We start from the raw sequence: 57024 nt of genomic DNA, 5'->3' as shown, positions 1-57024 counted from the left end.
CTTGATGACCTGGCACCTGCCAGCACCGACGTCGGGATCACCGTCGGCGTGTGCGACGGCCGTGGCCAGGGTGAGGGCGCCGGTGAGTGCGGTGAGGCACCGGGTCAGCAGGCTTGCTGTTGAGCGGTCAACTTCGTGACCATCCACGTCTTCCCCCACTTTTCAAGGGTTGCGGTGCTGACGTATTTGATGAGTCGCGTCGTGGGCAGCGGGACCTTCTTCTTGGATGCCTTGTCGATCAGCGTCCAGTGCGTCGTGTCAACGCAGTCCGTGATCGTGGCCGTGGGGATCTTGCTGTCGGTCACTTTTACGACTTTCGGATGGATTACCGGCTTGCCCGTGGTCACCTGTCCGGCTTTCTGCATGACCGAGAGGTCGTGCTCAATATCGAACAGAGCCCTCAAGGTGGTGGTCTTCTTCAGATCGGTACCCGAGGAGGATGCCTTGCTGTACGCCTGGGTCTGTGCGTCCCATGAGCTGAGGTATGCCGCGAGGACGGCGGCTTCCTTGGTATCGACGGTGGAACTGGGGGACGGCGAGGATGTCGCCGTGGTAGCGCTGGGCTTGGACGATGTGTCCGAGCCGCTGTAGCTGCACCCGGTCAGAGTCAGCAGACTGCCGGTGAGGAACAGCGTGGTTGCGTGCTTCCGGATGCGAACGGCAGCGATTTTGCGGCCTGATGAGCGTCGTTGTGTAGCTGTCATGTTGTCTCCCCGTACGACGCGTTGCGGTCGACCGCTGCCCCGGCCGCCGACGCGCGGCTCGGAACCGCGGCCTGGTCTAGCTGCGGCAATGCTTTTGCGTGATCACAAGGTTACGCAAAAGCCAGTCGACTTCTCAGCTTGATATTCGAATTCACTTCTACAACTCGGGACGTATCAGGTCACTTTCGGAACTAGTTGTCGATTTATAGCTCTGTTACTCAGGGGCTGTGCACCGGCATGGCACGTTCGCGCCGGCGAACGATCCTTGCGCCCCCACTTGTGTGAGAACGAGATCGCGGCTGGTCGGTTCTGCTGACGGCCGGCATCGATCGATCTCGTTGGAGGCCACCGGTTGACTCTCGCCGAACCCGCGCGCGCCGAAACTGACCGCCGGGCCGTGTCTGGGGGCAGTTGCGAGGCTGCGACATTCGTCCACGGCGAACGCGGTGTCACAGCTCTGTCCACGGGCGGGGCTTGTCGCCGGTCAGCGGAACCCACACGTCAGAGGTAGGGCCGCGCTCGTCCAGGTCGTCCAGGACGGCCGCGCCCAGCGGTACCTCGCGGGCCAGGTCAGCCACGAGAGGATGGTGGGCGGTCATGGCCTTGAGGTCGCTGATCCGGTTGTCCATCGTCTGCCGTGAGGCGCCGGTCAGTACGAAGAGGACTCGGGGGAATACCGGGTACCAGCGCAGCCAGCCGGGTCCGGTCGCCTGTCGGCGTCGGCCGACGGGCTGCGGCTCGTGCGCCCACAGTCGCGCGTACTCGATGAGCTTTGCCGCCAGGCGTTCGCTGCTCATGGTGGCGCGGTCGACCTCGACGAATGCCCGTAGCTTGCGACGCTGTTTACCCTCGGTGAGGGTGTAGTGCATGACCGCGTCGGCCACGACTTTCTCTCCGTCGCCGATCGCGTGGAACACCTCGGGGGTCCAGTCCAGGTGTCCGTGCTCGTCGCCGCGGCGGCGGGCATCGGCGACGAACGCCAGGTGGGTCCGCAGGACGGTGAGGGTGTGCGGGGTCTTGAGGGAGGCGGCCGTCGCCGTGGTGATCGGGTAGGGCGGGCGGCCTCGCAGGGCGGGCCAGTCCCGGGTGAGACGGGCGCCTTTCGGCGTGAGGTACCAGACTCGGGTGCGATGGGACTGCGGCAGTACGACGAAGCCGACCAGGGCCTCGCCGAGCAGTTCATTCAGCTGCTGCGAGACCGACTGGCGGGAGCGGCCGGGCCGCAGCAGGACGTGCAGTTGGCTGGTGGAGGCCATGCGGTGCTGGGCGAGTGTGGCCAGGAGCTGGTGTTTGAGGGGCTCGGTGGGGCTGGGCGTGAAGCCCGCCGTCCTACGGTCTGTGGGCTGGGCGGTGGTCATCCGAACTCCTGCTCCTTTTCCTGCGACAGGTGGACAGTGGCGGCGGGGGAGTGCGCGGCGAGGAAAACAGCGACGCGGCCGAGCTGCCCGGCGGCGCGGTCGGTGAGCTGAGCCAGAGGGAGTGCTTGTGCGTTCGCCTGGGCGGTCCGCTCCAGCGCGGGAACGTCCTTCGGTCGGGCCTGGGCGGCGAAGACGTCGTCGAGGTGGGGCCCGCGCAGCTGGACGGGCCCGACACGGCGCCCGCGCACGTTCATGGAAACGTAGTGCTCGAACCGGTCCATGGTGGTGACCCGGTCGGGGCTGGGGTCGTCGCCCCACTCGGCGGTGATCGCCGCGATCGCGGACTTCGACCCGGCGGTGGTGGCCAGCGTGGACGCGTTCTGCACCAGGGACAGCCGCACCGGTGTGGGCAGCCGGGACAGCAGTTGAGTCATGCCGTGGACGTGGCATTTGTACTTGCGGAGATCCTCGAACATTGCGGCGATGGTCTCCGGGGCCGCCCCGGTCAAGGTGATCAGCTCGTCGAAGTACGGGCGGAACGGCACCCGCTTGTGCTCAGGCGTGTCGCGTCGCGAGCGCGCCGCCCTCAGCAGATCGCGGGCCAGCAGTGCGGTTAAGAGGCGGTCGGTGGGTCCGTTGCCGCCCGGACACACCCATACGATCATCTGGGAGTCCATCGCGGCGCGGATGTTGTAGATGCCGGCCGGCTGGCCGAGGAAGGCGCGGGTGATGGGGTTGGCGGCCAGCCGAGCGATTGGGTTGAGGACGACGGCGAACGCGTCGGGCGGCAGGGTCGGGAACACCGACTGCCACCAGGCGCGGGTCTCCTCATCGAGCCGGCCCGCAACCGCGGCGAGCGCTGTCTTGCGGAATGCGGCGTCGGTGAGCAGGGCCCGTACGTGGAAGATCGTGGCCTGGTCTTCGGGGCGGCCGGCCTGGCAGGCCGCCCCGTTGACGGCGACCAGGACGGTGAGCGTGGCGGTGAGGATGGTCAGCGCGCGCGGGGCGGTCACATCGTCCCAGGCCAGTGCGGAGGCGTAGGCGTCTGCGATCGCCTCGACGACTTCGTGCGCGGCCTGCCCCTGGTGCATGCCGAGCGGATTCCACGAACTGATCCGTGGGTTGGGGCCGAGCCCGTTGAGGTCGATCAGTGCGATCCTCTGCATCAGGGTGTCGTGCGCCAGGAACGTGGTGGCGCGCGGCCACGAATCGCGGTGCGGGTCGACGAAGACCAGGCCCCCGCCCGCGTGTGCCCAGCCGATCGCCTGTGCCAGGGCCCTTTCGGTCTTGCCGCCGCCGGCCTTGCCGACCCCGACCTCGAACAGGGTCTCTTCGGCGTAGGTGGCGACCAGCCGCTTCCGGCCGCCGGGGCCGCGGTAGATGCCCTGCAGCAGCAGGTCGGGTGCGCCGAATTCGAAGGTCGGCAGTTCGCTGGCGAGGACCGGCAGACGGCAGTGCACGGTGGGCGGCTTGAGCAGGCCGGTCAGCTCTTCCAGCCGTACCCAGTTCGCGCGGGGCGGCTGGCAGTGCCCCAGGCTCCAGCGGCGTTCGAAGCCGTGCCGGGTAGGCCAGTGGTCGGCGCCGATCCGCCAGGGCCCGAGGCTCCACCCTCTTATGGCCCACCTTGAGCGCCCGCCGAAGACGTCGAACGCGGCCTGGAGCTGGGCGAGCCGTGCCTGAGGGCGGCCTTCGGTGTTCGAAGCGCATGTCACCAGCAACTGGACCCGGACCAGGTGGTCGTCCTCGGCGAGCTTGCCCAGCGCCTCGGCCGGCTCCACCCGACGGGGCACCGGCGGCATCACCAGCCGCCGCCCGGCGCCCGATGAGGGTCTGTCGCTGAGGAGCTGCTGCAACTGCCAGCCCAGGGAGTCCTCGATGCCGCTGGCGTCCTGCCGCAGCCAGCGTGCGGCTCGCTGGGCCTCGCGGCGTTCGGACCGGCGCGCGGTACTCATCAGCTGCAGGCGGCGTGCCCTCAGTGCCCACTTCGGGGCGCGTTGGATGTCGAGTCGGATCTCGGCGAGGTCGCCGAGCTCGGCGCGCAGGTCGGACACGGCGTCGATGATCGGCTGGAGCGGATCGGGCGTGAGGGGCACTTCCCGCAGCGGGGCAGTGGGCTTGCCGCGCAGGATGAACTCGGCTCGCACGGTGTGCGTCCGAGGTTCGTCGACGATCGGCCGGGCGCGGTTGACGGTGACGTCCGGTCCGAACGGCGTGATGGACAGCAGCCGTTCACCACCCGCCGGACCCTCGATGCGGTAGCGCAGCGGGGTACTGCCGTCCGCGCGCAGCCTGATCTGCACGGCCTTCGCCCGGCGGGGCGCCCACCAGGGCATGGCGGTGGAAGCGCGAGCGAGCTGGACGCCGCGGCGGAAGATCTCCTCCAGGCTCGGGGCGAAATGCCGATTGGACACAAGCTCCAGGGCCATCCGCTCGGCCGAGGCGCGCGCCGCGAGTCGGCGCACCACGATCTCGCCGGCCCCCCAGGCCGATGCGATGAACAGGGCCAGCAGATACCAGTGGTCGTAGAGCCATCCGGCGGCCTCGACCAGGCCGGAGACCAGGACGAGTGCCTGACCAGCAGCCGAGTCATCGGACCGGTCCGTCAGGTACGGGACTGCGGAGTCCACGTGGACGCTCCCTTCATCGAATTCGTTCGGGCGAAGTGCCAGTCGGTGACGCGGAGGTCCGTGAAGGTGCCGCCGCGGTCCATGCCGGCCCACACCAGATGGACCAGAGCCTTGTCCGGGCTGCCGTCCCGGCGAGCGATCGCAGCCTGGATCCGGAAGCGTGTGGTGGCGAATGCGACTACCACCGCTTGGTCCGAGGCGGGGAAGACCGTGGGCCACTTCGCGCGGCCGATGCCGGTGGCGTCCGCGCGCAGCAGCGAGCGTCCGGCGGTGAGCAGCTCCCGCTCATCGAAGGCGGGAAGGTCGGCGGGCCAGGCCCCCTCCAGCGACCGCTGGATGGCCCGGTCGCCGGCCACACCCTCGCCATGCGGCGGCAGAGTGGACTCGAGGACCGGCGACGGTGTCGATGTGGCGGATGCTGTGGAGGACGTCATGGGCATGCTCGGCTGGCTGACGGAGGGAACGGCGGCCGCCGCCGATGGATCCGCGGCCGCGTGGACGGTTGAAGACGTCGCCGCGGCCGGCGGAGACGTTTTCTGGCTGTGCGGCATGCCCACAAGCGCGACGCCGGCGACGGCGAGGACGACGGTGCTCAGCAACAGCAGACGCGGTGAGCGCGGGGTAGTGGTCACAGCAGCCGCACTCCCCCCGCATAGCCCGACACTGCGTTCACCGAGTCCAGCCGTACGACGGTGCCCGGCCGGGCGGCGTTGATCATCTGACCGCTGCCGGTGTAGATGCCGACGTGGTAGATCGTGGAATCCCGCCCGGGGGCGTAGGCGTAGAAGACGAGATCACCCGGCCTGAGGACGCCAGTGCCGAGGCTCGCGGGGATCCTGTGGCCGGCACCGGCTTGCGCGGCCGCCGTCCGCGGCAGGCTGATGCCCGCCCTGGCATACGCGTACACGGTCAGCCCCGAGCAGTCGAAGCCCTTGATACTGGCGCCGCTCTTGCCGCTGGGCGAGCAGCAAGAACCATACGAGGTGCCGTTCGCGTTGCCGCCGCCCCACGAGTAGGGGACACCGCGCTGGGAGAGCGCGGCCTCGATGACGGTGCGGACCTTTCCTGTGACATTCTTCAGATCGGGGTTTCTGGCGGCCTGCGTGTACTGGTCGATCCAGCCCAGCACGCTCGCGACGTACTCGTTCGAGTGGTTGTACTGGAGGATCGCGGCCTTCAACTGTGACCGCTTCGTCAGGTCACGGCCATGGCCGCACAGGTAGACCGCGGCGCCGAGCGCGGCGTCATCGGCGTTGTGCGGGTCGGCCGTCTTGTCCCGATTTGCGTCCTTGCCGGTCGACTTCCAGGTGGAGGGCAGGAACTGGAACGGTCCGACTGCGCGCTCCCCGTTCGCGGTGCCGTCCCACTTGCCTTCGTCCGTGTCCGGGGCGGCGGTGGTGTTCCCGCCCTGGCCGGAACCGTCGAGGAGCACCCCGTAGATTTTCGGGCGGATGTCGCCGTTGTCGGCGATGTTCCTGCCGATGGCGTGGTTGGACTCGACCTTGGCGATCCCGGCGAGGACCGGCCAGCGGACGCCCTGGCACTTCGGCACGTACGTTCTGACCTGCTGGACTGCCTTCTTGTAGGCGGTCAGCATCCGGGCCGGAATGTCGGCGGGGCTGCCGCCGCCGGCGATTCCGCCGTCATCCTGTGCACTCGCCTTCAGCGCGACGTACGCGCTGACAGTGTTCGCTGCCGGCGCGGCACAGCACACGGCGGCGAACATCAGCAGCGCCACCATGCCTACCCACCGACGGACGCGGCGCCTGGGCGGTTTCACTCGTCCTCACCGCCCTCGTCCCGCCGCTGGGCCCGTTCCCGGCGCCGGCGTTCGGCCTCGGGCGCGGTCCGCCGCATCAGCTCCTGCATCCGCACCCGCGCCTCCTCGCGCGCCCTTGCGCGAGGGCTTCCGCCCCCGGGAAGAACGGCCCCGCCGCGAGGGGACCGAGGCGTTGGCGCAGGGCGGTCCCAGTGCGGGAGTGGGCCAGGAGGCGGAGTTGCCGTGGGTCCGCCAGACGAGGCGGTCGGTTGTGCGGAGGCTGGGGCCGGACGGGCCGGAGGACGACCGGAGGGCGCAGGCGCAGCCGGGCGGGCGGTAGCCGCTTTAGCGGCTGCGGTCGGCAGGCGGCGGCTGGTGAACGGGCCGGGGCCGCCGCTGTCGTCGGTGTGCTCGCGCAGGACACGGGCCACATGGCGCCCCGTGTCTGCCCAGGCCCGGCTGTCCTCGCGGACGGTGTTGCCCCACACCCGCACCTGCTGGCGTGCGTCCTGGGAGTAACGCGAGCCCCCCGACCGCGCGCGGCGCACGCTGGCCGGCAGACCGACCGTTGTCCCGTACGCGGCCCGGCCGCCCCGGCGCAGGATGCGGTACCCGCGCAAGCGGACCAGCCGGTTGTGGGCCCGGGTCGACAGCAGAGTGCGGTCGGTGTTCTGGTCGTGCAGCACCTGACCGGTGTTGCGGTCGACGACCTGTCCCTGCTCGTCGCGATACCGGTCGGGCGGGCCTGAGGGCCGACGCGGCCCTGCGCCGTCCGGACCGGCGTCCCCGCCGCCCCACAGGCCGCCCTCGCCCGGATCTCCTTCCGCGGTGGGCTTGCGCCACTTGGCCAGTTGTTCCCGGTCCGGACGGCGGCCGATCAGCAGCCAGTGTGTGCCCTTGGCGCCGAGCCGTGCGCCCAGTCCGCCCAGGGCCGCGGCTGCGGTCAGCGGGGCCAGACCGCGCCCGGCCTCAGCCGTGGCATCGGCGAGGATCCCGCCGGTATCCACCGGCATGCCCGCACCGTCGAACAGGGAGGTGAGCGCGCCCATCAGCCGCTGCCGGGTGCCGAGCATCCCGAACCTGCCGCCACCCCCGCCGGTGAACGCGCGCAGCCCAAGGCTGTATCCGCCCATCCCGGCCGGGGAGTTCATGGCGAGGGCGGCGCCGAGTTCGGAGGTGTCGCCGGGCATGTGGGTGCCGCCGACCTTGGCGTAGCGCATCCGCATCGCCATGCGCCGGCCGAAGGAGGCGATCCCGGTCAGCAGTCTGCGGTGTCCGGCCGCGCCGGCGATGGCCAGGACGTCGATGAGCAGGATCCGCTCGACCATCAGGTCGGGGCCGTTGGTGATGGTGGCGTCGACGGCGATCCCGAAGAACGGAATGAACGCGCAGATCCCGACCACGGCCAGGACCGCGATGCCCCACACGGAGAGCCACTTCCACACCGACTGGCGGGCGGGACCGGGCAGCATGCCCGCGACGAAGGTGACGCCGCCGACGGCCGCCGCGGCCGCACACACACCCTGGGTGCCGAGCAGCACGATCGCGCTGGACAGCAGCATGCCGCAGATGAACAGCGCGGCCATCAGCAGCAGGAAGGCGCCGCCGACCCGCCACCACGTGGGCTTCTCGGCATAGGCCGCGCACGACTTGCCGACCGGGCCTTCCTTCTTCATGTCCGAGAGGAACGCGGCGAACGCCTGGTCCTCGTCGGTGACGATCGCGTTGGAGGTGTCGAGGAGCTCGCCTGCGGGCGTGAGGGAAGGGAGATCGTCGGTGCTGGGCGGCTTGTCGTCGACGTCGCGTTCGCAGTACTTCTTGCCCGGCCCGTGGATCAGTCTGCAGGCATCCTTCGCCTTGTCCGACGGGGTCGAGCTGGGCATGTACCCGCCGGTGACCCACTTCAGATGGACGGCGTAGGCCGTGCGGTCGGAATCCTTGGCCGGGTCCAGGATGCGCCCGTACTGAAGGAGCATGTACGGCTTCACAATCAAGGCGTTCGTGATCGAATCCTGGATGGGCCGGGCCACCTCGGTCGAGGAGACCGGTCCTTCGCCCTGCTGCTCCTCGCACTTGATCTCGGCGTTACCGGCCATGCCCGCGCACGGGTCGTAGCTGGCGATCTTGCCGCCCCAGTCGTAGGAGTTGACGCTCTGCTGCGCGACTTCGGCAGCCACCTGCTGGGACTGTCCCAGCGGTCCCTCCGGGCCGAGCAGAGTGTCGGGGCGGATGAGAGCCGAGGCGGCGATCGCCCCGATGAGCAGGGTGAGGAAGATTTCGCCCAGACCGCGGCCGACCCGGCCACGCACGATCATGAACCCCGCGAACATAAACGCCCAGGCCAGCAAGAGCCCCTTCAGCCCGAGTGTGTCGACGACCACGGTGTCGTAGGTGTCGGCGACCTTCTGCGCGGGCTTGGTGAGGAGCTTGAGCAGCGGAAACCGGAAGGCCACCTCGATCGCCCACCCCGCCAGCCCGACCAGCAGCCGGATCAGGGTGAACAGCCCGGACAGGGCGAAGGCCAGGGCCTGCGTCTTGAAGGCAACGATGGAGCCGCCTGAAGCGTTCAGGTCGTACCCGTCGATCGGCACACCCTCGGACGAGTAGATGTTCAGCGGGGCGAGCAGGTCTCCGGTCTCGCTGTTGCTTCCGGCCGCATACACGACCTGGGTGTTCACCAGGAGGAACACGCCGGTGAGCAGCACGACGAAGCCGGCGGAACGCAGGGTCGCGTGGTCTGGACGGAACACGTCAGCGCCGCCTTTGCCCAGTGGCGCCTCGCAGCCGCCACACCACGAGAGCACCCACACCTGCACCGGCAGGCACCAGCCTCCACACCCCGCCAGCCACGTCCTGATGACCGGCGGAAGCACTAGCTGCGGCGCCGCGCTCGCAGTACGCCTTGGCCGGGCCCACGATCAGGGCGCAGGGATCCCGGTGCGCAGCGTCGGCGGTGAATGCCTGCCTGGTGTGCGGCCACCACCCCTGCGGCACGCCCACCCTGAGGACGAGCACGACCGCGGCGACGACGACGGCGATCACGGTAAGGACACTCACGAAGGCGGCGACGCGCCTCGAGCGGTCCCAGGACAAAGTGGTCATCAGACGGTATCCTTCGGACGGGTCTGTGCGGCCTCACCGGCGAGCGGCTCCGGCACCGTGGGGGAGACAGCGCTCGTGCGGCGTCCCGGTGTGGTGGTGATGGACGCCGTGATGCGCTCGATGCGGGGGATGGAGACCTTGATGCGGCCGGTGTTCTGCCGCGGGCAGGTCAGCAGGAACTCGCCCTCCCGGCCCTTCTGACCGACGGGGGACAGGCCAGTGGTCACCAGCCGCAACAGCTCGCCGTCATTCGGGTCGAGCCCGACGAACTCCAGGCCGCGACGGGCGCGTTCACGGTCGGCGGTGCGCGCGAGCGCCCGGTAGGCCATCAGGCCGCGGTCGGGGCCAAGTTCCTCGGCGTCGTGCGAGCCCGCCAACAGGCCAGCGCCGTGCTTGCGGCCGTCGTGGAGGATCTCGTGGACCAGGGCGGTGCCTTCGGCGGACGAGGTCAGCCAGTACAGCTCGTCCAGGACCACCGCCGTGAACCGCTCGGGGTCCTCGAACGCGGTCTGCCGGGCGATCGCGGCGATCAGGTAGAGCACCGCCCGGCCGATCAGCGCCTCCAGCGGCTGCTGGTGCAGGATCTCGGGGTTGGCGAACGCGGCCTTCGGGGGCAGCTTCAGACCGGTGGTGGTGATCACGATCATGTCGGAGGCGTTGGAGGCGTCCAGCCGCACCGGAGGCAGCGTCGGGTCGAAGACCATCCGGGCCAGCGAACTGGTGGCGACGACCCGGATGAGGCCGGCGAGGGTCGCGGCCGCGTCCTGCCGCTTGCCCGCCTCGCGCGTCGCCATCTCCTCGAGGACCTCAAGGACACGGTGCATGGACGGCTCGGGACCGGCGGCGGCCTGTTCGACGGCGTGGTGCAGGACCTCGCCGCTGGTGCTCATCGGGCCGATGCCGAGCTGCAGGGTCAGGTAAGACAGGGCGTAGTGACGGCCCTCGGGCCCGTCGAACATGCGAAGCGGATCGATGGACACCTCGGCCTGCGCGGCATCGATGATCTGGACCCGGCCCTTGGCCGCAGCGCGGGCGAAGGTAGCCCACTCGCGTACAGGGGTGCGGTCGATACAGATCGCGCAGCCGCCGCGCGCCCACACCGCCTCCGCGATCAGCTTCTGCAGGACGCTCTTGCCCGCGCCGAGGTCCCCGACGATGCCCATGGAGGCGGAGGCGTCGACCTTGGGCGCATCCGACACGTTGATCATGACGGGGCGGGTGGTGCCGCAGTCCAGGTCGATACCGAGGAACATGCCGTTGGGGTCGCCGACCTCCGCAGCGGTGAAGGCGCCGGAAAGCGCCCAGTCTTCAGAGACCTGGTGCTGGGTGAACTCCCGCACGACACCCGTCCGTACGGTGCCGGGCAGCCCGAGGGTGAACAGGGCCTCCTGCAGACCGGCCGGGCGCACCGCCCGGTAGTCGGCGCCACCGAGCAGCGCGGCCAGGGCGCGGGCCCGAGCGTCGCAGACGGCGGCGGTCGGCCCCCACACCGTCAGCGCAGTCACCGACTGCACCTCGACTTCCACACTGGTGCGCGAGAGACGGGCATCCAGCTCGCCCAGGTCACGGGCGGCCTCCGTCAGCGACGCGGGCATCCCGGTGGGGCGGGCGTCGTACTGGTCGGCCTGGTCGATGAGTTCGTTCTTCTTACGCCGCACCTGGTCCCGCGCCTTTTCCGCTGGCACGAGCGTCAGGTCGACGGTGTAGTCGACGGGAAAGTCGAGCAGCTCCAGCTGGGCGAACAGATCGGCGGCATCCTGGCTGACCGCGGGCGGGCACTCGGCCAGCGCCAACTGCGCCTGGTAGCCCACTCCGTTGTCGGACTCGACCTGCAGCCAGCGCCGCCCGAGCGGCGAGCCGGTGTTCACTCGCCACCAGGCATTGCGGCCTGATCGGGTGATCCGCCCCGCGCTCTTGAGTTCGTCGACGTCGTCGAGGTCGGGGTCGATGCCGCCTTCCTGGAGGCGGACCTGGCCGAGGTCGGCGTAGCTGGGGGAGCGCAGCACCCCGTCGCGGAGCTGCCCGCCGTACATCTCGCTGGTCTCGGCCTCCGCCAGTAGCGGCTCGGCAAGTCCGCGGTGCAGGGCGTGCTGGAGCATCCACACGATCTCCGCCGGGCGGGCCGGGCGGAAAGCGATGCCGCCGGCGAGCGCCGCCTCCACCCGTGAGGCCTGTTCGCGATACGCGCTTACCTCGCGCCGGGCCACCGGCGCCGGCCGCATGCCCAGCATCGGCGCGACCTCGGCCCACGCCGCACCGAGGGACGCCGACACCTGCAGGCTGCCTGTATCGGTCTGCAGGGGCACGGCCAGCCACAGGGTGCGGCGGTGCATCTCCTGGTCGTCGAGCAGGTCGAGGGCGGCCTCGACGTTCTCCACCCACGGGTGCCGGCCTGCACCGGGTGCCTGCTCGGCCGGCTCGATGCCCTCGATCATCCTCAGGGCGATCTCGCCCGGGTCGACCTGGGCGCACATGCCGTACAGGCGCGGGGCCCCGGACAGCGAGCGCACCAAGTGGGTGATCTTTGCGAGTTGTTCGTCGCGGGCGGCGGCGGGCACGTAGGTGCCCTGGACGGTCTCCTCGCGCTGGCCGTGCGCGTCCGGGCCCGGGTGCAGGCGGTAGATCGCCCACACGCTGCCCTGCGTCGACCACACCAGGTGCCCGGCGATGTGACGGATGGGAACCCTCACCGCGCACCCCCGCCCTGTTGGGCGAGCGCGAGCAGCTGCTGCACACCCGACACCGGCCCTGCCGCTGCTGTGGGAGCAACCGCCGATGTACGGCGGGGTGCGGTCGAGCGGTCTGTGGCCGGGCTCGGGTACTGCGCCCGGGCTGGACGCCGCTGAACCGCACGGGTGGGTACGGCCTGCGCAGCGGGGACGGGCGCGGGCGTGTCCTCGATGGTGAAGCCGCCGAGCAGCGGGTGGGCAGCGCGGTCGCGGGCGGCGCGCCCGCCGATCCGCCCTCCTCGGGGCTGCCAGCCGAGCAGCGCCCACCCCAACGCGGCCTGCATCGGGGCACGGCCCCGGACCTTCGGCCGGCGCACCATCCAGATGACCAGGCCCCACCCGACGATGGGGACCGGCCCCATCCACGACCACCAGCTGATCGTCTTGACCAGAAGGAAGCCGCCGCCGACGGCGACCGCGATCTGCGCGGGCGTGTACGGGCCGAGGGGGATCTTCCAGTCGGCGACCTTGCCCAGCACCCACGGGTGGCGGCGGGCGGAGGTGTAGAAGCGGCCCACCCGTGCCGCGGCGGCCGCGCTCACAGCCAGCCCCCGATACCCGGCGAGTGGTCACGCGAGGCCGGGAGTTCGGACCGGACCACCCCAGGAACGATGGGCGCCCCCTTGGACGGGTTCTTCACCTCGTCGGTGAACATGTTCGCCAGGTCATTGCGCGAGTTGTACAAACCGAGCGCGATCACCATGAGAAGAAGGGCGCCGATCCCCGCCTTCAGCGAGAACTTCTGGATCATGATGACGACGACCAGGCAGATCAGTCCGGCTTGAAGACCCTTCGTCGCCCACTCCTTGAACATGTTGATCCACGAGTTGCCAAGATCGTCCAGCTGACCGGCGAGCATCAGGCTGCGCACGGGGTTCATCGCCCGCCCCTGTCCTGAGCCGTGCCGGACTGAAGCGCGGCGACTTCCCACCGGCCCGAGCGGGCCTTGAGCGTGAGCTCGTACGCCAGCGGCCACCGGCCGGTCGCGTCACGGGCTTCCACCGAGGCGAGCACGCGCACCGTCGTGCCGTCCGCCGGCACCTGCTCGGCGGCCGCGGCCTCCTCGGCGGCGGACACCTCCTGGACGGTGACCGCCGTGTACGGGGCGGGGGAGACGGCGGTGAGCTGCACGCCGGGCGCGAGGTAGCGGTCGATCTCCCCGGCCCCCGTCAGGTAGGCGGCGAGGAACTGCCCGACGGCGGACGACAGATCACCGTCCGGGACGGTCACGGCGTACGGCGACTTCGCCACCTGGGCCCGGGCCGGGCCAGCCACCACGCCGGGCGCACCGGTCACCGTGAACGAGGAGCCCGTGCTGTCGGAGGCCACCGGCACGGCGTAGTACCGCACTGATCCGCCTGCGTATTGCGCAGCCACTGTCACCGACCACGCGCCGCCTGCGCGCTGCGCACTGCGCACCGCCGTCACGGACTGGGGCGCCGATTGCGCATCGGCGGCCGGGGCGGGCAGTTCGACGTCCGGCGCCATCGACTGCGCAAGTCGCGCCTGCGCACTCGTCTCGTCGTTCGCGTCGCTGCGCAGCCACGCGCCGATGAACACCTGCGCATAGCCGCCCGGGTCGGTGGCGGATGTCGCGGTGCGCACGGCGGTGGGCTTCGTCGCGGTGGCCGCCGCGACCGTGGTCGGGGTAGAGGCGACGGCGACGCACAGGGCGATGGGGCCGGCCGCGATGACGGTCCAGACCGCTACGCGTGAGAGGCGTACGCGGCGGCGCATTGCCTCCAGCCGGGCGCCGGCCGCCATCGGAGCAGCGGCCTCGCTCTGTGCGGCCTGCTTGCCAGGGGGCATGGTCAAACTCCCAGGTCAGAACGGATGTTGCTGACCTCGAGAAAACCCGGCGACCCCGACCCGACCGCCGACCATGAACCCCCGACCATGGTCACGATGGGGACACGAAGTCCATGGTCGGCCCGACCATGACCCCGACCACGGGTCAGCCGCGAGCCGGTGACAGGCCATCGCGTCCGGTGCTGTTCCCCGGCCCGGCGACCGCTGTGCGATCACGTGCCGCCCGGCCACAGGGCCCGGACACCGATGCGCAGACGGAATCCAGCAGGACCGTGCCAGAGGCATGCGCAGTGCGCGATACAGACCTGCGCAAGAGAAGATCAGGAAGCTCGGCCGGACTGCGCAGCGGCCCCAGCACAACTCGACTGCGCATGATCCCCGGGCCAGTTGCGCAGCCCGATTGCGCAACGCCGTCCGGGGCTGCGCAGTCGGCTGCGCAATCACTGAGCACCCGGGCTGAAGGCGCCGTGGTCGGCCCGACCATGAGCCCGACCATGGCTGCTAGACGGCTCCGTTGTCGGATCGTGACCGATGGTCGGGGCTCGTGGCCGTCAGCCTGGTCGGGGTCGGCGGGTGAGCTGGCGCCATGGAACACACGCACGCCTCCACGCCCAGGACTCCCCGCCGCCCCACCGCGGCCGGGCCGGTGTGCCGCCGCGGCCACTGCGCGCGGCACGCGTCGGGGACACGGCGGTGAGCCGCTTCGGGCCGGGGATCCGCCGGGGCGTCATGGCGGCCGATCAGTTCACCCAGATCGCCAACGCGCTGTTCCGTGACTCCGGGCTGTCCTTCAAAGCCAAGGGGATCTTCGGGTACGTCTCTACGCACAGGAACGGCTGGCAGGTGACGGTCACCGATCTCGTCCGCCTCGGCCCGGACGGACGCGAAGCGGTTCGCACCGGCCTGCAGGAGCTCGAGGCGCACGGCTACCTGATCCGTGAGCGTCTGCGCCGCCCGGACGGCACTCTCGGCGAGATCGTCTACTGCATCACCGACCGCCCGGCCACCGTGGGCAGCGCGCTGCTCGAAGCCGGCTTGATGGTCACGGCCTCCGACGCCGAGCACGCCGCTGGCCTTCCGGCGGGCATCCGGCGGCGCGTCATGGCGGCCGATCAGTTCACCCAGATCGCCAACGAACTCTTCCGCGACACTCAGTTGTCCTTCAAGGCCAAGGGTCTGTTCGGACTGCTTTCCACGCACCGGGACGGCTGGCGGATGACCGTCTCCGACATCGCCCGCCGTGGCCGCGACGGTGACTCAGCCATCAAGAGCGGGCTGAAGGAGCTGGAGAAGCACGGCTTCCTGGTCCGGGAACGCGAGCGCGGCCCAGACGGCACCCTCGGCGCGGCCGCGTACTTCCTCACCGACTTGCCTGCTCTGCAAAGCAGCAGGTCACAACCAGAGTCGGGTTTTCCACCAGTGGATAAACCTACGTTGGCTGATCGGTCCACTAAGAACACCAACAGAAAGAAGACCACTCAGCAGAACACCAGACCCCTCCGTCCGTGCCGCGGCGACGCGTCGCGAACACAGGGATGGACCAACCAGCCGGCCACACCGACGTCCCCGCCGACCGCGCCCGCGGCGGACGAGATGCACCCGGGGATCCTGCTGCTGCTCGAACTCGGGGCGGCTCGCCCCGAGCTGTTGCTGACCGGGCAGGCGCTGACCGACCAAGGCCGCGTCGTGACCGTGATGCTGGAATCCGGCTGGAGCTGCGAGCAGCTGCGGCATGTCATCGCCGCCCGGCCCCTGCCCCATCCGGTACGGACTACGGTCGGCGCGATCATCGCGGCCCGCCTGCGTGCCGCCCAGGCCTACCCGCCGCCTGCCCTCGCGGCTGACCACCAAGACGCACCGGTGTGGGACGACCCGCCGCCGCAGCCGATGACCGGCTCCGCCGCTGCGCGCAGGGTGAGCGAGGCCCTGACCTACCGGGCTCTGACCGAATGCGCCAGCTGCGGCCATCCCGGAACTGCCCCCGGCGAGGACCTCTGCCCGGCCTGCCTCGGCTGGCCGCTCTGCCGCACCTGCCCCGGCCCCACACCGCGGCGCGCCCACCCCGCAGGCGACGGCCGCTGCACCACGTGCGCCTCCGCCCTGACAGACCACCACCTGGAAGGAAGCACCTCGTGACGGACACACTCCACACACCGACGCCACCGACCGCGGCTGCGCATCACGAGCGCCCCTTCACCCGTGATCCGGGGCGGTGGGAGAAGGAACGCTCCCGAGCCCTGCGGACCGGTCACGTCCGCGACCACACCTGCTCGGCAGCCTGCGAGCCCGTACTCGTCCACGAGCGCACCCCGTGGGGCTGGCTCGCCTGGGCCGTGCCCGGCGACGGCAGCCCGCCCGAGATCCCCCACCGGATCGCGGTGCTCACTCCCGCCGCCACGAGCACGCAGCGCCTTGCCCTGCGCTGGCTGACCAGGCGCCCCGCCCAGCGCATCGCCCCGGACAGGATCCCCGGGTTCCTACGGTTCTCCACCGCGGCCGTCGCACTCGTCAGTCTGGTCGCCGGCCTGTTCGCCGTGAGCCACGCAGTCCCCGTCGACGTCGCCCTGCCGGCGATGCTCCTCGCCCCGCTGCTCGCCGAACACCTGCCCGACCGGCTGGACAGCCGGGCCCGCAAACACGTCCACATCGTCGAAGGCGACGATGCCTGCCGCTACCTGCAGCGCCTCGCCGCCCTGCACACCTCGCTCGTCCAGGCCGCCGCCGGCAGCGACCGCTACGAACTGCGCCGCTCGGCCGAGATCGGCCACAACCTGCTGTGGGACGCCGCCAGTCTGTTCCAGGCCCGGGACACGCGCGCGGTTTCAGACGGCCTCATCGCCCGCGAGCGGCTGATGCCGCAACTCGCCCACCAGGTCGCCCAGCTCATCCATCGCACCGCCGACGAGGACCAGACCCGTGACCTTGGGCGGCTCCCCGGCCTGCACTCACCGAGCGTCCCGCCGTCGACACCTCGCCCCATGACCGCTCCACCTCTGAAGGGAACCGTGCTCATGCCCCAGCCCGAATCCGGCCCGGCCGACCGCACCCCGGATGCCTATTTCCTCTTCGCGCACGAGCCGTACTACCCCGGCCCCGGGACCCAGGAGATCAACACCACCGTGGTGGCCGCCGGCTCGCTGCTCCACCCGCAGGTGCGTCAGCCCGACGGTGCCCGCATCCACGATCTCCTCACCCAGGGAAGGCAGCCAGGCGAGATCGTCCCGCTGGCCACGCTTACCCACGAACTGAACGGCGGCGCTGACTGGCCGACTGTCGGCGACTGGGAGAGCGTCACCACCGACCTGCTGCAGCTCGTCCGCTCCGGGGACTGCGATGCCCTCAGCCTCGGCCTGCCCGAGATCGCGCGCGCCCTCGTCTGCACGGGCCCCCACAGCCACGTCCGCGCCTATGACGCCGCGGCCGACGACTTCGTTGTCTACGGGTCTTCGGAGCGCGCCGCGGTCCTGGACGAAGCCGGCATGTTCCTCACCGGCATTGTGACCGAGCAGCCCTTCTGGCCGGGGGACAGCCTCCTGCCCCCGCTGGTGAGCCGGCGCGCCTGAGGGAGATGAGCCTGGTCGCAGTGAGGGGAGCGGACATGTTCGAATACGAATCGCGTGCCATCTGGGCAGAACTGCGGCGCATGCTGCATCGGCTCGTCCACCGCCGTGAGGGCGGCCCGCCTGCCCCGTGAACGCCGACGCCCCAGGCCATCTGCCTGGGGCGTCGGGCTGAGCACCGGCTATTCCTCGCGCAGCAGGCTCAGCGGGAGGGGGTGGCCCTCGCCGCCGCGGCGGCGACGGAGGATGCTGACGTCGCCGAGTAGTTGTCGCAGTTCCTCCTCCCACTCCTGGGCGTACGCGTACCGCTCGGGCAGGACCTCCAGTAAGTGCTTCCACTGGCGCTGGCCACGTGCCTCCACAGTTGTTGTGGCTGAACCCGAGCTCGTACAGGCGGGGCGGTGCGACGCCCAGGGCCCGGGCCCCGTCCAAGAGTTGCTCCTTGGTCCGGGCCGGCTCCCACTTCCCGCACAGCGGGAAACGCGTGACCCAGGGCTTCCAGTTCCGGGCGATCGCCGGGATCCGGGCCCGATCGCGCCGATTGTTCTCGATCCCCACGTACACCAGCGTGTCGGCAGGGTCGGCGTGCTGCTCCATCCACTCCCGGCAGGGCACCTGCTTGAGCAGGCGCGTGCAGGGAGCCAGCCGGTCGTTGCCGAGGAACCGGACGTCGCGGAAAGCCTCCCACGGGGTGCGACCATCGGCGACCTTCGTCAGCGGCACACCGAGAAGCCTGCTGGTGTCGTCGGCGAACCTCCACAGATCCTCGTCCTCGATGCCCGTGTCGGCGATCAGGAGAGTGAGGTTGCGGGTGCCGTACTTCCGGGCGACCCATACCGCGACGGCGAAGGACCCGATGCCGCCACTGAATTGGACGACGTGACGCCGGACAGTGAAGGCTCGGCGGCCGAGGCCCGTCTGCTTAGACATGACGGAGCTCCCTGGTGAGGCGAGTCGGTGGAATCCGTCGGCCAGGGCCAGGCTGGGGAGCAGCCGCTCGCCTAGCCAGCGCGCGGCGTTGACGCTGACCGCGTTGCCGATCTGCAGGATCGCCTCGGTCTGGTTGCCCTGGATGATGAACTCTTCGTGGAAGCGCTGGACCAGCTTGAGCTCCTCCACCTCCAGCATCCGCAGCGTGCAGTCGTCCACCGTCCGGGCCGGGATGACCAGCGAGTGGTGCGGCTTGCACGCCACCGTGGTCAGCGGCTCGGCGGTGGTGCGCGGGGCGCCCTTGCGACCGATCGGGACGATCAGTGCGTGGTGGCGGCCCTGCGCGGCGAGCGCGGGCACCGGGCCGCTGATCGGCAGGGCGGTGCCGTGGTTTCGGAGCATTACGATGTACGGGTCAGTGCCGAACCGCTCCAGGCCCACCGCGATCCGGGCCCGGGTCGCGGCCGCGTAGGGCTTGAACTTCTTGAAGTTGGGCCGGCCGTCGCCCACGCGCTGGCCGGGCAGGCCCCAGTTGATGATGTCGCCGACCGGGCGGGTCAGCGGCGTCAGCTCCAGGTGGCCGCACGCCCGGTTGGGGCAGCGGAAGGTGTAGTCGACGCCCCACTTGCCGATGCGGCGTGCCTTCGGGTTCTTCCACACCTGGTTGGCCAGCACCGGCCCGCACTCCGGGCAGATGGCCTCCGGCCGTACCCGCACGTCCGGCAGGGGCAGGCCCTTGTGGGTGAAGACGATGTAGATGCGGTCGCGCAGCTGGGGCGGCAGCAGGTTGTCCCCACCACCCAGGTGGGCCGACGACGCGTTGACGATCTGCACGTTGTAGCCGAGCAGTTCCATGCCGCGCAGCCACCAGTCGAACAGTTCCCAGTCGGTGGCGAACTCGGTGACGTTTTCGATCAGGACGGCATCGGGCCGGTGGAGGTCGGTGACGGCGAGGACGTCCAGCGCGGAGGCCCGGGTCTGCACGAAGGTGGCTTCCTTGGCGCCTTCATCCTTGCCGGTGAGGCTGAGGCGGATCTGGCCACGGGTGCGCTTCTTCCCGCCGGCGGGACTGGCCTCGGTGCAAAGGATGGAGGCCCAGACCACGCGGGTGCGCGGCAGGTTGCGCTTGTCGTACCTGTGGATGTCCTCGCACTCGTGCTCGGCGTGCGGGTGGTTGGTGCGGTGCGTCCATACGGACACAGGGTCGTGGTTGATCGCCAGTTCAAGCACGTAGCCGGCCTCTTCCAAGCCGCAGCTGCTGCCTCCACAGCCGCAGAAGAGGTCGATGAACGGGATGGGCCCCAGAGAGGCTTTGAGGCGGGCCAGTTCGAGGGACGAAAGCACCGGAGCGAACCGCAGCACGAGTGACTCCTTCGCGAGTGGAGTTGGTGAGGCCGTCAGCCGGGCGTTGCCGCGCCCGACTGCCGCTTGAAACTTAAAATCAATTATACGCTCTTTCCGGTCTTGGCAACCCTACTCACAGCTGTGGCCCCCGGTAGGCCGGGAGCCACAGCTGCACTCCAAGTGCGGTAGTCGGTGGTCTGCGGTACGTGTTTCGCGCGCGGCGATCACACGGTGGGCGGCAGGTCTGACACGTCGTCCACACCGAGGAGCAGGACGTGGTGGCCGACGGTCTCGGTGGCGCCGTCGGTGACCCGCTCGATGTCCAGGCGCAGCCGGACGCGGCCGGCGCCCTCGCCATTGGCTGCAAGAGCATGTTCCAGTTCGTCGTCGAGGCGGTCCGCCGCGGTCTCGGCCGCGGCGTAGTCGGCCAGGTCGCGGGCGAGGAGCTGTCGGGTGGTGGTGTCGCGGAGCTGGTAGCTGGTCATCGGGGCTCGTCCTTCGGTGTGGGGCGATCAGTGGTCGAGTCGGCGATCCCGCGTGCCGCGTTCACGGCGCGCGACCAGACGTCGGGGCTGCCTCCGTGCTCGCGGGCGAGGGAGGCGGCGAGTCCCCGGACGTCGCCGCGCTCGCGCAGGGCGGCCAGGGCGACGGCCGTCCGCCGGTCGGCTTCCGAGCGGGCCGGCGTGAGCGCGGGGCGGTGCTCGAGGGCGGTGCGCACGACGTACTCCCAGGACCTCTGCGGCCCGCCGTGCTGCACACTGAGCTCCGCGGCCAGCCCCGGGTGGTAGCCGTTGCGGTCGATCGCCTCGGCGGCGTACTGCTCGGCCAGCTGCGTGGCGGTGAGCGGCTCACCGCCGGCGTGGGCGCTCAGCTCGGCCGCGAGAGCCTCCTCGAGGGCGGAGGGCCGGCCGACGGCCGCGTCGGCCTGGGGCCCGGGACGGCGGCCGGCCTTGCCGAGCTTGTCCCCGGTGCGCTTGCGGTCGAAGTCCTGCAGGTCGCCGACACGGAAGGCGGGGATCATGCGGCCGGTCGGGCCCTCGACCGGCTCGGCGAGGGGCTTCGGGAAGTAGTCGGGGTTGTCCTTGAGGTACTTGCGGATGGACGAGGCTCCATTGAAGCCCAGCCACTTGGCAGCCGTGTTGATGGAGACGACATCCTCCGGGTCGGCCTGGTACAGCTCGGGGTCGGCCTTGAGGACCTTGTTCGCCTTCTCCTGCTGGAACCAGGTGTAGAAGTCGCGGAACTGCTGCTCGTCGTAGAAGTCGCTCCTGTCGATGCGCTCCTTCTCCGGGTGGCGGTGCTCCTCCGGCTGCTCGAGCCGGATCTTGTACCAGCGGGCCGCGGTACCGACGCTGGCGCCGGTGAACTCGCGGATCCAGTCGCGGTTGACCACGGCACGGTCGCCGACGACGCGACGCTGCGGGTTCGGGGCCTTGGACATTGCACTCTCCGGTTCGGATCGCGGCCCTATACTGAGAGCCTGCTCCTCTTTGTTCCTCCGGCGCTCACGCGCCGGCGGGCGAGTCGAGTTGGTGAAGGTGGTCGGCGGGACGTTCGGTCGGGGTTGCCGCCCTGGGCCGACACCCTCGTAAGAGGGTGCCTTCCGCCGCCCACCGCTTTTGCCGCTAGTTTCGTGTAATCAATATGACGCTCTTGATGGTGGCTGTCAATCTCGCCGGCACCCAGAGCACGTCACGGCCGGCCGCGGCGATGCGCGGCCCACTCCCGTTCGAAATGCGGCACCTTCTTGTCCCGGACCTGGAACGGGGCGGTAACCATCAGCTCCTCCACGGTCGGAAGAGCCGGCCCGCGCCGTTGGACCCACGCCCGCACCCGCCCGTAGCGCTCGTCGACTTCGACTGGGACGCTGTGCCGCTCCGAGACGCTCTGCAGCCTCCGGCCGAGAGCGGATGCGCGGCCCACGTCGATCCGCTCCACCGAGCGCATCGCCCGCCCGCGGCGGGTCGGGTCCGCCTTCGCGACGGGCAGGATCGGCCGCACGTGGTACAGCGCCCACGGACAGGCGAGCTCCTCCTCGAACGCGGCGAGCACGGGCCGGTCGGCGGCCCGGCCAGGGTCGAACTGCTCCAGCAGACTGCGTCGGCCGAATAGCCTCGCCTTCGGGTTGAGGCTGACCGAGGTGTACTCCAGGCGCAGCACCCGTCCGGCGATCTCCAGGTGGGCCCGCATCCGGTCCAGGTGTGCATCCATGGCCCCCATCGAGACCGGGAAACAGCAGAAGCTGCAGTAACTCTTCTCCCAGCGCACCCCGAACCGCTCGTGCAGGAACGCTTCGCACCGCGCGCGCCCCCACCGCCAGTCGATCAGCGGGTAGACGCCTCGTCGCCACGGGTTCTTGTTCGCCGCCTCGTCGCGGAGTTTACGGCCGCGCTCGTCGGCGTTGAACCCCATCACCTGTCGAAACGGCCGCGCGCCGATGTTCTGATCGATCCAGGTGTCTCCCACCTCGCCCTTGGCGTACAGGCTGCACAGTCGAAGCCCGCCTTGCTGTGGCACTGTGCCGCCTGTCTCGTACTCGTCCCACAATGCCCAGGGCCCGCGCTCGATGATCCGCTCGGGCTGGCGGGAGTCGTCCATGACCACGATCTCCAGGGCGCGGCTGGCCCGGGCAACCTGCACGAGCCGCACCTGACGCTGACGCAGGAGCGGGAGCACGAACTGCTCGGCGTGGGCGCGGGTGGCCGGCCACTCGTCCCCGGTGAGTTGGTGAAGCACGACGGTGCGTGCCAGGTCGACGCCATGGCCGACCGGATCGTCCAGCAAGCGCACCAGGTAGGCGGTCGAATCCACGCCCAGCCCCCAGTTGATGACCAACTCGATGTCCCCGCCCGGGCGGTGCGCGGCGCTCATACGGCCACACCCCCCTCATGGGCCTTCGGGCACGGGTAGGAGGTGGCGGTGAGCCGGCGGCTGGTGCGAGGCCCGATGTAGGCGGCGTACCTGTGGTTGCCCCCGTGAGGTACGACCCGCGCGCCGAGAGCCTGCAGGGACTCCTCCAGCCACGCCCAGCCGGGCTCGCCCTCGTCACGGGGGCGAGCGCCGAGGGCGACCAGGCGCCGCTCGACTCTGCCGCGGCCGCGCTCACCGTTGCGGACCTTGGACATCGCGCGGTCGGAAGCGCGCGGGTTCCCGAATTCCCGGAGCCGGAGTACGCCGAACTCGGACGCCATTTCCCTGTCTTCGGCGGTGGTCGTGCGAGTTCAGCCTTCACGGCTGGGGCAGGATAGGTACCCGTGCTCATCCGGCCCGCGCCCCGGTCTCCGGTGTCAGCTGGTGCGGCCGTTCACTTCGAAACGTTGGAAGAGGGCCGGCAGGAACTCCTGGAGCAGGAGCCTGGCACGTTCCGTGTCCCTGAGTTCGTCGTGGCCGAACCGGAAGACCTCGTAGCCTCTGAGCTTGAGTTCGCGGTCCCCAGCCACCAGCTCCGCGTACTTGTAGCTGTCAGGTACCTGACCGTCGTCGCGGGTGTAATGCTGGGACCCGTCGACCTCAAGAACGACGCGCTGGCCGTGGGGCAGTAGGAGCAGGAAGTCCATGCGGGAGCGCAGCAGTGCTTCAGGGCCCCGCTCGCGGACTGTTTTGTGGTCCCAGTGGAGCCACACCTCGGGTAGGAGCGCCGGGAGGTCATAGACGGCAGAGCCGAGGATGTGGTGGTAGAGCTCAAAGACGTTGCGCTGCCCGGGTGAGTTGCCGGGCAGGCTGCGGCGGAGCCGGTGGTAGAGAGTCTTCTTGGCTTCGGCCTCGTCTGCGATCTTTTGGGTGTCCTGCCACCAGGTTTGGAGGTCTCGCCAGCGGATGCCGTCGCCTGTGATCTCGCGGTCGTAGACGAGGACGTTGCCGGGGTCACCGACGATCTCGATGTCGTTGTCCACTGCGGAGAGGAATCGGATGTCCGGCTTGGTGAGTGAGGCGAAGATGACGTTCTTCGGCCGTCGGTTGTCGGCGAGTCGGGTGGAGACCAGGGTGAAGCGCGGGTAGCCGCCGTCGGCCCCGGTCTCACGGAGCTCGACTCCCGCGCTGCGGATCTGCTCGTTGATCTGTGCCACGAGGTGACGTTGGGCGGGCTCGTCGAGGAGCACGTCGGCGGAGACGGCCGATGCGAGGAAGTGGGCGAATCGTGCGTCGCCGGCTTCGAAGGCCCCGAGGTGTTCGAAGAGGTCTTCGGTCGACCAGTCCTCCGGGTTGCGGAAGACGTGTTGCTGGATGTGCTGTCTCAGCCCCGGCGGGCGATTGGTGCTGGGAAGTAGCAGGTCAGCGAGGGATTCTTCGCGGTCGAGTACCCAGAAGCGCTCCAGCAGCGTCATGAATCGTGCTTCGTGGCGTGCCATGTCCGCCAGGTCCAGGGCTCGGGCCAGTTCGCGTCGGACCCTCTTGGGTATCGCCGGGGGTGACGACTCCGCCCAAAGCAGATCTTGTATGCCGTTGCGAGTTGCAGCGGTGAGGCTCCCACAAGCCAGGATGCGTTGCGCGACGTGGGGGAGGTCGTTGTCGGAGACCTGGGCGTAGCTGCGTTCGATCCGTTCACGCAGCGATCCCTCTTCCTTGGGGATCTCCGGCATGGCCAGCTCCGCGAACGCTGCGTTGAGGGTGGCGTGCGTGTTCCCGCTGAGGTGGCGCGAGACGACGACGTCCAGCAGCTGCCGAAGTCCCGAGCGATCCCTGCTGTTGACCATCAGTCGATGATCCCAGAGCTCCGCCGAGCAGTCAGCAGTTTGTAGCGTCCAGGACAGCTGTCGAGGCAGTCAGGCTCGCAGTGCTGGGCGGAGGGCCGAGCGGTGCTGGTCATGGCGCGATGAGCGCCTCATATGCGGGGTGCCAGGACCTGCCCCGGCAGCGGCCGGGGCAGGCGGTCGTTCATTGGGTGTCGGGCCTGTGCTCGGTGATCCAGCGGGCTGCCAGGAGCCCAGAGGCGGCGGTGAGGACGGCGGCGGCGATGACGGTGGCGTTCAGGCCGAGGGCGTCGGCGAGGATACCGGCGACGAGGGCCCCGGCGGCGTAGCCGATGTCCCGCCAGAAGCGGTACGTGCCCAGGGCGTTGGCCCGCCAGGCTGGGTGGGCGTGGTCGGAGATGGACGCGATGAGGGCCGGGTAGACCATGGCGGTGCCCAGGCCCAGGAAGACCGCAGACAGGATGCCCGCGAGCAGCGGCCGGTCCAGCAGGGCGAGGGCGAGGACGAAGCCGACGGCCTGGACGAGCATGCCGTAGACGACCAGGGGCTTGCGGCCGATGCGGTCGGCGAGGTGGCCGGTGGGGATCTGCCCGAGCCCCCACAGGATCGGGTACAACCCCTTGATCAGGCCGACGGCGGCGAGGCCGAGGCCGTGGTCGGTGAAGAGCAGGGGGAAGACGCCCCAGGTGAGGCCGTCGTTGAGGTTGTTGATCAGTCCGGCTTGGCTGGCACCGCGCAGGGAGCGGTGGTGCCAGGACGTACGCGCGAAGGTGGCCTTCAGGCCGGTGTCCTCGTCAGTGGGCAGCGGTTTGGTGTGGTTGGCCAGTTCGAGGGCGACGTGGGCGGCGGTGTCGCGGACGACGAGGGCCAGGGCGAGGCCCGCGACGACGAAGATGACGCCGATGAGTTCGGGGACGGGGCGCAGGCCGTAGCTGGTGGCGAGGTAGCCGGTGAGCAGGGCGGTGACGCCGACGGCGGTGTATCCGGCGGCTTCGTTCAGGCCGGTGGCGAGCCCGCGGCGGGAGGGACCGACGAGGTCGATCTTCATGTTGACGGTCATCGACCAGGTCAGGCCCTGGTTCAGGCCGAGCAGCACGTTGGCGGCGACGATCCAGCTCCACGAGGGTGCGTAGGCGAGGGCGAAGGGGACGGGAATGCCGAGAATCCAGCCCGCGACGAGGAGCTGCTTGCGGCGGAAGCGTGCGGTGAGTGCGCCGGCGGCGAGGTTGGTGAACGCCTTGGTGAGGCCGAAGGCGATGATGAAGGAGAAGACGGCCAGGTCGCTGGTCAGGCCGAAGGTCTCGGAGCCGATGAGCGGGACGGTGGTGCGCTCCAGGCCGACCAGGCCGCCGACGCAGACGTTGACGACGACCAGCAGAGTGAACTGCAGCCAGTTCTCCCGTAGCCCGAGCCGTACGGGCCGCCCGGCGGCGTCGGTCGGCGTCGTGGTGGTGGGTGTGGCGTTCACGAGCGGGTGCCCTCCGTGCCCTGGGCGAGCTGCTGGCCATGGACGGCGGTGTAGTCGACCGGTCCGCCGTCAAGGACGGCGATGTCGGTGTGGCCGGCGCGCTCCAGGAGGCTGGCGGCGGTCATGGCACGCTCGCCGTGCCCGCAGGCCACGACCGGGCCGACCGGTGCGTCGGCAGCGGACTCGTTCAGGGCGCCGAGCTCGATGTGCAACGAGCCGGGGACGTGTCCGGCGGCGAACTCGGCTTCCTGCCGGACATCGAGGTAGGGGCGGCCGGTGGCGCGGTCGGCGGTGAGGAACGCGGTGGTGGCCTGCGCGTTGCCGTCGGCGAGCCAGGCGTCCATGCCGCCGGCGAGGCGGCCGGCGAGACGCTCGTAGCCGATCTTGTATGCCTGCCAGACGATCTCGCTCAGGTCCTGGTCGTCGTTGACGACGAACGCGAGTGGCGCGGTGTCGGGCAGAAGCCAGCCGAGCCAGGTGGCGAACTGCTCGCGCAGCGGGATCGACAGGGATCCGGGAATGTGGCCGGTCGCGTAGTCGGCGGCCGGGCGGACGTCGACGACATGGCCGCCGTCGGCCATCAGGGCCCGTACCTGCTGCGCGGCCAGGGCGGGCAGCAGCGGTTGGGCGGTCAGCACGGCCGGGCCGCGCCGGTTGATCTCGCCGAGACGGTCGAAGTAGGCGGGGTAAGTGCCCAGGCTCGCGGTCAACTGGGCCACAAAGGTGTCCTCGTCAGGGGCGGCGAGCAGCGGGTTGGCCTGCTTCTGCGCGCCGATGGTGGTGGTGCGCTCGGTGCCGGGCGGCGCCGAGCAGAAGGACCCGGCGCCGTGGGTAGGCCACACCGCGGTCTCGTCCGGCAGCGCGGTCAGCCGCTTCAGCGACCGGTACTGGGCACGGGCCAGTTCCTCGGTGCGGTCGGCACCCAGGAGGTCGGTGCGGGCGGCGGAGTTCACGATCAGCGAGCCACCGGTGAACACCCCGAGCTCCCGGGCGCCGTCGAGCAGCAGGAAGGACAGGTGCTCGTCGGTGTGCCCGGGGGTAGCAAGGGCCCGCAGGGTCAGCCCGCCGAGGTCGACCTCGTCGCCGTCGGCCAAACGCTGGTGATCGAAGGCCCGGCGCCCGGCGGCGGAGGCGAGGATCGTGGCGCCGGTGTCGTGGCCGAGCTGGACGGCGCCGGAGAGGAAGTCGGCGTGCAGATGCGTGTCCGCCGCGAACGCGACGGTCAGCCCGCGCCGCTCGGCTGCCACCCGCAAAGAGCGCAGGTCCCGGCTGGCGTCCATGGCCAGGGCGCGTCCGTCGCCGAGGTCGAGCAGGTAGGCGCTGTTGCCCAGCCCTTCGTCGACCAGCGGTATGAGGTGATCGTCCGCGAAGCCCACGGCGTCCTCCAAGATCTCGGGAACGGGGGCGTGTGGTCACACCCACCAGACTCAACTACAATAATCCATGGATTTATGGAGGATGCCATGTCGGAGAACACGAAGAGCACGACGAAGGCCCGTCTGTACGACGCGTTCGCGGCCAGCGGCAAGGCGCTGGCCAGCGGAAAACGCCTGGAGCTGCTGGATCTGCTGGCCCAGGGCGAGCGCACCGTCGACGCGCTGGCGAAGGCGGCCGGGCTGAACCTGACCACCGCGTCCGCGCATCTGCAGACCCTCAAGCAGGCCGGTTTCGTCGCCACCCGCCGCGAAGGCGTGCGCATCCACTACCGCCTCGCCGGCGACGACGTCGCCCAGCTGTTCGCGCTGCTGCGCAAGGTCGCCGAGACCCACCAGGCCGCCGTCCCCGCCGCCCGCGATGCCTACCTCGGCGAGGACGCCTCAGCCGAGCTCAACCGTGAGGAACTGCGGGTCCGGATCGCCGCCGGCGACGTCGTCGTCCTCGACGTACGGCCGGTCGAGGAGTACCAGGCCGGGCACATCCCCGGCGCCCTGTCCATCCCGGTCGACGAGCTGGCCGACCGGATCAACGAGCTGCCCGAGGACCTGGAGATCGTCGTCTACTGCCGCGGCGAGTACTGCGTCCTTGCCTACGACGCGGTACGGCTCCTGACCGACCGCGGCCGGCGCGCGATCCGCCTCAACGACGGCATGCTCGAGTGGCGGCTGTCGGAGCTGCCCGTCGACGCCTCGGACCTCACGTGACCCGCCCGGGCGGCGACCTCCCGCCGCACCCGGGGCTGGCCGAGGGGCCGGTCTATCTGGACTACAACGCCACCACGCCGGTCGATCCGCGGGTCGCCGAGGCGATGACCCCCTACCTGGCCTGCTTCTTCGGCAACCCCTCCAGCAACCACCCCTACGCCGCCACGCCACGCTGGGCCCTGGCCGAGGCCCGCGCCCAGGTCGCCGGTCTGATCGGCGCGCGGCCCGGCGAGATCGTGTTCACCGGATCGGGATCCGAAGCCGACCTGCTCGCCCTGCGTGGCGCAGTCCTGGCCTCCGGCCGCCCGCACCCGCACGTGATCACTCAGGCCACCGAGCATCCCGCCGTCCTTCAGACGTGCCGGGCCCTTGAGCGGCTGCACGGCGCGCGGGTGACCGTGCTGCCCGTCGACCGCGACGGGCTCGTCGAGCCGGACGCCCTGGCCGACGCATTCACCGAGGACACGGTGCTGGTGTCGATGATGGCCGCGAACAACGAGACCGGCGCCCTCCAGCCGATCACGAAACTCGCCGCACTCGTCCACGAGCACGGGGCGCTGTTCCACTGCGACGCCGCCCAGGCCGCGGGCAAGATCCCCCTCGATGTCGGCGACCTGGGCGTGGACCTGCTGACGATCGTGGGGCACAAGATGTACGCGCCCAAGGGCGCCGCCGCCCTGTACGTACGCGACGGCGTGAGCCTGGAGCCGGTCGTCTACGGCGGCGGGCAGGAACGGGGCCTGCGCGCGGGAACGGAGAACGTCGCCCTGACCGTCGCGCTTGGCACCGCCGCGCGGCTCGCGGCCGAGGAGCTGGCTTCCGGCGCTCCAGCCCGCGTCGCGGTTCTGCGCGACGATCTCCATCAGCGGCTGGCGATCGGTCTGCCCGGCCGCGTGCACCTCAACGGGCCGGAGAAGAACCGCCTGCCGAACACCCTGAACGTCAGCGTCGACGGCGCTCTCGGCCACGAGGTCCTCGCCGCCGTCGGTGAGATCGCGGCGTCGACCGGATCGGCCTGCCACAGCGGCACCCACACCCCCTCCCCGGTGCTCACCGCCATGGGCCTGGACGCGACCCGCGCGCTCGGCGCGCTGCGGCTGTCCCTGGGCCGCTGGACCACGGCCGAGCAGATCGAGACGGCGGCAGCAACCCTCATCCGGGCGGCTGGCGCGCAGTGACCGGGCCGAGCGGCCCGACGCAAGAAGATCCGACGAGCAGCAGGAGAGGCATGACCGAGACCAGCGCGCACGGACTGTCCACCCGCAGTGTCCACGCCGGCGAGCGCCGTGACGCCGAGGGGGCCGTCCATACCCCGCTCTACAACCACTCCACCTTCGCGTTCGATACCACCGCCGACCTTCTCGACGTCGTCGAAGGCCGCAAGGCCGGGAACCTTTACACCCGCTACGGCCTCAACCCCACCATCCGCTCCACCGAGGCCAAGCTCGCCGACCTCGAAGGCGGCGAGCAGGCCCTGGCGTTCTCCTCCGGTATGGCCGCCGAGGCCGCGACGTTCCTCGCGCACTGTCGCACCGGCGACCACATCGTGTGTATCGGCGAGGTCTACGGCGGCACGTTCGAACTCCTCGGCGACAACCTGCCCCAGGTCGGCATCACCACCACCTTCCTGCGCGCCGACGAAGTCGAGCGGCTGCCCGAGGTGATGACCGGCCGGACGCGGATCGTGTTCTTCGAGACCCCGGCCAACCCCACCCTGACTGTCTTCGACATCGCCGCCATTGCCGAACAGGCCCGCACGGTCGGCGCGCTGACGATGGTGGACAACACCTTCGCCACCCCGGTCAACCAGAACCCGCTCGCCCATGGCGCGGACCTGGTCGTGCACTCGGCGACCAAGTACCTCGGCGGGCACTCCGACCTGACCGCCGGCGTCCTGACCGGAGCCGCCGAGCACCTCGCCCCGGTGGCGGGGTGGCGCAAGAACCTCGGCCAGGTCATCGCCCCCGAGACAGCCTTCCTCCTCGCCCGCTCCATCCGCTCCCTGCCCGTCCGGGTCCGCGCGCAGAACGACACCGCCGCAGCCGTCGCCGCCTTCCTGCAGACGCACCCGCGGGTGACCCGCGTCCACTACCCGGGGCTGGCCACCGGCGAGCAGAAGCGCATCGTGGATGCGCAGATGCGCGGCGGGGGCGGCATGCTCAGCGCCGTCCTGGACGCAAACGCGGAACAGACCGCCGCAGTGGTGGACCGGCTGCGGCTGTTCGCCATCGCGCCCAGCCTCGGCGGAGTCGAGTCCCTGGTCACCCAGCCCATCACCACCACCCACCACGGCCTGGACCCGGCCGAGCGCGCCCGTCGGGGCATCGCCGACAGCATGGTCCGGCTCTCCGTCGGTCTCGAAGACGCCGACGACCTGATCGCCGACCTCGCCCAGGCCCTCGACAGCGACTGACCTCCACTGCTCCGCCACCGGCCCGCACCGCCGTCCTCAGACACCGGGCCGGTGCACAACCGCCCCCTGCCGGGACCGGACAGTTCCCCTCTCACCGGTCCCGTACCGCTCACCGCCGCTCCGGAAAAGAGACATGACCAGCACCGCGTCCGCCCGTCCGACGGGCTCCATACCCGACCCCGCCCAGGCCCAGCGCCGCATCCTGCGCGTCCTGGTCGCCTCGCAGATCCTCAGCGGTGCGGGTCTCGCCGCCGGCGTCACCGTCGGCGCCCTCCTCGCCCAGGACATGCTCGGCACCACCAGCCTCGCGGGGTTGCCCAGCGCCCTGTTCACGGCTGGCTCCGCGCTCGCCGCCGTCGCCGTCGGCCGCATCTCGCAGGCCCGCGGACGCCGCCCCGGACTCGCCGCCGGCTACCTCACCGGCGCAATCGGCTCGGCTGGCGTCATCATCGCCGCCGTCCTCGACAACCCCGTCCTGCTGTTCATCGCCCTGTTCGTCTACGGCGCGGGCACCGCCACCAACCTCCAGGCCCGCTACGCCGGAGCCGACCTCGCGCCGTCCGGCCACCGCGCCCGCGCGGTCTCCACCGTCCTGGTCGCCACCACCCTCGGCGGCGTGGCCGGACCCAACCTCGCCGCCCCCGCCGGCACCCTCGCCGAACACCTCGGCATCCCCCACCTCGCCGGACTCTTCGTCATCTCCGGCGCCGCCTACGCGCTGGCCGCGCTCGTCCTCGCCCTGTGGCTGCGCCCCGACCCGCTGCTCCTGGCCCGCGCCGTCGCCCAGGCCAAGGAAGCCGCCACCGCGACCAACCCGGCCGCCGACGGCGGTGACGCCGACACCAGCGAGGGCCGCGGCGGCGTGGTCCTCGGCGCGCTGGTCATGATCCTCACCCAGCTCGTCATGGTCGCGATCATGACGATGACACCGGTCCATATGCACGACCACGGCCACTCCACCGCCGCCTCCGGCCTCGTCATCGGCATCCACATCGGCGCCATGTACCTGCCCTCGCCCCTGACCGGCTGGCTCGTCGACCGCTACGGCCGCATGAAGATCGCAGCCGCCTCCGGCATCACCCTGCTTGCCGCCGGCGTCCTCGCCGCCGCCGCGCCCGGCGATTCCGTCGCCCTCCTCGCCCTCGCCCTGGCCCTGCTCGGGCTGGGTTGGAACTTCGGCCTCGTCTCCGGCACCGCGATCATCACCGACACCGTGCCGCTCGCCACCCGCGCCAAGACCCAGGGACTGGTCGACGTCTCCATCGCCATCGCCGGCGCCACCGGCGGCATGGCCTCCGGCATCATGGTCGCCGCCACCAGCTACCCCGCCCTCGCCCTCACCGGCGGAGCCCTCTCCCTCGCCCTCCTGCCCGCCGTCGCCGCCACGGCCTACCGCCGATGAAGCCCACGATCCCCGACACCCCCGCGCCCGGCATCACCGTCGACGGCACCGGCCTGCTCTGCGTCACCCTCCTGCTGCGCCTACGCAAGGAGATCGACGGCGCCCAGCCGGGCACCGTCGTCCACGTCATCGCCACCGACCCCGCCGCACCGCTCGACCTGCCCGCCTGGTGCCACATGACCGGACACCACTACCTCGGCCCTGTACTGGCCTCCGCCGATGCGCCTGTATACGCCCTGCGGATCGCTTCCGGTGCACGCCCTACCCGAGCCGACGCCCCCTGGCATGCGGATGACGCGGAAGGCTGACGGCCCGCCTCACCTCGGTAGCTTGGCCGTGCGTTCGGGATGGGCGGTCCCCACGTAGTGCATGGCGGTCTTCTCCGTGATCCCGAACAGACGCATCAGCTTCAGCGGATCGCCGCACTCGAGCGCCTCGTTGAGGATTCGGTCCTGGCGCAGGCCGTCCAAGGTCACGCCTTTGGGCAGCACCCCTCGGAGCGTGCCGATGTTGACGGCCGGCTGGTCGGGGTCGAGCGCGGTCTTCTGGCTGACCAGCAGATGCGGGTTCGTCGAGGCCGGCCACCGGCGGTGGCGGTAGGTCAGCCACTCGGCGGCCAAGCGGTGCGTGAACTGCTCAAGGTAAAGGGTGTGGCGCAGAAGGCCGCGTCGGATCTCGACGGTGCCCCGGGCGAGGTCCACATCAGCTGTCCGGATCGCGCGGATGTCGTGGCCGGAGACCGCGTGCACGGCAGCCAGGGCGACGGTCAGGCGCCCGAGCGGAGTGGCAGCGTGGTCCAGCAGCCCGGCCAGCAGGTCGCTGGGCACGGACCGCGGCATCCCCTTCAGGTCGCCGACGGGCAGGTTTCGAGCGGGATCGCGAAAGACGACGCGTTGCCGTTTCAAGGAGCGGAACAGGCTGCGCAGGACGATGGCGAGTTGCCTGCGGGCGTGGCCGGACAGGTCGTTCACGGCGTCCTCGACCTGCTGCTGAGTGATCTCCCGCAGCGTGGCCACCCCGCTCGCCGTCCAGTCGGTGAGCACCGGCTGGACGTAGGTGAGATAGCGGCGAATGCCGTCCCAGCTGCGGAACTCGCCCTCTCGGCGGCCCTGGCTGCGCAGCACGTCTACCCAGGCTCGGACCTCGCTCGCGACAGGCTGCGGCAGTGCGTCGAGAGTGGCCTCGATCCAGACCAGATCGGCGTCCTGGTGGAGGTCCGGGTCGTCGACAAGCAGGCCGCGGGCGCGCAGGAACTGGCACACCGGCTTGGCGGCGAGGTTCGGATCGAGCTTGGCCAGGTCGTGGACGTCTCGCTCGAGGACGGCCGCCTCGGCGCCGAGCCAGTACATGAGGATGGTGAGGGTGTGGATGTTCTTGCGGTAGTCCGGGGCCTGTTGGTCCGCACGCAGCTGGAGGTACTCCTCCACCAGAAGCCGTGCCCGCTCGGTCAGAGGCAGATCGGCCCGCGGCCGACGTCGGAGCCGGGCGAGCACCGGTGACCAGTCGCGCCGCATGGTGAACAGCGCTTCCTGGCCGCGGGCCGTCCATCCTGCGGGTGTCTCGTCTGCGTCGGCGGCAGGCGGGGCATCGACCGGCACGGGCAGCACCGGCCCACCCACGCCAGCGGGGAGAGTGATCTCCAGTTGGGTGGCCCGGGACGTCACGGGTCTGGCTTCGTCCAGGAGGCGGTACGGATGACAGGTGCGGCAGCGGTCTGCTCGCAACGGCAAGTCCTCGCGGCGACACCGTACGCACCGGCCGCGCGGATGTCGCTCGCGCCAATGCCGGCACGGTGAGCAGCGGAACCCGGCCCGGCGGCCCACGGGCATCCAACCGTGGCAGTCCCGGCACTGCCGCGGCGCGCGCGGCGGAATCGGCACCGGATCAGTGATGTACGGGGTGCGGGCGGGCTGGTTCGTACGGGAAAACCGCATCGGCTCCGGTGCCGCCTCCAGCAGGTCGGCCCGCAGCAGAACCAGGCGCACCGCATCGCGATGGGTGGGCAGATCCCGCAGCATCGGCTCGGGGAGCCGGTCAGCTCCCTCGGCCTCGCGGACCGCCAGGGCGAGGCGGACCATCTCGGCAACCAGGTAGTGCCAGCCCTGGCTCATGCCGTGTTCGGCCGCCATCTCCACCAGGACGGAACGGGCACGGTCCCAGCCGGACAGCGGCCGGCCGATAATCGCCCGCACAGTGGCATCGGTCAGTGTGCGCGGCTCGGTGAACAGGGCGAGTTGACGGCGGAATCCCGGCTCCAGTACGGCCGCCGCTCCGGTGGGTGCCTGCTCCTGCTTGAGCTTGAGCCGCCACGCCTGACTCACACGGCGCCCGCCGTCGGTCCTTCGGACCAGCTTCCGGGCCTGCGTCGCGTAGTCGTGCCACGTGCCGACAATGAGCTGCAGGTCGCGCGGCCGGGCTCCTGCGCCGCCCAGGGCCCACTCGGCGTCGCCGACGGCCCGGATCGCCTGCAGACACGGCTTGCACAGGCCATCGGTATTCAGGTGGGCCTCGTGCCGGCACCGCGGGCATACTCCTCGCTCGGGGTACGTCCGCTTCCAGGCCCGGCAGCCGTGGCACGTCCGGGTCCACCGCAGTACCAACCAGTTCAGGCACATCTCGCAGCTGCGGGCGCTGCCACCCTCGTTCGCCATCTACAGTTCCTCAGCTCGGAGGCAGCGAGCGCGGCCCGCCTCGGCGAGGACCGCGCGGTACCGGCCGTACCGGCCCCGGCGGCTGGACCTCGGCACCCACGGCCACGTCGCCGGCCTCTCCTGCCGGATGGGCACCGGCGAGCGGTTCGGCCTGGAGCAGATCCGCGACGGTGCAGTCCAATGCCGCACACATCAGGTCCAGGTCGTCGAGCCGCACCGTGACCGGAGTCCCGCCCCACAGTGCGGCGACCTTGCTCAGCGAAGGGTTGAACCCCACCTGCTGGAAAGCAGCCAGCACCTCGGTCGGCCGCCACAAGTCCCGCTGGGCGGCCACCATCCGCAGATTCCACTTCACCGGAGATTCCCCTTGTCCATCACCAGTCGTTGGGCCGCCCGGGAACTCGCGGCCAGGTTTGCGTGCTCCGGGTCGGCGTGGGCGGTCGCCATGTACCGCAGGGTCGTGGTCGCCCAGTCGTGTCCGAGGACCTTCTGCACCTCCCACAACGTCATCCCACGCTCGTAGTTGTGGGTGGCGCATGCATGCCGCAGCAAGTGCGGGAACAGATCGCTGACCGGCCCGCTCAGATAGGCGCCAGCCGCCTGGTGCAGGGCCCGGCGGAACGTCGAGGGCACGATCGCCGGCGCGATCGGAAGGTTCAACGCGGCCACCGCCGTGGGCTTGCGCTCCGACGGCCACAGCGGCGCCTTGGGATGATCCACATCCTCGCCGAACTCGCCGCGGATCTCCTCGATGTACCACCACAGCAGAGCACGGCCCTCCTGGAACATGTACGCCTCGCGTGGCCGGGGCCCCGACCCGTGGGCGCCCTTGCCGAGCACGACGAAGCGGCCCCACTGGCCGTGCTCCCAGTGCAGGTCGCCCATGCACACCCCACACAGCTCGGCCGCCCGGACACCGGACAGGTACGCGACCTTCGTCATCACGTAATCGCGGCAGGCGACCAGGTACTTCCGGGCGTTCGGCAGGTCCTCACGCCAGCGGCCGAAGAAGTCCCGCAGCGCCGTCTGCGAGGGCGGGATCCGCAGACCGAAATCGCCGCGATGGCGCGGCCGGTTGAACACGTCGATGGGCGACTCGACGGTCTGGCCGAAGCGGCGCATGATCTCGCCGGCGTAGCGCTGTTCGAGGAACGCGAAGTACGCGTCGATCTTGTTGATCTTGCCGCGCAGAGTCGACGGGGCACGCTTCCCGGGGCCGGCGAAGTACCGGTCGACCTCGCGGGACGTGAGCTGCCACGGCACCGTGCCGTAGAACTCACAGACCTCCACCACCGGCTTGATGAGCCCGTCCAGCGTCGTCGGTGCCAGGCCAGCGGCATCCCTCGCCCACTGGTATTCCGACAGCGTGTCGAGGAAGAAGCTCTCCTCGTCCTGCGCCGAGATGCCTGCCGGCGCCGCTGGAGCGTGACGATGTCCGCGAGCCCGCTCTCGACGGATACCGCAGCGGGATCCACCGGCACAGTCGGCTCCGTACCGGGGCGCACGAGCGTCAGCACGCGAGTTTCGGAATCTGGCACGAAAACGCAGATTACGGGAGTAACTCGCAGAATCTGCGAGTTACTGCGGAGATCTCACACCATCGAGTGACGGGCCGGCACAGCGCGATCTACCTGCTGAAATGCAGATTCCCGGCCGCCGAGTAGCCTCGGGGAACCCGCGCGTACTCCACTATGGAGGACCGAGCCGTCGGGCAGCATGGTCAGGCGCCGCGGGCGCGTCTTGCCCAGGTAGTCCATCCCCTTGGCCTGGTAGATCGTCCCGTAGTGACCGGGAAAGACCAGCTCGGGACCGTGGGCGGTGAGGCGCGTCCTGGGCTCGGGGTCGCTGTGGGCGACGACCCCACGCACTCCTCGGGCGGCCGCCAGGCGGAAGACGCACGCCTGCGTCCACGTCTCCGCGTTCGCCGGGACCCCGTCGAGCAGCACCAGCCGGTTCAGCTCCAAGCTCTCCTCGTACGGGGTGTTCTGCGTACCGGAGCAGCTCGTCACAGCAGTTCACGGCATGCTTAACCTGTGGGTGTAAGGGCTGACTCACTGGCACGTTGGCATGAGTCAGCGGTCCATGGTTGACCTGCGTCGGCCACTCGTCGCTCGGCAGGCCATTCGACGCGGAAAGTTGACGAGCACTCGGGCCAGTTCGTGTCCTAAAACTCCGGCCGGTGACGGCCTCGAACGCCTGAAGCCACGGCCAGGGGCAAAGCAGCTAGCCATAATCAGAAGCTTCCAGTGCCCTCTCATCGTGGTCGCGGAGCATCCGCATGACGGTGGCCGCTGACGGGTGCTGGGCTTTCTTCTTCCCTATGGAGTTGACGAGCCGCTCTGCGATCTCCCGCAAGCTCAGTTCCTGGGCGCAGGGGTGGAGCGCGAGGGCGAGCATGGTGTCGTCCGTGACGGGGGCTCCGTCGGTCGGCTGCTGCCGCCCCGACCGTCTCGTCCGAGCTGTCCGGCAGAGCGCTGAGACTGTTCAGCACTACGGCAGTGTGCGGGGCCAAGCCACCAGCTAAGGAGGCCGACACGAGCTGTGCGGGCAGTTGCCGCCCAGTGAGCAGTCCGCGACCTGGCCCAGCGACGTCGAACCTGACTCCGCGCGACGAGACTCAGGGGCAAGCCATTCGCTGGATTCGATGCCTTGCGTGCGAAATATGCCCCCACCCGGTATCTCCCGGGCGGGGGCATGGCACGGCCGGATCACATCACGGACCGCGATAGTCGACGGTTACCGCGTTGCGGTGGCCAGTGCCGCGCGGATGGCGTCCTCGCCGACCGGCTGACCCTTCTCGTTCGAGTACGGCCCGTACGGTGTTCCCCACACCGGCGTGCCCATCGCCACCCGCCAACTGTCGGCCAGCGTTCCCGCGTCTACCACGCTGTAGCCGATGGAGTCGATGAATTCGGTCACCGCCGCCTTCGCCGAGGCGGAGTCTCCGGCGATCGGTAGCCAGGAGCGGTCGGCCGCCCCTGCCGGGCGGGCGAGTGACAACAGGTGCTTGAAGAAGATGTTGTTGAACGCCTTTATGAGCAGGGCGTCGGGGACGTACCGCAGGAGTAGCTCGCTTGAGGTGAGGGATTTGCTGTCGAGCTCGGGGATGTGCCCGTCACGCTCGGGGCCGTAATTGCAGGTGTCGATTACCGTCTTCCCGGTCAGTGGCGCGGCGGGCACGTGAGGGAAGGCGCTGACCGGCACTGTGACCACGACAATGTCACCGGCCGCCGCGGCCTCTTCGCTCGTCGCCGCGGACGCCCGCGGCCCCAGTTCCTCGGCCGTGTCCACGAGCGTTTCGGGACCGCGCGAGTTGCTGAGCACCACCTGGTGCCCGGCCCCGACAGCGAGTCGCGCGAGGGTCCTGCCGATGCTTCCGCTTCCGATGAATCCCACAGTCGTCATGATCTCAACGTCCTTCAGATGAGCTGAATTTGCCGGTTGCCGGGCTCGTTACGATTCGGGTCCCGCCGTCAGCCGGCGGGGAAATAGTGGCCGTTGTCCAGGTCGGCGAGCAGACCGGGCTGGGCGGGTTCCCAGCCGAGGGTCCGGCGGGTGATGAGGTTGGACGCCGGGTAGCTCTGCGTGACGATATTCGTGAGGAACCCGAAGTACCCCGGCGTCATCAGGGCATCGTTGGGAACGCTCACGGCGGGCAGGCCCAGGCGGCTGGCGATGGCCTCGGCGATGTCGCGGAACGCGATGCCCCCGTCCTCGACCGCGTGCCAGTATTTGCCGGCTGGCCCGTTCTCCAGCGCCAAGCGGAACAAGGTGGCGGCATCGCGGATGTGGACGGCGTTCCACAGGTTCGTGCCGTCGCCGTGGTAGCCGACGAACCCCTTTTCCTTCGCGAGCGCGATCAGCGTGGGGAGGAAGCCGGAACGGTCGGTCGTGCTGTGCGCGATGTTGGCGATCCGCACGACCGAAGATCGAACCCCCTGCTCGGCGAGGTCGACAACGGCCCTTTCCACGATGTTGCGGACCCGCAGGGTGCCCTTGTGCTCCTCACCGGCGGGGAGGGCCGGGTCCTCCTCGGTGGCCGGCCGGCCCAGGTGCTGCCCGGGTGAGCCAATGCTCCCCGCCGTAACAAGCGGCTTTCCGGTTCCCGCCAGTGCCTCGCCGTACGCGAGCATGATCGGGAGCTCCGCAGCGGCCACGGCGTCCATCCCGCCGGAGGGCAGCAGATCCTGCCTGTGCGCGACGTGGATGACGCCATCGGAGCCCGAGGCTGCCTCTTTGAGCCCGTCGAGATCCTGGACGTCGCCGCGACGCACCTTCGCGCCGAGCGCTGACAGGGCCGCCGCGGAAGCGTCCGACCGGGCCAGGCCGGTGACCTCGTGACCGGCGGCGATGAGCTCGGGAATGATATACGAACCGGAATGACCGGTCCCCCCAGCGACGAATACGCGCATCTATCTGTCCTTGTGAGTAGGCGCAGGGTCTTTTCTTGCCGCAAGTGAACTGGCGTGACGCGGCACGAAAGGTAGGGATAAGGGGTGTGCTCAGCCGAGAAGGGTGATGCCGAGGGAGAAATCGGCGTGCTTGACGGAGTGGTTCATGAGGCCCAGTTCCAGCAGGCCGACGTTCTCCAGTGCACGCGCCATGGACAGTTCCCCGGTGTCCCAGGGGCGCAGCCCCAGGCTCTCGACGAACGCCGACACGCGTGCCTTCGCCTGTGCGTCGTCGCCGGCGATGAACACGTCCAGAGGGCGGTCCTCGGCCGGGCCGGCCGCCAAAACGTGGGAGAACACAGTGTTGAACGCCTTGACGACATGTGCGTCGTCGGGAGCCGCCTTGGCGATCTCCTGTGCGCCGGAACTGTCGTCGGGGACGACGAAGCCCTGCAGGTCGGGGGCTACGGGGTTGGTGATGTCGACGATGACCTTGCCGCGCAGCGCGTCCCCGTGCTCCCTCACCACCGCCGCCGCGCCGGCGTACGGCACTGCGAGGACAACGATGTCCCCAGCCGGGGCGGTGCCGGCCGTCCCGACCGTGGCGCCGCCGAGCGCAGCGGCCAATTCCTTGGCCTTGACCGGGTCGCGGCCGATGATCTCGACTGCGTTGCCCCCGGCGAGCGCCCGGGCGGCCAGGGCGCGGGCCACGTTCCCCAGGCCGATAATGCTGATGTTGCTCATGGAGTTCCTGCTTTCTGGAGCTGGATAGGACGCCATGCCCACACCATCGTTGTTAACGGTTGCGTCGTCGATGCCGTCGAATGACGCGATGGAGGCGTCTACGGATGCGCCCATTCTGGGAATGGGTCCTCCGATATCGAATTCTTGTGCCGAATTCGCTCGGACCATTAGGTACCTATTCAGCTTGCCATTTACCTGAGTGGGCGTCCAAGACCTCTTTCAGTGCTGGTGATACCTTGGAGGCATCACCAGTCTGGAGGCGCCATGGATCTGGACCTGCGCAAACTGCGTTACTTCGTCGCTGTGGCCGACCAGTTGCACTTCGGCCGCGCCGCCGATGAGCTGCACATCGCGCAGCCGGTGCTCAGCCGGCAGATCCGTGCGCTCGAGCAGGATCTCGGCGCCTCACTGTTCACCAGGGATCGCCACGGCGTGGAGCTGACAGATGCAGGCCGGCAACTGCTGGCCGACGCCGGTCCGCTGCTCGCCTCAACCCACGCGGTCCGCCGCCGGGTGTCCGCAGCCGCCGGCGGCAAGCGGCGGCTAATGGTCGGTTTCCGGGCCGGCGTTGCCGTCACCCCGGCGGCCCGTGCGTTCGAGGACCGGCACCCGGACGTGGTCGTGGACGTGCAGCGGATCGAGGGGGACGACCAGGCTGCGATGCTGCTCGAAGGCCGTATCGATGTCGGCTACGTGCGGCTGCCCATCGACGAGGCCGGCCTGCGCGTCACCCCGCTGTATACCGAGCCTCGGGTAGCGGTGCTGCCCGCCGGACACCGGTTTGCTGGCAAGGAGGAGGTCACCGAGGCCGACCTGGCCGGCGAACCGCTGGTCTGGCACGGCGACCCGAGCACGCAGCCCACCAAGCGCCCGCTCCCCAATGCCGGGTACCCGGTGCGCGGGGTGGACGAGACGCTCGAGCATGTCGCGGCCGGCCGGGGCATCTCCTTCCTGGCCCGTTCGGCGTCCGTGTTCTACTCGCATCCGGACGTCGTCTATGTGCCCATCCCGAGTCTGGCGCCCGACCAGGTGTGCCTCGCGGTGGCGGCGTCTCACACCTCGCCGGTAGTAGATGACTTCGTCACTGCGGCTCGGTCGACGGCCGAGATCACGGCAGAATGTGGGAACTACGAGATGTGGCAGCGTGGAGGCGACGTCGTCTCAAGGCGCGCTTGAGTAGTTCGACTGTCCCCGTTCATCAGGCGCTGGGGAGTGAAGTGGCCCGATGAAATGGTGCTGTTGCGGCTGACCTCAGACCTTGTTTCGTTCTTCGGCCGGCAGTTATCTGAGGGGCCCCGAAGCACCTGGGACCGACTGGAAGTGCGTGCTGCGGGCGCGGCTCGAGTCGGCTGATCGCCGTCGGTCCGCCGTTCGTAGTGTCGGGAGAACGTGATCGACTGGGACCTGATCGAGTCGCAGTTCCGGCACCTGATGCGGGTGGCCGTCTCGGTGCGCGAAGGGGCGATCTCCTCCTCCACGCTGCTGAAGCGGCTGCGGTCGGGCTCCAAGAAGAACGCCACGTACGCCGCGTTCCGCGAGGTCGGCCGCGTGATCCGCACCGTGCAGCTGCTGCGCTACCTCTCCGACGCGCCGCTACGGCGGCGGGTGACCGCGGCGACGAACAAGGTCGAGTCGTTCAACCGGTTCTCCCAGTGGGTCGGCTTCGGTAACCGCGGCGTCATCGCCGACAACGACCCGGTCGAGCAGGAGAAGGCGATGAAGTTCAACGCTCTGCTCACGAACGCGGTCATTTTTCACAACGCCCTGGACATCGCCGAGATCGTCCGCCAGCTGCTGGAGGAGGGCTGGACGATCGAGCCGGAGGACCTGGCGCACATCTCGCCGTACCTGACCGAGCACATCAACCGGTTCGGCGAGTACAGCACGCACGAGCTCGGCATCCAGCCCGAGGCGTACGACCCGAAGCTGGACGTGGACTTCGCCCCGCTGCGCGATGCGGACCCGGCCGCGGCCGGCTTCGGTCAGGCCGCCTGAAAGGCCGCGGCCGGGTCGGCATCATGCAGTCCATGGACGATTGTTCGAGGGTGTTTACGGCGGCGCGGCCGGTGACGGCAGCATCGTCCGCTGGCCGGTGTTGCCCCAGGATCGGCGTGCTGATTCAGGCTGAGTTCTTCGACTGCGACTCGCGGCCTTGTGTGCGCAGCTGCTCGTTGATGCGCCGGGCTTCTTCGAGCTGGTCTTCGAGGATGACGATGCGGCAGGCGGCTTCGATGGGGGTGCCCTGGTCGACGAGTTCGCGGGCGCGGGCGGCGATGCGCAGCTGGTAGCGGGAGTAGCGGCGGTGGCCGCCTTCGGAGCGCAGCGGGGTGATCAGGAGGTGTTCGCCGAGGGCGCGGAGGAAGGCGGGGGTGGTGCCGAGCATCTCGGCGGCCCGGCCCATGGTGTAGGCGGGGTAGTCGTCATCGTCGAGACTGTCGACGGGACGGGAACTGGCAGGGGGCATAGACCTCTTCTTTCAGGGACACGTCGGGGGGCCCGGGTGCCGTACGGCACCCGGGCCCCGAGCTTTCAACACCATCTACCGGCTTGCTGCGCCGGCCTTCTTTGTCCGCAGGTTCCGCCTGGGAGGGCGGGGCTGCGGGGATCGCGGATGCGTGACCGGGGACCACCTTCCAATCCGGGGCCTGCGGTACCCGGGCGGACTTCTTCCTCGCCCGGGCGATCCTGATGGCGTCTGCTCCTTTACCTTCGGCTACACGGCCGTACTGCTGGATAACGCGGGTACTGCTCGCAGCCCCGTGGGGCGTCCTGCTTGACCTGCATGCGTGGCAGTTCATCTCTGCCGCGCCCATCTCGACTTCCTGGGTACGCGAAAAAGATAACCCTGCGATGAGCCAATATCTACTGTGACCGCGACAGATTTTCTTCAGGTTCGATGCGCGTAGTTCTGCTGCAAACACACCTGCATGAGTGATGCCCCGGCACGAACCCACGAGGCGCGGACGAGGAAGCTGGCCATCCTCTACAAGCTGTGTGTGCTGGTCGCTGGCGGGATGCGCTGCGTCGGCGGGAGATCTGGGCGCCGGGGGCGAACCGGTGGCGTAACCCGGAGGACGATCTGCCGCCGGACTTCGAGGGCAATCGGGGGTCCGCCCGGGGCGGAGGCTGACTGGGCTGTTGCGGGGCACCGGGCGGGGTCAGGGGGGAGCGAGGGTGTCGAGCCGGGCGGCGAGGTCGGGGTGGGCGGCGGCCAGGTGGGGGCGGGCGGCGGCCAGGGGCGCGATGAGGTCGGCGGGGTCGTTGTGGGCGAGGGCCGCGTGGAGCTCATTGAGTGGGCGGCGGGCGGCGGGGGGAAGGTCGGTGAGGGCGGTGATCTGGCCGGCGAGGCGGCGCAGGTCGGCCGCATTGCGACGGGCCCAGGTGGCGGTGTTGCGGTCGGCGGCCCGGGCCTGGCGGGTGGCCGTTACGCGCTGTTCGCCGGTGGTCCCGGCCGGGCCGGGGCGGCCGCGCAGGTAGCGGCGCTCGGCGGCCTGGCGGCTGGCGACACCCAGGGGAGAGGCGAGGTCGGCCCAGCTGGCGCCCGCGTCCCGGGCCGTTTCGATCAGGCCGGTCTCCCATCCGGCGAGCCGCTCACGTACCTGCCGCAGCAGCATCAGCGAGGCGAGGGCCTGCTCCGGGGCCGGCCCGGCGCCGAGGGTGTCGGGGGTCTCGTGCTGGGCGTCGCGCAGGGCGTCGTCTATGGCTTCCAGGGCCGCCGCGGCGGCGAGGAACGACGCCGGGCTGTGGGCGTCGGCGTCGGTGGAGACCGGCTGGTCGGGTGCGGTCACGGGCACCTCCCTCAGGTTGTCATCATGTAGACGACATCGTGTTTGTCATCCATTGGATGACATGTTACAACGGTGTCAGTGAGGCGCATTGGCAGTAACTGCCTGAACCTGCTGGAGGTGTTTTCACGATGTTGATGCGCACTGACCCCTTCCGTGAGCTGGACCGGCTGGCGCAGCAGCTGATGGGCCCGGGCACCTGGTCGAAGCCGTCGGCGATGCCGATGGACGCCTACCGCGAGGGCGACCAGTACGTGGTGGCCTTCGACCTTCCCGGCGTTACCGCGGACGCGATCGACATCGACGTCGAGCGGAACATGCTCACCGTCAAGGCCGAGCGCCGGCCGGTCGCGAAGGCCGACGACGTGCAGATGGAACTCTCTGAGCGGCCGCTGGGCGTCTTCTCCCGCCAGATCGTGCTCGCTGACACCCTCGACACCGAGCACATCAAGGCCGACTACGACGCGGGCGTGCTCACCCTGCGCATCCCGATCGCCGAGCGCGCCAAGCCCCGCAAGATCTCCATCGGCGTCGGATCCGGCCACAAGGAGATCTCCGGCTGACACCGGCCGGACCGGTGCGGAGGACGCGGGCACCTGATCTCCCCCTCCATCCCGCCCTCCGCACCCCTACGGGCAACGAAGAGACAAGAAGGGGTGGCGGCCAAGATGACTCTGCGACGCGAAGCGTTCCTGGACCACGTCAAGGAACGCGGCGAGTACGGCACTCCGGAGGAAGCCGAGCGCGCGGCCCGCGTAGTGCTTGCCCTGCTCGGCGCCCACCTGGTCGGCGAAGTCCGCGCCCAGCTCGCAGCCCGCCTGCCGGAGGAATTCGCCCTGATCCTGCTCAACCCGCTGCAGAGCGCCGAACCGCTACCAACGGAGCGGTTCGTGCGGGCGACCGCGGCTTGGATCGAGGGCGCCACCGAGCAGACCGCGACCTGGGACGTCAGCGCCGTCCTGTCAACGGTCGCCGACACCGCCGGCGACGACCTGATGGGACAGATCCTGCTCCAGCTCCCCGCCGGCTACGACCTCCTCTTCGGCCGCCCCCAGCCCACCTGACCCCTACCTCGGTGCCCCACACCCGCACCGCTCCACGAAAGGCATGCACCGCAGTGATCACCGACGTACGCGTACCGTCTGAGCACCAGCACCAGCAGCCGTACTCGACGGCGTATGAGCAGATGCTGGAGAAGGTCCGCTACGAAGGCGCCTACCCCGCCCGCGAGAAAGCCGAGGAAGCCGTCCGCCTGGTTCTCGCGGGGCTGGGACGCCAGCTGACCGGCGACGAACGCGTCGACCTAGCCGCCTGCCTGCCCCTGGAAGCCGCACGTGTCCTGACCGCACAGATCCCCGACACCCAGCCGGTGACCGGCTGGGCCTTCGTCAAGGACCTCGCCGCCCGCTCCGGCGCCTCCCTGGCCACCACCCGCTGGGACACCGGCTCCGTCTTCGCGGCCGTCGCCGCCCACGCAGGCCCTGACCTCATCACCCGCATCCTCGATCAGCTCCCCACCGGCCACGCGCTGTTGTTCGGCTGCGCCGAACTCACCTCCGCCGCGTAAACGGCACCGGCACCCCGGGGCGGCAACAGGATCCCTCCGGCGGCCCTTGGCGAAGTCCCCGATCCGCGCGATCGGGGACTTCCGCCTTCGCTGTGCATGATGACCGTCTGGGGCGGTGTCTCTCATAAACGGTCCTTTGCCAGAGCAAGATCACTCGACGGCCGGGAAGTCTCTCCGGGCCCCGGATCGGTTCGCAGAACTCGTTCTCACTCAATAGCGGGACGGACCCCCTTCTGAGACTTGCATTGTGCGAAAATCGCGGCTCATGACGGACCCTCAAACCGCCCCCGTGTCCGATGTGGACGACATCGAGCGCCACCCGTGTCCGCGCTGCGGCGCCGAGGCCGGATCGCCGTGCCGTTCGCGCGGCGGCGCGGTCGCCGGCGCCTACCACACGGGCCGCTTCACCAAGGTGCCCCGGCTGGCGAAGCTGCTGCGGGTGCCCACCCCGGCCGACCGGGGCCCCGGGCAGCCATGGCGGCCCGGCACCCCGCCCCCGGCGCCGATCGACCCCGACACCCCGACCGCCGACATCCGGATCGGCTACGCGCGCTGCTCGACCCTCGGCCAGGAACTCGACTCCCAACTCGACGCGCTCGCCGCCAAGAACATCCCCCGGGACAAGATCTTCGCCGAGAAGATCAGCACCCGGGTGCGGGTCCGCCCCGCATTCGAGGCCGCGCTGAGCGCCGCCCGGGAGATCAAGGCCCACGCCCCGCACTGCCGGGTGATCCTCACGGTCTACGAGATGAAGCGGCTCGGCCGCGACGCCGCCGAACTCACCGCGCTCGCCGACCACCTGTCCGCCCACGGCCTCGTGCTGGAGATGCTCGCCGGACCGCTGGCGGGCATGTACGACCCCAGCGGGCACGGCAGGCTGCTGTTCGCGTTCTTCGCGGCGATGGCGGAGACCGAGCGGGAGAACATCCGGGAGTCAACCCTGGAAGGGCTCGACACCGCGGCCCGCAAGGGAAAGCACGGCGGCCGGCCGCCGGTCATCACCGAGGACATGCTGCACACCGTCCTGCGGCGCCGGGCACTCGGCGAGACGGTCGAGCAGATCCAGCCCGACCTGATCATTCCCACCGGCAAGCGCAAGGGACAGAACCCCTCCGTCGCCAGCATCTACCGGGCGCTCGCAGAGCACGCCAAACGCGAGGCATACCCCGAGGCCATCGAGCAGGCCCACGCCGACTTCGCCACCCTCCAAGCCGGCGGCGCGCTTCCCGAACCCCGCACCGGGGCCGGGGCGCAGACGGCAGGCTGACGACGACGGCCCCCGTCGCCGGGTTCACTCATCGAGCAAGATCATCCCATGGCCCCTTTTGGGCTCACCTCGGCGATACCCCTGTCCGTGATCCTGCTCGTTTCTGCGGCCAAGCTCGCACGGCACGACTGACCGCCGATGCCAGTCACTCGTCAGCGCCGTCCGCGTTGCCGCCCCGGCCGAATCGCTCGTGCCAGCGCAGGGCACCCAGGTTCTGCCACAGCACGCCGAGCTCGATCTGGGCCGGAGTGAGCCCGGTCGCCTCAACCAGCGCCTCCTCGCTCATACCGTCGGGGTGCTCGTCGATCGCCCGGTAGATCTTGCCCGCCCATAGCTCAGCGTCGACGAATGGCCGCTGCCGGTACTGATCTTGCAGCTCGCGCAGATGTTCGCGAGAGCAGGCGACGATCATCCGGCCGCCGTCGAGTTTCGGGTCGTGGGCGTGGACCACGGAGGAGTCCCGCACGACCGCATACAGCTCGGAGCCGTCGTCGATCATGGCCCCGCACCGGTCACACAGCTCAGGCTGGGCCTCGTCCGCGCCGACGGCGTCCGGCTCGCTGTCCGTCACCCTTCCTGTCTACCGCTCCACAGCGGCTACCGCGTCCTGACGCCGAAGTTCCGGCACCCGGCCCCCTCACAGAGCCGGGGTCCGGCGCGCTCGCGTTCATCCAGCAGGACGTCCGGCCGATGCGGCCAGCGCCGAGCCTCCTCCGCTGTCTGGTGCGGATGCCGCCACAGGCTGAACCTCCCAGAGAGCCACCCACTCGACCCTGCCACCACTGCGGACGGAAGAATCCCCCGCATGGAACAGGCAGTGCAGGTCACCGCTATCGTCGCCGCCGCCTTCGGCACTGCGGCCCTGTCCGCGGTCGCCGGATTCGGCGGCGGGGTGCTGCTGCTGCCGGTGTTCGTCGCGGTCCTGGGCACCCGCGACGCGGTCGCCGTCCTCACCGTCGCCCAACTGGCCAGCAACGGCAGCCGGGTGTGGTTCAACCGCCACGAGGTCGACCGGCGCCTCGTCGGCATCTTCGCCCTCGGCGCCGTCCCGGCCGCCGTCGCCGGCGCGCTGCTGTTCGCCACCGCACCCCTGCCCGCTCTCACCCGCCTCATCGGCGTGTTCCTGCTGGTCATGGTCGCCTGGCGGCGCTGGAAGCCGCACGCCGCCCGGCTGGACGACCGCGCCTTCGCCGCCGTCGGCGCCGCCTCCGGCTTCGGCTCCGCCCTGGTCGGCTCGGTCGGCCCGATGGTCGCCCCGTTCTTCCTCGCCCGCGGCCTGCTGAAAGGCGCCTACATCGGCACCGAGGCCGCTTCCGCCGTGGTGATGCACCTGACCAAACTGGTGGTCTTCGGCGCCGCAGCCGTACTGACCGCCTCCAACGCCGCCATCGGCCTGGCCCTCGCACCCGCCAGCACCGCAGGCGCCTGGGCCGGCAAGAAGATCGTCGACCGGCTCCCCGCCCACGTCTTCGTCATCGTGGTTGAGATCGGTCTGATCACCTCCGGTCTCCTACTGGCCATCACAGGCGGCTGATCGTCCACCCTCCCGCTTGCGAACCAAAGGAGCCGGAGAGCAACACCACTGTTGCAGGTACTGACCGTCGCCCTGGCCGCCTCACCAGGAAGAACGACATCTGCTCCCGCGTGAGGAGAGCACACCACAGTGGCGGGATAAGTGACTCGGTGGCCGGCGTTCTCCAGCCGGTCACCTCGGTCTGGGGTGTGGGGCTGTACTCGTGCCGTGGCCAGTCGTCGAAGACTTTCGTGTACGAGGCTGTGCAGGAGTACGCGCGGCAGGGCAGAGGGGTGACGGTTGTCTTCTGTGGCGACTGGGATCCCACGGGGAGATGTGTTCCTCGTTCCGTGGTCGGGCGTATGGAGCGTTACGGCAGCGGTGGAATCGACCTGGAGTTCCGGCAGATCGCCGTGACCGCGGACGATGTCCGCTCCGGCCAGTTCACCAGCCATGACGTCAACACCCGTGATGTCAACTACAGGCGCTACCGCGAGGAGTGCCAGGCCGAGGGAATCGATCCCCGTATCGCGGTCGAGGTCGAGGCCCTCACGCCCGGCCTGCTGCGGCAGCGGCTCGACGCGGCGATCGAGTCCCTGGTCGACGACGTCCGGGCGTGGAACATCGAGTCCCGCACCGAAGAGGCCGAGCGGGAGCTGTTGCGTTCCTTGCAAGGAGCGGTGAAGAAGATCCCACGAAGGGCCACGGGCGGGTCAGCCGCCGGCGGCGACGAGGACCAGTAGGCGGGCTTCCGGTCCCGGTCATGCCACGGGCCCCGGGGGCTGTCCTGACATCCCCGGGGCCCGGCTTGAGGGGCGTGCTGTTCAACGACGCCGCGCCCCGGGCGTCACGTCGCCGCCCAGTCGATGCCGAGTTCCCGTAGTGCGTCAAGCTGTTCCTGGGTGAGTTTGTCCCGCCTCGATTTGGTGTTCGAGGCCCACACCCCCACAACGTGACGATGAAGCAGCTGGCGCGCTACTGCAACCGCAGCGCGGGCAGTTCGCGAACCGTCGGCCTATGCGGCGGTGGATAACGCCGAGGGACTGGCGGCTGGCTGCCGTCCCGTGGGGGCTGCGAGCTGCCAGCCGTGCGGGTCGACGTCGGTGTCGGTGGCGGCGGCCAGGTTGGCGGTGACGATCAGATCGGTTCCGGCGAGCTCGGGGCGTGTCAGGCCGGTGGCGTTCATGAGGCCGAGGGTCGATACCCCGACTGTGATCTGGCCCTGGCACCAGGCCGGGATGGAGAGGTGTGCCGTGCTGTGGCCGGCCCGGACCACGCGGGCGTAGGTGCGCTGGTAGTCGGTCGTTGTCATGTGTTCCCTCGGTCGTCGTGCCCGTTCACCTTCCGCCGTGTGCGGCCGGTCGTCAACGCGTTTGGGTATCGCCGTCCGGCCGGTGGCCTTGGTCCGGCCCGGGCGGCGATACCCAAACACGCCGAGGGTCCGCGTCGGCAGCGGACGCGGACCCTCGGCGCACAAGGTCATGGCCCGGAGGGTCCTGCCTCGTCGTAGAGATCACCACGGCGGCCCGCGACCACTGGTAGGAGGAGGCGCCCGGGAAGCGGGACAAGCCCGGTGTGACGCGCCCATCGGAAGGCGGCGATGGGCACCCGGAGACGTCCAGCGGCCTGGCTTTCGTCGTACTCGGTGCGTCGTGCCATGGGATCTTCCTCTCTCGTGGTCCGCCCGGAGCGGGCGAACAAGACCGTGACAGAACACCTGAAAGTCTGTCAAAAACCTTTAAATTTAGGCAAGTTGGACGCATGCGCTTAGATCCACGCCCGCGTACGCGAGGGAGAAATTCACCCAGCGGCGTCAACTCGACAGCGGGTAGCGTCCCGGGCCATGTACATCGATGTGAACGCCGATGAGGCGTGGGAGCGGCTGCGGGCCAGCCGCTGGAAGCCACCGGGCAGGGCTGACGGAACGGCCTCCCGCCGCAAGACCTACGCGGCGGCCCTGGAGCAGACCGAGCAGATGTTCCGCGCCGCCGCCGTCGTGGGTCCCGCCACGCGCCCGCTCCAGGTCTTCTACGGCCTGAGCCAAGCCGGCCGTGCCATCGCGGCCGCCGCGGTGACCCTCAAGGGCGAGGAATGGCGGCTCGTCACCCACGGGATCAAGGCATCCGGGTTCGACAAGCCCTTCCCCGACATCGAGATCCGCACCGACCCGCCCGGCACCCACGGCAGCTTCGTCCGGGTCAGCGAAGTCCTCGGCTCCCCGGTGTGGGAGAAGGACGCAGTGCGCCTGGAAGACGTGTGGGACCTGCTGCCCCTGAACCTCGGCTATCCGCTTACCGGGCGAGAGCGGCCCACCCCGCTCTTCGCCGCCGCGAGCGCCATCCACGAGCAGGACCATCCCCTGCTGAGCATCCCCGTGTGCGACATCCCGGACCGGGTCATCGACGACGGCAGTCGCCAGGCGCTCGCTGACTTCCTCACCGCCTACCCCGCCGTCGCCCGGCACGAGAGCTACGTGACCACGCGCGCCTTCAACCTTGGTGCCGCGGCGACACCCGAGTACACCCGCTACGACCACGGTGGCGGCGAACTGGTGGTCAACTGGGAGATGCCCCAGGGATCGGCAACCGCAGCCGGACGCCTTGAGTACCTGCTGACCATGACCCGCCCCTACGCGGGCCAGCGGTACTTCCTTCCCGTCCTCGCCCCGATGCCCCGCGAACTGCACCCGCTGATGGCCTGGTGGGCGGTCCTGTACACCCTGTCGATGCTCGCCCGCTACGAACCCGCGAGCTGGGTGACCAACATCAGCGTCGACAACAGCCAGCACGCCGTCTCGATCGAACGGCTCCTGGAGCGTGCCCTCAGCCACCTGCCCGTCCTGATCGCGGACACCATCACCGAGGTGAGCACCTGACCAGCGGTAGCACAGTGTGGAGGCCACGGCGGTCGGGTTGCCCGGGGCCTCCACACATCTCCTCCAAGCGGGCCTGCCGCCGTCCCCGCTCTGGGAGACTGAGGGCCACCATTTCAGCGGCGAGGGGCGAGAACATGGCGGCGAAGATGGATCCGGCGCAGTTGGTGCGTCAGGCCCGGGACCTGATCGAAGAGTTCAACCGCGTGGTGCTGGACGACGCGAAGGAGCTGTCCGCGCCCGCGCTGTCGGAGTCCACCCAGGCGCTGAAGTCGTTGGTCGAGCGGCTCCCGCAGGCGTTCGAGCAGACCGCCGACGTCCTGGAGCTCCTGGCCAAGAGCGACAAGGTCACGGTGGAACAGGGCGACGTGAAGACCGAGGTAGCCACGACCGCCGCGGAACTGCGGACGGTCGCGGCCGACAGCGAGCAGCTGGGCAAGAGCCTCGCCAACCCGGCGTCGGCCCTGTTCCTCATGGGCGGCCGCTGACCATGACCAACCTGCCCTCGCCCGAAGCGGTCGAAGCCGCCCGCACGCCCGCCGGCGGCTGGAAGCGAGACCAGCTCGCCGCCTGGGGCGTGCCGTGGCCCCCGCCGAAGGGCTGGAAGGACGAGCTGGCCGAACGCTGGAAGGCCGCCAGCCAAGACGGCGCACCGCCGCCTTCGCCCACCCCGGCCCCGGCCGACTTCGCACAGGACACGCTCGACTTCGGCTGACCCGACGACAGCGGGGCCGGACAGGATCACCCTGCCCGGCCCCGCTGCTCGTTCCCGGGTATTCACCGGCTGAGGCGGATCCGCGGCCCCCACGCGAACTCGAGGTCGTCCAGGAACACGGTCTCCAGCTCCTCCTCCCACCGGCCACGCAGGAGGAACGGCGCGGTCTCCATCCGCTCCAGGATGACCAGGGTCTCAGGCTGACCGACCAGCGCGTACCGGCCGTGCGAGGCGGGCCTGCTGCTCGGCCCGTACGCACGCAGCAGCTCCTCCAGGCGGTCGCGGTGCTCCTCCACGAACGCCTCCAGGCGCTCGATGTACCCCGCGCGTTCCTCGTCGCCCACCGCGCTCAGCGCGGCATCCAGGAAGTCCGACCCGTCCGGCCAGTGGCGCGTCCCCGGCGCGGCCGCGGCCCACGGGAAGCGTTCCGCCGCCGCCAAGACGTCCTTCGCCTCCAGCGGCGGCACCGGGTCGGGGGCCGGGGCGGGATCATCCGCCGTCGTCTCCTCCGGGGCGGGGGAGACCGGTGGCTGTTGAAGGTGGGCGACCAACATGGCGCTGGAGGCGGCGCGCCCGCGCTCGATGGTGGCGGTGCGGTCGGCGATCCGCCGCAGGTAGCTCGCGACGTCGCGAACCCCGGCGTGCCAGCCGTCCTCGAACCGCGGCTCGGACCCGTGCGGGGCGCTGCTCTCGGAGATCCAGGTGTGGGCGCCGGCCACCGCCCCGGCCTCCAGCTGCGCCACGATGTCGTCGGCCTGCTCGTGTCCGATCCCGACGGCGGCCAGGGCCTGGAAGACCGTGAACCGTGCGCTCGTGGCCTCGTGCTGGTGGTGGCTGATGGCGGCCAGCTCCTGGCCGTACCCGTCGGCGTCGTGCTGCTCAGCGCTCACGGGGTGCCTCCCTTGTCTGCTCGGGTGCGGTGGGCGACCCAGTCCGGATCGCGTACGGGCACCGGCACCGTGGTGTCGGCGGCGGGGGTGCGCATGATGCGCCAGCTGGTGCGCGGCGCGGTGACGACGTGGACCAGGACGACGACGGCCTGCCGCACGACGCCGCCCCGGACCCACGCCCCGGCGAAGCGGACCTGATCGGCCGCCCAGTCACCCGCCTGCCGCCACGGGCGCAGCCGTCCGAGCAGATAGCCGGCCGCGAGCGCGGCAGCCGCGGTGACGACGACGCCCACCATCAGGACCACCTCATCCCGACCTTGGACAGCTGCTCCACCCGCTCCGGCGACAGCCCGGCGGCCCGGCTCCGCTGGTTGTTCACCCACGCCCCCAGCCGGAACTGGTCCTCCCGGCCGCCCTCACAGAGCACGGTCTCCACGTGCTTGCGGGAGACCGTGAGGTGGCCCTCGCGTTCGAAGAACTGCCGGGCGGCACCGAGGTGGGCGTTCCACTTGTCGGCCTGCGTACGGGGCCGCTGCGGCTTCTCCTCTTCGGGCATGGGTGTGATCCCGAGGACCTGCTCGCACATCCACTGCTGCACGGTCGTGAGCTCGTCCCAGCCGTACCGCACGGACTGCACCCAACGCCCCAGGTCCTCGCCCTGGCGTACGACGTCGCCCGCCTCGGTGGGCAGCGCCTGGCCCGCGTCCAGGTGCATCCTCACCAGGTGGAAGGCACGCTGCCAGGTCACCGGCCACGACGGGCACCAGGAGGCGTCGATCTCCTCCAGCTGCTCGCGCCGCTCGTCCGACAGCGCCCCGGCCGACGACTGAACCGGCAGCCCCTCGGCACGCCGCCGCTCGTTCTCCGTGGCCTTCCTCGCGGCGGCCCGCGCGTTCTTGAGCCAGATGCCCACCGCCGCGCCCTGGAAGGTGGCGTCCAGCGGCGCCAGGAGGTGCCCGTTCTCGGCAGCCCACCCGCGCGCGGCCGTGAGGCCCTCCTCCCAGGCGACGTCGAAGTGCGACCAGATCATGCCGAGCTTCTCCAGCTGGGCGACGCGGTCCTCGTCCATCTCGCCGCGGGCGTAGAACCGGCGCGCGTCGGCGGTCCACTGCCCCAGCGGGAACCCGGCGAGCGAGGCCGGCCACCCCTCGCCTTCCGTCTCCTGGCCGTCGACGGCGGCGGGCACGCGGAACGTGAACGGCACCCGCAGGTCGCCGTGCTCGCGGGCGTAGATCACGGCGGCCTCCACGCCGCGCCGCCAGTGCTCGTGCTCCGGGTTGACGACACGCAGGTTGATGAACGCCGCGAGGGTGGCCGGGTCACGCGGCGTGGAGAACTTCAGCAGGGCCTTGGCGGGGGCGCTGACGCCCCCTGAGCCCTCCCCGCTCCCGCCCGTGCCCTTCCCGCTCTCGTCCTTCCTGACGGGCTTGTAGCGGCTCGGGGCCTGCTGCTCCGCAAGGGGCTCCACGATCCTGGCGTCGTGCGCCCGCAGCGCCTCCACCAGCTTGGCCAGCCCGCCGAACGCCCGGCTCGTGAGCATGTTGTCGGCCGTCTCGCCGGGCCCGAGCAGCACCGGGACGACCAGGCTGGCGAGCTTGCCCTCGCCCGGCTGCATCCGCAGCGCCCGCCCCACGGCCTGGACGAGGTCGGGCATCGAGCCGCGCACGTCCGCCCAGTACACGGAGTCGCAGTTCTTGGTGTCGACCCCCTCGCCCAGAACCTTCACCGAGCACAGGAAGCACTTCTCCACCACGGTGCCGTCCGTGGCGACCCCGGACGCGAACTCACCGAGCAGCCGGCGGCGGTGGAGTGCCTTGTGGTCGCCGTAGACCCAGTCCGCCCAGATCGTCTTCGGGTACAGCACGGGGTCGCTGGCGTGGAGCTGTGCGGCGACGTCCGGAAGGCCGGCCGCGAAGGCTTCGGCTTCCTTGACGACGTGGTGGAAGACGAGCGTGCGGCGGAAGTTCTCCTCCGCGGACGCCTTCACCAGGGCGGTCTGCAACGCGGCGAGCCGGGCCCCGCGGACCTCTGCGGAGCGGCCCTCGGCGCCCAGAAGCTGCGCGGCCTGGAGCGCGGTGTCAGTGATGTCCACGCATACGACCTGGTAGGGAGCACAGATTCCCCGGTCGATGGCCTCCGAGAGGGTCAGGGTGAAGCAGCGGCTGCCGAAGGGGCCCTCGGGGTCGTCCTCCATGCTCGCCACCAGCTCGCCCGGGGCGCCGGCCTCGTCCTCGTCCCCGAGCTGCCACAGCCGGGGCGTGGCCGTCATGTACAGGCGGCGCAAGGACGGGATCTTCAGGTTGTCGTGGACGACCGCCCACGGCTTCCCGATCCGGCCCGAAACCCGGTGGGCCTCGTCCACGACGATCAGGTCCCAGCCCGGAAGGCCGGCCTTGTGGGCGCGCTCCAGCGTGCCCAGCCCGAGCGAGGCGTACGTGGCGAACACCGTGACCTTGTCCAACGGCCTTACCCAGTGGACCAGTTCGTCCACGTCCGTGGTGTTGGGGAAGGAGGCTTCCTCACCCCGCAGGGACGAGACACCGATCATCGGGCCCCGGCGCCCGGCCTCCCGCCACGCCGACTCGGTCTGGACGAGCAGATCCAGCGAGGGCACGAGCACCAGCACACGGCCCGCGTGGAGCTCCTCAGAGCTACGCGCCGCGACCCGGGTCTTCCCCGATCCGGTCGCCATGATCACCTGAGTCCGGAGACCTCGCTCCGGCACAAGAGATCTTGCAGGCAATTCCAGAGCTCGCAGAACAGCGTCAATAGCCTCCCGCTGCGCCGCATCGCGCTGATTAGCGGTCATTTCCGCCGTCCTTATCCCTCGTGTCGTACAGCCAGCTGTCATGGAGCCTTTCGAGCGCGCTGTCGTCCTGGCCCTCCTGCGCCCACATTCCTCCGAGCCAGAGCGGATCGCTGTCGATCCGCTCGCACAGCACGAAGCAGCCCGGCATGTCGATCAGCATGACCTCGCCCGCGAACATGCCGCCGGGCCCGTAGCGCTGCCACAGCCGCTCCAGCCGCGCCCGCCGCTCGTGCAGGTACGTCTCCAGGGTCTGCGGGTAGGCGTCCCGCTCCGCCATGCGCACGGTCCGCAGGACGATGCCCAGGACCTCCCGGGTCCATTCCTCGTCCCACTGTTCGGAGCTGGTGCCGGTCACAGCCGCATAGTGCTGTCCGCAGATGTCCAGGACCCGCTCGACAAGTTCCGTCGGTGCCTCGCCCCCCTCTGCTTTACGAGAAGGCCGGCCCTCGGTCACCAGCGGCGGAACGGCCTGGAGATTGGTGCGGAAGGCCGCTTTCAGGTTCAGGCCGTAGTGGTCCAGGTAGGCCAGGAAGAACAGGGCCAAGGCGCGGCCGGGGTCGCTGGCGTGCTCGATGTAGGGCTGCTCGCTGGTCCAGCCGAACGTGGCCTGGTGGGGCCGGGGATGTACGCCGGGGGTGTGCGGGTCGGGGAAGGTGACGGCGCGGGTGAAGAAGTCGTCCAGGCGGCGGACCAGGTCCGCGTCCGGGTCTTCCAGCTCACGGCCGCGCACGGTGGCGGTGGCGTTCTCCAGGATCGTGGTCAGGTACCGCCGGCGGGCTTCCTCCCGCTGCCGGAGCTCGCTGTCCGGGCTCTCCTCCACCACCTCCACCACGCGGTACAGGCCCTGGTCCCCGTACACCCCGCCCGGCTTCTCATGAGCCTTACGCACCTTGGCGACAGCCTCCTCAACCGACAGGCCGTAGGCGTAGTGCGTCAGCGTGGACGCGCCCGGGTGCCCCGGATCGGTGCGCTGCGCCACGATCCGGTAGCGGATCTGAGCAGGGGCCGGCCCCGCCGTACCGCTCTCGCGCTCCTGACGCTCTTGCCGTGCCTGGCGCCAGCGGTGCACCTCCGGGTCACTCCCGGGGGAGTAGGCATCCCACCCCGTACGGGCCATCAGGTTCCAGATGCGCAGCAGCTCGTTCCGCCGTACCGCTGCAAGCCGGTCTTCCGTGCTGAACGGACGCGGCTTGTCCTCGTGATTCTCCAGTCCACCCGCAGCCACATACAGTTCGTGGATTTGCTGCGCCGTCAATCCGGTAACCTCGCGGTGGATTTCCTCGCGCGCTTTGAAACGCGTTTCGAAGTCCAACGAATTCGAATTCATTGCGTCTTCCTCGCTTTCCGGCGGGGCCGGTGCGACTCCATCGGTGCCGCTGTGTGAGTCCAGAGTCTATCTCGTGCTTCAAAGTGAAGCACCCAGAACGGCAAAGGTCCCCCGAACGTGGCTTGATCCTGTTACTGTTGCCCTATGGTCACCCCGGAAAGCCACCCTGATGGTGGGTCACCAGCCGTTCAACCTCCCTGCTCACTGACCATCTGTCACTCCTTCGGCCGTGCCCCCGTTTCGGCCCGCACCCTGTTCCCCGACCTCCCCCTCCCCTCCCTGCTGCCGCTTTTCCTCACGTTCACCCTTCACGGTCTGGAGGTTGGGGGCCGGAGCGCAGCGGAGGCCCCGTGCCGGACGCGAGCCCGGATCGGCCGCTTTGCGGCCGTGGCCTGCGGAGCGCAGCGGAGCGGGCCCAACCTGCTGGCGAAGCCAGCAGGTTGACGCCGGGTCACG

The 57024-nt window shown here is 70.1% G+C and carries 52 protein-coding genes and 2 pseudogenes (1 of these 54 only partly in view); 18 read left to right on the top strand and 36 right to left on the bottom strand.

Features of this window, described 5'->3' with window-relative positions:
- The 12 genes from ACFY2B_RS36805 to ACFY2B_RS36750 all read right to left on the bottom strand — a co-directional run.
- Positions 1–159: the 5' end (the start) of an ATP/GTP-binding protein gene (locus ACFY2B_RS36805; protein ID WP_390767394.1), read on the bottom strand. Its footprint begins 738 nt before the window's first position; the window shows 159 of its 897 coding nt (coding positions 1–159); the start codon lies at positions 157–159; its stop codon lies beyond the left edge, outside the window.
- Complete coding sequence (locus ACFY2B_RS36800; RefSeq protein WP_390767393.1) at positions 105–704, bottom strand: hypothetical protein; 600 nt, start codon at positions 702–704, stop codon at positions 105–107. Before ACFY2B_RS36800 ends, ACFY2B_RS36805 begins: the two co-directional genes overlap by 55 nt.
- 449 nt (positions 705–1153) lie before the next feature.
- Positions 1154–2062, bottom strand: coding sequence for a replication-relaxation family protein (locus ACFY2B_RS36795; protein ID WP_390767392.1), 909 nt, complete (start codon positions 2060–2062; stop codon positions 1154–1156).
- Positions 2059–4689, bottom strand: a complete 2631-nt coding sequence (locus ACFY2B_RS36790; RefSeq protein ID WP_390767391.1) for an ATP/GTP-binding protein — start codon at positions 4687–4689, stop codon at positions 2059–2061. The genes ACFY2B_RS36795 and ACFY2B_RS36790 overlap by 4 nt, the downstream gene beginning before the upstream one ends.
- Positions 4665–5045 carry a hypothetical protein gene (locus ACFY2B_RS36785; RefSeq protein ID WP_390767390.1) on the bottom strand — a complete coding sequence of 127 codons (381 nt, stop codon included), beginning with the start codon at positions 5043–5045 and terminating at the stop codon, positions 4665–4667. The genes ACFY2B_RS36790 and ACFY2B_RS36785 overlap by 25 nt, the downstream gene beginning before the upstream one ends.
- Positions 5046–5317: 272 nt before the next feature.
- A complete protein-coding gene (locus ACFY2B_RS36780; RefSeq protein WP_390767389.1) occupies positions 5318–6430 on the bottom strand; it encodes a C40 family peptidase in 1113 nt (370 codons plus the stop codon).
- A gap of 35 nt (positions 6431–6465) precedes the next feature.
- Positions 6466–9198 (bottom strand): hypothetical protein, encoded by a 2733-nt coding sequence (locus ACFY2B_RS36775; protein WP_390767388.1) that lies wholly within the window; start codon positions 9196–9198, stop codon positions 6466–6468.
- Between the two features lies 1 nt (position 9199).
- Entirely contained in the window at positions 9200–9550 is a 351-nt protein-coding gene (locus ACFY2B_RS36770) for a hypothetical protein (protein ID WP_390767387.1), read from the bottom strand.
- Positions 9550–12240, bottom strand: coding sequence for an ATP-binding protein (locus ACFY2B_RS36765; RefSeq protein ID WP_390767386.1), 2691 nt, complete (start codon positions 12238–12240; stop codon positions 9550–9552). Before ACFY2B_RS36765 ends, ACFY2B_RS36770 begins: the two co-directional genes overlap by 1 nt.
- Positions 12237–12821 (bottom strand): hypothetical protein, encoded by a 585-nt coding sequence (locus tag ACFY2B_RS36760; protein WP_390767385.1) that lies wholly within the window; start codon positions 12819–12821, stop codon positions 12237–12239. The genes ACFY2B_RS36765 and ACFY2B_RS36760 overlap by 4 nt, the downstream gene beginning before the upstream one ends.
- Positions 12818–13159 (bottom strand): hypothetical protein, encoded by a 342-nt coding sequence (locus ACFY2B_RS36755; RefSeq protein WP_390767384.1) that lies wholly within the window; start codon positions 13157–13159, stop codon positions 12818–12820. The genes ACFY2B_RS36760 and ACFY2B_RS36755 overlap by 4 nt, the downstream gene beginning before the upstream one ends.
- Positions 13156–14088, bottom strand: a complete 933-nt coding sequence (locus ACFY2B_RS36750) for a conjugal transfer protein (RefSeq protein WP_390767383.1) — start codon at positions 14086–14088, stop codon at positions 13156–13158. The genes ACFY2B_RS36755 and ACFY2B_RS36750 overlap by 4 nt, the downstream gene beginning before the upstream one ends.
- 693 nt (positions 14089–14781) lie before the next feature.
- Here ACFY2B_RS36750 and ACFY2B_RS36745 point away from each other — a divergent pair.
- Together ACFY2B_RS36745 and ACFY2B_RS36740 are read left to right on the top strand one after the other, a co-directional pair.
- Entirely contained in the window at positions 14782–16224 is a 1443-nt protein-coding gene (locus ACFY2B_RS36745) for a hypothetical protein (RefSeq protein WP_390767382.1), read from the top strand.
- The gene (locus tag ACFY2B_RS36740) at positions 16221–17651 is read left to right on the top strand and encodes a hypothetical protein (RefSeq protein WP_390767381.1); all 1431 of its coding nucleotides are present in this window, start codon (positions 16221–16223) and stop codon (positions 17649–17651) included. The genes ACFY2B_RS36745 and ACFY2B_RS36740 overlap by 4 nt, the downstream gene beginning before the upstream one ends.
- Positions 17652–17830: 179 nt before the next feature.
- On the opposite strand, the gene ACFY2B_RS36735 is transcribed toward ACFY2B_RS36740, so the two are convergent.
- From ACFY2B_RS36735 to ACFY2B_RS36695, 9 genes and pseudogenes are all read right to left on the bottom strand, one after another.
- The gene (locus tag ACFY2B_RS36735) at positions 17831–18010 is read right to left on the bottom strand and encodes a hypothetical protein (protein WP_390767448.1); all 180 of its coding nucleotides are present in this window, start codon (positions 18008–18010) and stop codon (positions 17831–17833) included.
- Between the two features lie 688 nt (positions 18011–18698).
- Positions 18699–19808: pseudogene (locus tag ACFY2B_RS36730) on the bottom strand (DNA cytosine methyltransferase); the annotation flags it as partial.
- 338 nt (positions 19809–20146) lie between these two features.
- Positions 20147–20407, bottom strand: coding sequence for a hypothetical protein (locus tag ACFY2B_RS36725; RefSeq protein WP_390767380.1), 261 nt, complete (start codon positions 20405–20407; stop codon positions 20147–20149).
- On the bottom strand, positions 20404–21363 hold the full coding sequence (locus ACFY2B_RS36720; RefSeq protein WP_390767379.1) for a hypothetical protein: 960 nt from the start codon (positions 21361–21363) through the stop codon (positions 20404–20406). The genes ACFY2B_RS36725 and ACFY2B_RS36720 overlap by 4 nt, the downstream gene beginning before the upstream one ends.
- A gap of 251 nt (positions 21364–21614) precedes the next feature.
- The gene (locus ACFY2B_RS36715; protein WP_390767378.1) at positions 21615–22793 is read right to left on the bottom strand and encodes a hypothetical protein; all 1179 of its coding nucleotides are present in this window, start codon (positions 22791–22793) and stop codon (positions 21615–21617) included.
- On the bottom strand, positions 22790–23113 hold the full coding sequence (locus ACFY2B_RS36710) for a hypothetical protein (RefSeq protein WP_390767377.1): 324 nt from the start codon (positions 23111–23113) through the stop codon (positions 22790–22792). The genes ACFY2B_RS36715 and ACFY2B_RS36710 overlap by 4 nt, the downstream gene beginning before the upstream one ends.
- A gap of 96 nt (positions 23114–23209) precedes the next feature.
- Positions 23210–24616 (bottom strand): hypothetical protein, encoded by a 1407-nt coding sequence (locus tag ACFY2B_RS36705; RefSeq protein WP_390767376.1) that lies wholly within the window; start codon positions 24614–24616, stop codon positions 23210–23212.
- A 181-nt stretch (positions 24617–24797) separates the two neighbouring features.
- Complete coding sequence (locus ACFY2B_RS36700; protein ID WP_390767375.1) at positions 24798–26081, bottom strand: MFS transporter; 1284 nt, start codon at positions 26079–26081, stop codon at positions 24798–24800.
- Positions 26078–27457, bottom strand: a complete 1380-nt coding sequence (locus ACFY2B_RS36695) for a rhodanese-like domain-containing protein (protein WP_390767374.1) — start codon at positions 27455–27457, stop codon at positions 26078–26080. The genes ACFY2B_RS36700 and ACFY2B_RS36695 overlap by 4 nt, the downstream gene beginning before the upstream one ends.
- 87 nt (positions 27458–27544) lie before the next feature.
- Between ACFY2B_RS36695 and ACFY2B_RS36690 the strand changes: the two genes are divergently transcribed.
- The 5 genes from ACFY2B_RS36690 (at position 27545) to ACFY2B_RS36670 (ending at position 32345) form a co-directional block, all read left to right on the top strand.
- The gene (locus tag ACFY2B_RS36690; protein WP_390767373.1) at positions 27545–28222 is read left to right on the top strand and encodes an ArsR/SmtB family transcription factor; all 678 of its coding nucleotides are present in this window, start codon (positions 27545–27547) and stop codon (positions 28220–28222) included.
- The gene (locus tag ACFY2B_RS36685; RefSeq protein WP_390767372.1) at positions 28219–29400 is read left to right on the top strand and encodes a cysteine desulfurase family protein; all 1182 of its coding nucleotides are present in this window, start codon (positions 28219–28221) and stop codon (positions 29398–29400) included. The genes ACFY2B_RS36690 and ACFY2B_RS36685 overlap by 4 nt, the downstream gene beginning before the upstream one ends.
- 50 nt (positions 29401–29450) lie before the next feature.
- Complete coding sequence (locus tag ACFY2B_RS36680) at positions 29451–30635, top strand: trans-sulfuration enzyme family protein (protein ID WP_390767371.1); 1185 nt, start codon at positions 29451–29453, stop codon at positions 30633–30635.
- A gap of 133 nt (positions 30636–30768) precedes the next feature.
- The gene (locus ACFY2B_RS36675) at positions 30769–32037 is read left to right on the top strand and encodes an MFS transporter (RefSeq protein WP_390767370.1); all 1269 of its coding nucleotides are present in this window, start codon (positions 30769–30771) and stop codon (positions 32035–32037) included.
- Positions 32034–32345, top strand: a complete 312-nt coding sequence (locus ACFY2B_RS36670; RefSeq protein WP_390767369.1) for a sulfurtransferase TusA family protein — start codon at positions 32034–32036, stop codon at positions 32343–32345. Before ACFY2B_RS36675 ends, ACFY2B_RS36670 begins: the two co-directional genes overlap by 4 nt.
- Positions 32346–32354: 9 nt before the next feature.
- Here the strand turns inward: ACFY2B_RS36670 and ACFY2B_RS36665 are convergent, their stop codons facing one another.
- The 7 genes and pseudogenes from ACFY2B_RS36665 to ACFY2B_RS36635 form a co-directional block, all read right to left on the bottom strand.
- On the bottom strand, positions 32355–34688 hold the full coding sequence (locus tag ACFY2B_RS36665) for a hypothetical protein (protein ID WP_390767368.1): 2334 nt from the start codon (positions 34686–34688) through the stop codon (positions 32355–32357).
- 10 nt (positions 34689–34698) lie between these two features.
- The gene (locus tag ACFY2B_RS36660) at positions 34699–35043 is read right to left on the bottom strand and encodes a helix-turn-helix transcriptional regulator (protein WP_181411923.1); all 345 of its coding nucleotides are present in this window, start codon (positions 35041–35043) and stop codon (positions 34699–34701) included.
- A pseudogene (locus ACFY2B_RS36655) lies at positions 35040–36163 on the bottom strand (tyrosine-type recombinase/integrase). The gene ACFY2B_RS36660 and the pseudogene ACFY2B_RS36655 overlap by 4 nt, the downstream one beginning before the upstream one ends.
- Before the next feature lie 117 nt (positions 36164–36280).
- The gene (locus tag ACFY2B_RS36650) at positions 36281–36697 is read right to left on the bottom strand and encodes a hypothetical protein (RefSeq protein WP_390767367.1); all 417 of its coding nucleotides are present in this window, start codon (positions 36695–36697) and stop codon (positions 36281–36283) included.
- A gap of 727 nt (positions 36698–37424) precedes the next feature.
- Positions 37425–38084 (bottom strand): NADPH-dependent F420 reductase, encoded by a 660-nt coding sequence (locus ACFY2B_RS36645; protein WP_390767446.1) that lies wholly within the window; start codon positions 38082–38084, stop codon positions 37425–37427.
- 77 nt (positions 38085–38161) lie between these two features.
- On the bottom strand, positions 38162–39100 hold the full coding sequence (locus tag ACFY2B_RS36640; RefSeq protein ID WP_390767366.1) for an SDR family oxidoreductase: 939 nt from the start codon (positions 39098–39100) through the stop codon (positions 38162–38164).
- A 90-nt stretch (positions 39101–39190) separates the two neighbouring features.
- Complete coding sequence (locus ACFY2B_RS36635) at positions 39191–39823, bottom strand: NADPH-dependent F420 reductase (protein WP_390767365.1); 633 nt, start codon at positions 39821–39823, stop codon at positions 39191–39193.
- Positions 39824–40087: 264 nt separating this feature from the next.
- Between ACFY2B_RS36635 and ACFY2B_RS36630 the strand changes: the two genes are divergently transcribed.
- Together ACFY2B_RS36630 and ACFY2B_RS36625 are read left to right on the top strand one after the other, a co-directional pair.
- Positions 40088–40999: a LysR family transcriptional regulator gene (locus tag ACFY2B_RS36630; RefSeq protein WP_390767364.1), complete on the top strand. Its 912-nt coding sequence runs from the start codon at positions 40088–40090 to the stop codon at positions 40997–40999.
- A 213-nt stretch (positions 41000–41212) separates the two neighbouring features.
- Positions 41213–41818: a Tn3 family transposase gene (locus ACFY2B_RS36625; RefSeq protein WP_390767363.1), complete on the top strand. Its 606-nt coding sequence runs from the start codon at positions 41213–41215 to the stop codon at positions 41816–41818.
- A gap of 124 nt (positions 41819–41942) precedes the next feature.
- Here the strand turns inward: ACFY2B_RS36625 and ACFY2B_RS36620 are convergent, their stop codons facing one another.
- Positions 41943–42287, bottom strand: coding sequence for a helix-turn-helix domain-containing protein (locus ACFY2B_RS36620; RefSeq protein WP_319367140.1), 345 nt, complete (start codon positions 42285–42287; stop codon positions 41943–41945).
- 694 nt (positions 42288–42981) lie between these two features.
- The gene (locus ACFY2B_RS36615; protein ID WP_390767362.1) at positions 42982–43611 is read right to left on the bottom strand and encodes a type III effector protein; all 630 of its coding nucleotides are present in this window, start codon (positions 43609–43611) and stop codon (positions 42982–42984) included.
- Between the two features lie 128 nt (positions 43612–43739).
- On the opposite strand from ACFY2B_RS36615, the gene ACFY2B_RS36610 reads away from it, so the two are divergent.
- The 4 genes from ACFY2B_RS36610 (at position 43740) to ACFY2B_RS36595 (ending at position 46442) form a co-directional block, all read left to right on the top strand.
- A complete protein-coding gene (locus ACFY2B_RS36610) occupies positions 43740–44171 on the top strand; it encodes an Hsp20/alpha crystallin family protein (RefSeq protein ID WP_319367142.1) in 432 nt (143 codons plus the stop codon).
- Positions 44172–44276: 105 nt separating this feature from the next.
- Complete coding sequence (locus tag ACFY2B_RS36605) at positions 44277–44672, top strand: DUF2267 domain-containing protein (RefSeq protein WP_319367143.1); 396 nt, start codon at positions 44277–44279, stop codon at positions 44670–44672.
- A 53-nt stretch (positions 44673–44725) separates the two neighbouring features.
- Complete coding sequence (locus ACFY2B_RS36600) at positions 44726–45175, top strand: DUF2267 domain-containing protein (RefSeq protein WP_390767361.1); 450 nt, start codon at positions 44726–44728, stop codon at positions 45173–45175.
- Positions 45176–45440: 265 nt separating this feature from the next.
- Entirely contained in the window at positions 45441–46442 is a 1002-nt protein-coding gene (locus tag ACFY2B_RS36595) for a recombinase family protein (protein ID WP_319367145.1), read from the top strand.
- 145 nt (positions 46443–46587) lie between these two features.
- Here the strand turns inward: ACFY2B_RS36595 and ACFY2B_RS36590 are convergent, their stop codons facing one another.
- Complete coding sequence (locus tag ACFY2B_RS36590) at positions 46588–47013, bottom strand: hypothetical protein (protein ID WP_390767360.1); 426 nt, start codon at positions 47011–47013, stop codon at positions 46588–46590.
- A gap of 234 nt (positions 47014–47247) precedes the next feature.
- Here ACFY2B_RS36590 and ACFY2B_RS36585 point away from each other — a divergent pair, with 234 nt between their 5' ends.
- Positions 47248–47976 carry a sulfite exporter TauE/SafE family protein gene (locus ACFY2B_RS36585; RefSeq protein WP_390767359.1) on the top strand — a complete coding sequence of 243 codons (729 nt, stop codon included), beginning with the start codon at positions 47248–47250 and terminating at the stop codon, positions 47974–47976.
- A 329-nt stretch (positions 47977–48305) separates the two neighbouring features.
- Entirely contained in the window at positions 48306–48698 is a 393-nt protein-coding gene (locus ACFY2B_RS36580; RefSeq protein ID WP_390767358.1) for a hypothetical protein, read from the top strand.
- A 272-nt stretch (positions 48699–48970) separates the two neighbouring features.
- Here ACFY2B_RS36580 and ACFY2B_RS36575 read toward each other — a convergent pair whose 3' ends face one another.
- Entirely contained in the window at positions 48971–49267 is a 297-nt protein-coding gene (locus ACFY2B_RS36575; protein ID WP_390767357.1) for a hypothetical protein, read from the bottom strand.
- Between the two features lie 531 nt (positions 49268–49798).
- Between ACFY2B_RS36575 and ACFY2B_RS36570 the strand changes: the two genes are divergently transcribed.
- From ACFY2B_RS36570 to ACFY2B_RS36560, 3 genes are all read left to right on the top strand, one after another.
- Positions 49799–50830 (top strand): YaaC family protein, encoded by a 1032-nt coding sequence (locus tag ACFY2B_RS36570; RefSeq protein ID WP_390767356.1) that lies wholly within the window; start codon positions 49799–49801, stop codon positions 50828–50830.
- 134 nt (positions 50831–50964) lie between these two features.
- A complete protein-coding gene (locus tag ACFY2B_RS36565; protein ID WP_390767355.1) occupies positions 50965–51315 on the top strand; it encodes a hypothetical protein in 351 nt (116 codons plus the stop codon).
- Between the two features lie 2 nt (positions 51316–51317).
- Positions 51318–51542, top strand: a complete 225-nt coding sequence (locus ACFY2B_RS36560; RefSeq protein ID WP_390767354.1) for a hypothetical protein — start codon at positions 51318–51320, stop codon at positions 51540–51542.
- A gap of 62 nt (positions 51543–51604) precedes the next feature.
- Here ACFY2B_RS36560 and ACFY2B_RS36555 read toward each other — a convergent pair whose 3' ends face one another.
- From ACFY2B_RS36555 to ACFY2B_RS36540, 4 genes are read right to left on the bottom strand one after another with little or no spacing between them, the layout of a single operon-like run.
- A complete protein-coding gene (locus ACFY2B_RS36555; RefSeq protein WP_390767353.1) occupies positions 51605–52432 on the bottom strand; it encodes a hypothetical protein in 828 nt (275 codons plus the stop codon).
- A complete protein-coding gene (locus tag ACFY2B_RS36550) occupies positions 52429–52728 on the bottom strand; it encodes a hypothetical protein (protein ID WP_390767352.1) in 300 nt (99 codons plus the stop codon). The genes ACFY2B_RS36555 and ACFY2B_RS36550 overlap by 4 nt, the downstream gene beginning before the upstream one ends.
- A complete protein-coding gene (locus tag ACFY2B_RS36545) occupies positions 52728–55241 on the bottom strand; it encodes a Helicase associated domain protein (protein WP_390767351.1) in 2514 nt (837 codons plus the stop codon). The genes ACFY2B_RS36550 and ACFY2B_RS36545 overlap by 1 nt, the downstream gene beginning before the upstream one ends.
- Positions 55231–56496 (bottom strand): hypothetical protein, encoded by a 1266-nt coding sequence (locus tag ACFY2B_RS36540; protein WP_390767350.1) that lies wholly within the window; start codon positions 56494–56496, stop codon positions 55231–55233. Before ACFY2B_RS36540 ends, ACFY2B_RS36545 begins: the two co-directional genes overlap by 11 nt.
- Positions 56497–57024: the final 528 nt, after the last annotated feature.

This window comes from Streptomyces sp. NPDC001270, assembly GCF_042896695.1.
Taxonomy (GTDB): Bacteria; Actinomycetota; Actinomycetes; order Streptomycetales; family Streptomycetaceae; genus Streptomyces.
The sequence above is the reverse complement of the archived record's forward strand: the minus strand, read 5'-3'. Positions and strand labels throughout refer to the sequence as shown.

Excerpts from the sequence above, each read along its gene's own strand:
- ACFY2B_RS36800 (WP_390767393.1), bottom strand. The coding sequence starts at position 704 with ATGACAGCTACACAACGACGCTCATCAGGCCGCAAAATCGCTGCCGTT.
- ACFY2B_RS36795 (WP_390767392.1), bottom strand. The coding sequence starts at position 2,062 with ATGACCACCGCCCAGCCCACAGACCGTAGGACGGCGGGCTTCACGCCC.
- ACFY2B_RS36780 (WP_390767389.1), bottom strand. The coding sequence starts at position 6,430 with ATGGTGGCGCTGCTGATGTTCGCCGCCGTGTGCTGTGCCGCGCCGGCA.
- ACFY2B_RS36770 (WP_390767387.1), bottom strand. The coding sequence starts at position 9,550 with ATGACCACTTTGTCCTGGGACCGCTCGAGGCGCGTCGCCGCCTTCGTG.
- ACFY2B_RS36755 (WP_390767384.1), bottom strand. The coding sequence starts at position 13,159 with ATGAACCCCGTGCGCAGCCTGATGCTCGCCGGTCAGCTGGACGATCTT.
- ACFY2B_RS36750 (WP_390767383.1), bottom strand. The coding sequence starts at position 14,088 with ATGCCCCCTGGCAAGCAGGCCGCACAGAGCGAGGCCGCTGCTCCGATG.
- ACFY2B_RS36725 (WP_390767380.1), bottom strand. The coding sequence starts at position 20,407 with ATGACCAGCTACCAGCTCCGCGACACCACCACCCGACAGCTCCTCGCC.
- ACFY2B_RS36720 (WP_390767379.1), bottom strand. The coding sequence starts at position 21,363 with ATGTCCAAGGCCCCGAACCCGCAGCGTCGCGTCGTCGGCGACCGTGCC.
- ACFY2B_RS36715 (WP_390767378.1), bottom strand. The coding sequence starts at position 22,793 with ATGAGCGCCGCGCACCGCCCGGGCGGGGACATCGAGTTGGTCATCAAC.
- ACFY2B_RS36710 (WP_390767377.1), bottom strand. The coding sequence starts at position 23,113 with ATGGCGTCCGAGTTCGGCGTACTCCGGCTCCGGGAATTCGGGAACCCG.
- ACFY2B_RS36705 (WP_390767376.1), bottom strand. The coding sequence starts at position 24,616 with ATGGTCAACAGCAGGGATCGCTCGGGACTTCGGCAGCTGCTGGACGTC.
- ACFY2B_RS36690 (WP_390767373.1), top strand. The coding sequence starts at position 27,545 with ATGTCGGAGAACACGAAGAGCACGACGAAGGCCCGTCTGTACGACGCG.
- ACFY2B_RS36680 (WP_390767371.1), top strand. The coding sequence starts at position 29,451 with ATGACCGAGACCAGCGCGCACGGACTGTCCACCCGCAGTGTCCACGCC.
- ACFY2B_RS36675 (WP_390767370.1), top strand. The coding sequence starts at position 30,769 with ATGACCAGCACCGCGTCCGCCCGTCCGACGGGCTCCATACCCGACCCC.
- ACFY2B_RS36670 (WP_390767369.1), top strand. The coding sequence starts at position 32,034 with ATGAAGCCCACGATCCCCGACACCCCCGCGCCCGGCATCACCGTCGAC.
- ACFY2B_RS36665 (WP_390767368.1), bottom strand. The coding sequence starts at position 34,688 with ATGGCGAACGAGGGTGGCAGCGCCCGCAGCTGCGAGATGTGCCTGAAC.
- ACFY2B_RS36640 (WP_390767366.1), bottom strand. The coding sequence starts at position 39,100 with ATGCGCGTATTCGTCGCTGGGGGGACCGGTCATTCCGGTTCGTATATC.
- ACFY2B_RS36635 (WP_390767365.1), bottom strand. The coding sequence starts at position 39,823 with ATGAGCAACATCAGCATTATCGGCCTGGGGAACGTGGCCCGCGCCCTG.
- ACFY2B_RS36630 (WP_390767364.1), top strand. The coding sequence starts at position 40,088 with ATGGATCTGGACCTGCGCAAACTGCGTTACTTCGTCGCTGTGGCCGAC.
- ACFY2B_RS36620 (WP_319367140.1), bottom strand. The coding sequence starts at position 42,287 with ATGCCCCCTGCCAGTTCCCGTCCCGTCGACAGTCTCGACGATGACGAC.
- ACFY2B_RS36610 (WP_319367142.1), top strand. The coding sequence starts at position 43,740 with ATGTTGATGCGCACTGACCCCTTCCGTGAGCTGGACCGGCTGGCGCAG.
- ACFY2B_RS36605 (WP_319367143.1), top strand. The coding sequence starts at position 44,277 with ATGACTCTGCGACGCGAAGCGTTCCTGGACCACGTCAAGGAACGCGGC.
- ACFY2B_RS36595 (WP_319367145.1), top strand. The coding sequence starts at position 45,441 with ATGACGGACCCTCAAACCGCCCCCGTGTCCGATGTGGACGACATCGAG.
- ACFY2B_RS36585 (WP_390767359.1), top strand. The coding sequence starts at position 47,248 with ATGGAACAGGCAGTGCAGGTCACCGCTATCGTCGCCGCCGCCTTCGGC.
- ACFY2B_RS36575 (WP_390767357.1), bottom strand. The coding sequence starts at position 49,267 with ATGACAACGACCGACTACCAGCGCACCTACGCCCGCGTGGTCCGGGCC.
- ACFY2B_RS36570 (WP_390767356.1), top strand. The coding sequence starts at position 49,799 with ATGTACATCGATGTGAACGCCGATGAGGCGTGGGAGCGGCTGCGGGCC.
- ACFY2B_RS36565 (WP_390767355.1), top strand. The coding sequence starts at position 50,965 with ATGGCGGCGAAGATGGATCCGGCGCAGTTGGTGCGTCAGGCCCGGGAC.
- ACFY2B_RS36560 (WP_390767354.1), top strand. The coding sequence starts at position 51,318 with ATGACCAACCTGCCCTCGCCCGAAGCGGTCGAAGCCGCCCGCACGCCC.
- ACFY2B_RS36550 (WP_390767352.1), bottom strand. The coding sequence starts at position 52,728 with ATGGTGGGCGTCGTCGTCACCGCGGCTGCCGCGCTCGCGGCCGGCTAT.
- ACFY2B_RS36545 (WP_390767351.1), bottom strand. The coding sequence starts at position 55,241 with ATGACCGCTAATCAGCGCGATGCGGCGCAGCGGGAGGCTATTGACGCT.